Here is a 54,907-nt window from a genome sequence, read left to right on the forward strand (position 1 = left end):
ATGACGTCGTAGCCGGCGCCCTCGAAGACCTGCAGGTTGTCGGTGAAGTCGCAGGCCTGCTTGGTGCACCCCGGGGTGAGCGCCTTGGGGTAGAAGTAGACGATGACCTTGCGGCCCGCGTGGTCGGCGAGGGAGACCTGGTTGCCGTCGGCGTCGGGCAGGCTGAAGGCGGGCGCGGTGTCGCCGGGCTGGAGACGCTCAGTCATGGGTGGACTCTCCTGGTGCGTGCTGCTGGGACGGGCGGTCGTACCACGGCAAACTTACCTCCGATGGTGGGTGGGGCCGCGCGGCCGTGCGCGGCAGCTGACACACTGGGGCAGTCGCACGGAACAACATCGGCAAGTGAATGGGGTGGCCCGAGTGGGCGAGGCGAGCACGCAGGACAAGTCGGCGCGGACGACCGCCCAGATCGAGGCGGACATCGCGAGCGCGCGCGACCGGCTGGCGGCGACCCTGGACGAGCTGGCCGTCCGTGTCCACCCGAGCACCATCTCCGCCCAGGTCAAGGCGAAGGCGGTGGCCTCCGTCGAGGAGAAGGCCGGCCGGGCGTACGTGGCGGCCAGCGGCATGGTGGACAAGGTGAAGGCGCAGTTCGTGGACGAGAAGGGGCAGCCGCGCCGGGAGCGGATCGTCCCGGCCGCGCTGGTCGGCGTGGGCCTGGTGCTGCTGGTCGCCTCGTCCCGCAAGCGCCGCAAGGACTGACCCGGCCGGAGAGGCTGACCCGGGCGGTGGGTGAGGGCCGGACGCGGTGCGCGTCCGGCCTTCCGCATGCCGGGCCAGCGTCACGCTCCGCGCCCGGGAGCGGTACCTTCGGGACCGTGAGTACGAACGAGGAGACCCACTCCGACCACCCGCACGATCCCGCCCGGCACGACCGGCTGGGTGAGAAGCTGCCGATCCGGATGCTGCACGACCGCGTGCTGGTGCGCACCGAGGGGGCCGAGGGCGAGCGCCGCTCGACCGGCGGCATCCTGATTCCGGCGACCGCTGAGCTGTCCAAGCGCTGCACCTGGGCCGAGGCCGTCGCGGTGGGCCAGAGCGTGCGCTCGGTGGAGCCGGGCGACCGGGTGCTGTACGACCCGGAGGACAAGCTGGAGGTCGAGGTCCGCGGCGCCACGTACGTGCTGCTGCGCGAGCGCGACCTGCACGCCGTGGCCGCGGCCCGTTTCGGGGACACCGAGGGCTCGACCGGCCTGTACCTCTGACCGGGGGGCGCCCGCGGTAGGTGTTCGAGGCGGGGGTCGTCGGCACGGCGCTGTGGCCGGATGAGGCGGGGAGCCCGTACGGCTGCCGGGCCGGACCGGCTGCCGATCCGTGCCGTGCCGTGCGGTGCCGTGCGGTGCCGTGCCGATCCGTGCCGTGCCGGCGGGCGAGCCGGTGGAACTGTCCGCGTGGTTCCGGTCGGTGATCGACGGGGCGGCTCGGGCGGCCCGTCGCGTCGGTCGTGGGACGGGGCGGATCGGTTCGTCGCCCGGGCTCGGGCAGCCCGGGCTGCCCCGGCTGCCCGGGGCGCGGTGCGCCGGGAGCTCGGCCCCGCGCGGACGGGCGACGCGGCCGTGTCAGGCGAGCAGTGCGCCGCCGTCCACGGTGACGACCGTGCCGGTGGCGAAGCGCTGCTCCATCAGGTAGGCGTACGCTTCGGCGGCCTCCTCCGGAGTGCCGATCCGGCCGAGCGGGAGGCCGGCGGCGGTCGTGGCGTAGAGCTGTTCGCGGTCGGTGTCGGGGAGGCCGGACCAGAGCGGGGTGCGGATCATGCCGGCCCGGACGGCGTTGACCCGGATCGGGGCGAGTTCCACGGCCAGGGCCCGGACCAGGGACTCGATCGCGCCGCAGATGCTCGCGGCGACGCTCCAGCCCGGGCCGGGCCGCCGGCCGGCGGTGCCGGAGGTGAGGGTGATCGAGCCGCCGGGGCGCAGCCGGGGCGCGGCGGCGCGGACGGCGTCGAGGGCGCCGAAGTAGCGCAGGGTGAAGAAGTGGCGGGCGGCGTCGAGGTCCAGGTCGTCGAGCGGCGTCAGGGCGAGCGGTTCGCCGGCGGTGAAGACCAGGTGGTCGAGGGGGCCGAGGCGGTCGAAGAGGGCGGCGACCTGGTTGCTGTCGGTGAGGTCGGCGACGTCGGCGGTGGTGCCGGCGGGCAGGGCGGCGAGGGCGCGTCGGGTGCTGTCGGCGCGGCTGGAGGCGACGGTGACCCGGGCGCCGCGGCGGGCGGCGAGGTCGGCGGTGGCGAGGCCGATGCCGGAGGTGCCGCCGAGGACGACGACGCGCTGGTCGGTGAGGGGCATGGTGGTGCCTTTCGGGCTGGGGGAGCGGTTCGGGGGGTGTGTCGATCGTGCGTCGCGCGGGCGGGTGTCGTCCAAGACCTGTTCCGTCCGCTGTCATACCCTCGGGGTATCAGTCGAGGTGGGTGCGGTGGAGGGGTGCGGTGGACGTCGATCTGCGGAAGCTGCGGTACTTCGTGGCGGTGGCGCGGCAGCTGCACTTCGGGCGGGCGGCGGCGGAGTTGCACATCGCGCAGCCGGTGTTGTCCCGGCAGATCCGGGCGTTGGAGGCGGAGTTCGGCGCGCAGTTGTTCCGGCGGGACCGACGCTCCACGGAACTGACGTGTGCGGGGCGGCAGTTGCTGGAGGACGCGCCGCCGCTGCTGGCGGCGGCGGAGGCGTTGCGGCGTCGGGTGGGGCGGTCGGCGGACGACCGGGAGCGGTTCGTGGTGGGGTTCATGCCGGGGATCACGGTGACGGCCGTGGCGCGGGCGATGTGCGGGCGGCATCCGGGGCTGGCGGTGGAGGTGGTCCGGACGTCCTGGCGGGACCAGGCGCAGGTGGTGCTGGACGGGCGGGTGGACGTGTCCTTCGTGCGGCTGCCGGTGGATCAGCGGGGTCTGGCCCTGCGGCCGCTGTTCGCGGAGCCGCGGGTGGTGGTGCTGCCGGCGGGGCACCGTTTGGCGGGGCGGTCGTCGGTGGCGATGGCGGAGCTGGGCGGGGAGCGGCTGCTGCAGGATCCGGACGCGGTGCCGGAGTGGCGGGACCTGCCGGTGCCGGGTGGGCGGCGGCCGGAGCGGGCCCGGCCGAGCGCGGACACCGTAGAGGAGAAGCTGGAGTACGTGGCGGCGGACGAGGGCATGGTGGTGCTGCCGCTGTCGGTGGCGGCGTTCTACACGCGCTCGGACGTGGTGCACGTGCCGGTCTCGGACATCGCGCCCAACCGGGTCTGTCTGGCGTGGGCGGCGGGGCGGACGTCGCCGTTGCTCGCGGAGTTCGCGGAGTTGGCGGCGGAGCTGGCCGCCGGTGGTGCGGGGGAGGGTGTCGGCCCGGAATTGTCGGTGGCGGGCGCTAGGGTCCCGGCATGACGAGGCGCGTGCCGGTGATCGGTGACGGGGAGCGGCGGGCCAGGCTGGGCCGGCGGCAGTTGTTGGCGCCTTCGGCGCGGGCGGCGCGGGTGGAGGACGTGGCCGACGCGGTGGTCGGGTTGCACGCCACGGACGCGGCCACGGTGTACCTGTCGGCGTGCGCGCGGCTGGCCGAGCCCTCGGCGGCGGAGGTGGACCGGGCGCTGTACGAGGACGTCTCCCTGGTGAAGCTGCTGTCGATGCGGCGGACGATCTTCGCCGTGACGGAGGACCTCGCCCCGTACGTGAGTTCCGCCGCGGCCCGGGCGATCGCGGCCAGGGAGCGGGCGACGCTGCTGAAGCACCTGCGGGACCACGCCGAGGGCTGGGACGAGCGGCGGCTGGCCGAGACGGAGCGCGCGGTGCTGGCCGCGCTGGCGCGGCGCGGGGAGGCGACGACGAAGGAACTGGGCGACGACGTCCCGCAGTTGCGCGAGACGATGCTGATGTCGGCGGGCAAGGCGTACGAGGCGAAGCAGAGCGTGGGCAGCCGGCTGTTGCGGCTGCTGGCCTCGGACGGGCACGTGCGCCGCTGTCGGCCGCGCGGCTCGTGGTTGAGCAGCAGCTATCCGTGGGCGCTGGTGCCGCAGTGGCCGGACGTGCCGGTGCGGGAGGCGAAGGCGGAGGTGGTGCGCCGTTGGCTGGCCGGGTACGGTCCGGCGACGGTCGAGGACGTGAAGTGGTGGACGGGCTGGACGCTGGGCGACGTCCGTACGGCGCTGGCGGACGTCGGCGCCTCGGCGGTGGAGCTGGCGGGCGGGGCGGCGGGGCTGGTCCTGCCGGGGGACGAGGGGCCGGTGGCGGAGCCGGAGCCGTGGGCGGCGCTGCTGCCGGCGCTGGACCCGGCGGTGATGGGCTGGCGCGGGCGGGACTGGTACCTGCGGTCGGAGGACGTGCCGGCGCTGTTCGACCGGGCGGGCAATGCCGGGCCGACGGTGTGGTGGTGCGGTGAGGTGGTCGGCGGCTGGGCGCAGCGGGCCGACGGCGAGTTGGTGTGGCGGCTGTTCCGGGATGTCGGGGCGGAGGCGGGGCGGGCGGTCGCGGCGGAGGCGGAGCGGTTGGCGGGCTGGCTGGGGCAGGTGCGGGTGACGCCGCGGTTCCGGACGCCGTTGGAGCGGGAGCTGGTGGCGTAGCGGGAGGGCCGGTGGGGCTGCCGGTGCCCGCCGCTCCGGGGGTGCCGCTCGGGGGGCGCCGCTCAGGGTGCCCGCTGTTCAGGGTGCCCGCCGTTCAGGGGGTGGGTGTCGCCACGGGGTGGGTGGCGGGTCCGCCGGTGGCGGTGGGCGGGTCGGTGGGGCGGGGCGGCCGGGTCGGGGTGGGCCGGGCGGTGGGGCTGGGCTGGTCGTGGCTGGTCGTGGGCTGGGGGGCCTGCGGGCTGGGCGGGGTCGGATCGGGGCCGGGTCCGGGGCCGCCACCGGGGACGGGCGCCCCGGTGGCGGCGGGGGGTGCGCTGGGGGCGCGGGTGGGGACGGTCGTGATGAGCCCGGGGATGGTGGCGCTGGGCGCCACGGCGGTGGGGGGCGTGGCGCCCGGGGAGGTGCCGCCGGTGGGGAAGGGCCAGGTGCCGGTGCCGGGGTCGTCGTGTCCGGTCTGCAGGTCGAACTGCTGGGTGGGGGTGCCGTCGAGGGCGGCGGCCGTGTAGGCGGTCCAGATCTTGGTGGGGAGGGCGCCGCCGTTGACCCGGGTGAGTCCGGCGGTGCCGGCCAGCGGTTCCTTGGCGTGGGTCTTCGGGTTCTCCCGGAACAGGCCGACGGTGGTGGCCAGTTCGGGGGTGTATCCGGCGAACCAGGCGGAGAGGTTGGCGTCGGTGGTGCCGGTCTTGCCGGCGGCGGGGCGGCCGAGGTCGAGGGCGGCGGCGCCGGTGCCGCGCGGGCTCACGACGTCGCGCAGGACGTCGGTGACGGAGTCGGCGATGGCGCGGCCGACGGCGTCGGTGGGGTGGTGGTCGGGTGTCTTGGGGACGTCGACGGCGCCGCCGGGGTTGACCCGTTCGAGCTTGAGCACGGACCACGGGGCGTGTGCCTGGCCGTGGTTGGCGAGGGTGGCGTAGGCGCCGGCCAGGTCGAGGGCGCTGGGCGTGGCGGTGCCGAGGGTCATCGAGGTGTTGGCCGGGTCCATGCCGCGGACGCTGTCGGGGATGCCGAGTTTGACGGCGGTCTCCCGGACGCGGGCGAGGCCGGCGTCGACGCCCACCTGCGCGTACACCGAGTTGACGGACTTCACCATGGCGTAGCGCAGGGTGATGCTGCCGTAGTCGGTGCCGTCCTCGTTGGGCGGGGCGTACGGGGTGGGGCCGCCGGTGACGGGGCGTTCGCTGGTGCCGTCGTAGCGGGACTCGGTGGTGATCGGGCGGCCGTCGAGGGTGTGCTGGGCGATCAGGCCGGCGGCGAGGTCGATCGGTTTGAAGGTGGAGCCGATCTGGTTGTCCTGGCGCAGGGCGTCGTTGTAGGGCTGTCTGGCGTAGTCGGGGCCGCCGTAGACGGCGACGACGCGGCCGGTGGCGGGTTCGACGGAGGCGCCGGCGACCCGGACGTCGGTGTCGGTGGTGGGGCGGGTGGTGGGGTCGAGGTCCGCGTCGAGTTCGTCCTGGACGGCTTTGACGAAGGCGTCCTGCCGGGGCTTGTCGAAGGTGGTGGTGATGCGCCAGCCGCCGGCCTTGAGGGTGGCGGCGTCGATGGTGCCGGAGGAGATCAGGTAGTCGTCGGCGACGCCGACCAGGTAGCCGGCCTGGCCGGCGAGGCCGGTGGCGGGCTGGGGGTCGATCGGTTCGGGGAAGGCGGTGGCGGCGCGGTCGGCGGGGGTGAGGAAGCCGAGCTGGACCATGCCGTCGAGGGTGTAGTTCCAGCGGGCGACGGCCTTCTCGCGGTTGGCGGGGGTGGCGGTCTTGACGTCGTAGAGGCTGGGGGCCTGGAGCAGTGAGGCGAGGTAGGCGCCCTGGCCGAGGGTGAGCCCGGAGACGTCGACGCCGTAGTAGGCGTGGGCGGCGCTCTGGATGCCGTAGGCGCCGCGGCCGAAGTAGCTGCTGTTGAGGTAGCCGGCCAGGATGTCGCGCTTGTCGCGCTGCTGGTCGACCTTGAGGGCGATGAGGAGTTCGCGGCCCTTGCGCTCGATGGTCTTGTCCTGGGTCAGGTAGTAGTTCTTGACGTACTGCTGGGTGATGGTGGAGCCGCCCTGCATGCCCTTGCCGAGCAGGGTGTTCCAGCCGGCCCGTGCCATGCCCTTCAGGTCGATGCCGCGGTTCTGGTAGAAGGTGCGGTCCTCGGCGGAGACGACGGCCTGTTGGGTCTGCAGCGGGATCTGGTCGATGGTGACGTCGGTGCGGTTGACGGCGCCGGTGCGGGCGATCTCGGTGGTGCCGTCGGCGTAGAGGTAGATGTTGTTCTGGGCGACGGCGTGGGCGTTGGCGTCGGGCACCGGGACGATGACGTAGAGCACGGCGAAGCCGCCGACGGCGAGCAGGAACAGCGTGGTGAGGGTGCCGAGGACGACCCTCCAGGTGGGCAGCAGCCGGCGCCGGAGCGGGAGGGCGCGGCGGGCCTCGCGGCGGGCGGCCCGTTTGGCCTCGCGTCTGCTGCTGAAGGTCATGCCGCGATTATGTGCTATTTGACGTCCGGTCAACGGTGTGTCGGGGTCTGACGTGCGCTGTTGTGCGCCGCGAGCGCCGCTGTTCGCGCCGGGGCGTGTGCCTACCGACGACTGCTGGAAAAACAGGTGCGGGCGGTGGGGGTCGGAGGTACGGTGAAAGATGCGAACTTCATAGCGCACCCACTTCCGCAGCTCCGCCCGCCAGGCCCGGCACCCCCGGGTACGGCCGGTCGGAGCCACTGGGGCGTGTGCGGACGCGTGCGGGCACCCGTGTGCCCGCATTTGTCGACAAGGAGACAATATGCTGAACGCTGCCCCCGCCGGGGCGAGGCCTCCCGATCCCCGGGCGGCTCTGACCGCCTCCCTCGGGCTGTACGCGGCCGTCGCCCGCGGCACCTTCCGCCGCTACTCCACCTACCGGGCCGCCACGCTGGCCGGCATCTTCACCAACACCGTCTTCGGCTGCATCCTCGCCTACACCTTCGTCGCCCTCTGGCAGGCCCGGCCCGGTCTCGGCGGCTACGACCTGGCCCAGGCCGTCACCTTCATCTGGATCTGCCAGGCCCTGATGCCCACCACGGCGATCTTCGGCGGCGGCTTCGAGAACGACCTCCAGACGCGGTTCCGCAGCGGCGACATCGCCGTCGACCTCTACCGGCCCGTCGACTTCCAGGGCTGGTGGCTCGCCGGCGACCTCGGCCGGGCCGGCTTCCACCTGGTGGTCCGCGGCGGGGTGCCGCTGCTGGCCGGATCACTGGTCTTCCACTTCCGACTGCCCGAACAGCCGCTGACCTGGCTGGTCTTCCTGCTCTCCGTGCTGCTCGCCGAGACCGCCAGCTTCGGACTGCGCTTCCTGGTCGCGCTCACCGGCTTCTGGCTGCACGACTCCGACGGAGTGCGCTCGGTGACCCTGGTGGTGACGATGTTCCTCTCCGGGATGCTGCTGCCGCTGACGCTCTTCCCCGGGTGGCTCGGCGACCTCGCCCGGGTGCTGCCGTGGGCAGCGCTGGCCCAGGTGCCCGCCGACCTGTTCCTGGAGCGCACGACCGGCGCGGCCGTGCTCGGGCCCCTCGGCTTCCAGCTCGGCTGGGCGGCGGTGCTGATCGCCGCCGGGCGCGGGGTCCAGGCGCTCGCGACCCGCAAGGTGGTGGTCCAGGGTGGCTGACCCCGGTCCGATCCGCTCCGGCCTCGCCCGCTCCGGCCGCACCCGCTCCGACCTCGCCCCGTCCGGTCCGGCCCGCGTCCGCTGGGCCGTGCGCTCCTGGTGGTTGTGCGCCGCCATGTGGACCCGCTCGGTGATGTCCTACCGGGCCTCCTTCACGATGATGCTCGCGGCGAACCTGGTGATCGCCTTCCTCGACTTCGCCGTGATCATCCTGATGTTCCGGCACACCGCCACGCTCGGCGGCTGGACGCTGCCCGAACTCGGCTTCCTCTACGGCACCTCCGGCTTCGCGCTCGGCATGGCCAACCTGCTGGTCGGCAGCATCGACGCGCTCGGCGACCGGATCAGGACCGGGACACTGGACGTGATGCTCATCCGGCCCGCCCCGGCCCTGGCCCAGCTCTGCGCCGAACGCTTCTCGCTGCGGCGGATCGGCCGGCCGGTCCAGTCCGCGGCGGTGCTCGCCTGGTCGCTCGCCGCCCTGGACGTGCCCTGGACCTGGGACAGGGTCCTGCTGGTGCCCGTCCTGCTGCTCTGCGGCACGGCCATCTTCTGCGCGATCTGGGTGGCCTTCGCCTGCCTGCAGTTCTGGTGGGGCGAGGCCGGGGAGCTGCAGAACTCCTTCACCTACGGCGGCGGCCTGATGCTGCAGTACCCGCCGACGGTCTTCGCCAAGGAACTCGTGCTCAGCGTGGTCTTCGGCGTCCCGCTGGCCTTCGTCAACTGGCTGCCCGCCCTGCACGTCCTCGGGCGGCCCGACCCGCTCGGCCTGCCCACTGCCTTCCAGTACGCCTCCCCGCTCGCCGCCGGCCTCTGCGTCGCCGCCGCCGGGCTGGCCTGGCGCGCCGGTCTGCGCGCCTACCGCGGCACCGGCAGCTGAACTCCCACCGCTCTCAAGGAGGTTCCAGGCTCCATGGCACTGATCGAACTCCAGGACGTCCGGCGCAACTTCACCGTACGGGCCCGCGCCGGCCGGTTCAGCCGTACCAAGCGCGAGGTGCGCGCGGTGGACGGGCTCAGCTTCGACGTCGAGGCCGGCGAGTGCGTCGGCTACATCGGGCCCAACGGCGCCGGCAAGTCCACCACCATCAAAATGCTCACCGGCATCCTCGTCCCCAGCTCCGGACGGCTGCGGGTCGCCGGGGTCGACCCGGCCCGCGAACGCGTCGCGCTGGCCCGCCGGATCGGCGTCGTCTTCGGCCAGCGCACCACCCTCTGGTGGGACCTGCCGCTGCGCGACTCCTTCGACCTCGCCCGCCGGATCTACCGCATCCCGGACGGGCGGTACCGCGAGAACCTCGACCGCTGCGTCGAACTGCTCGACCTGGCCGACCTGTTGGACACCCCGGTCCGTCAGCTCTCGCTCGGCCAGCGGATGCGCGGCGACCTCGCGGCCGCACTGCTGCACGACCCCCGGGTGCTCTACCTGGACGAACCGACCATCGGGCTGGACGTGGTCAGCAAGGCCAAGGTGCGCGAGTTCCTGCGCGAGGTCAACCGCGACCGGGGCACCACGGTGCTGCTCACCACGCACGACCTGACCGACATCGAGCAGCTCTGCGACCGGGTCATGGTGATCGACCACGGCCGCGTGGTGTACGACGGCGATCTGGAGGGCCTGCACGCCACCGGGCGCAGCGAACGCACCCTGGTGGTGGACCTCGCCGGGCCCCGGCCCCCGATGGAGGTGGCCGGGGCCCGGGTGGTCAAGGTCGAGGGGCCGCGCCAGTGGCTGGCGTTCCCCGCGCAGGAGAGCGCCGCGCCGATCGTGGCGGCGGTCGCGGAACGGTACCCGCTGGTGGACCTGTCGGTGCGCGAGCCGGCCATCGAGGACGTGATCGCGCGGATGTACGCGCAGGTCGCGATCGGCTGACGCCGGCTGCCTCCCGGAGGACCCTCCTCCCGGCCGCCGTGCGGCGTGCGGCGGCCGGCAGCGCGGTCGCCGCCCGGTGCCGTGGACGATGGGGCCGTGCCGTGGCCGATGGGGCGGTGGCGTGGTCGCCGGCCGGTGGCGTGGTCGTCGGCAGCGGCGTGGTCGAGGGGCGCGCGCCAGGAGGTGTGAGGAGGCGTGAGGAGGTATCGAGAAGGGCTCGTCGTGGATGCGGGGCGTGTGATCGCGAGGCACGCCCCCGTCCGCGCCGGGCACCGGGCAGACTGGCGGGGTGAGTGACGAAGCCTTCAGCGGGACCGGCCCAGGGGTCCGGTTCACCGCGGCCGACGAGCAGAAGAGACGCGGCGTCCGCCGGATGAAGACCATCGCGACCGGCCTGCTGGCCTTCGCGAGCCTGGTCTTCGCCCTCGCCACCTGGGCCAAGGCGGAGGGGGCCGGCGCCTGGGCCGGGTACCTGGCGGCCGCGGCCGAGGCGGGCATGGTCGGTGCGCTCGCCGACTGGTTCGCGGTGACCGCGCTGTTCCGCCGCCCCTTCGGCCTGCCGATCCCGCACACCGCGATCATCCCGACCAAGAAGGACGCCTTCGGGCGCTCGCTCGGCGAGTTCGTCGGCGAGAACTTCCTCTCCGGCCACGTCGTGCGCGGGCGCCTCGCGGCGCTCGGCATCGGCCGCCGGCTGGGGGAGTGGCTGGCGGCGCCGGGCAGCGCCGAGCGGGTCACCAAGGAGGCCTCGGCGGCGTTGCGCGGCCTGCTCGCGGTGCTGCGCGACGACGACGTGCGGGCGGTGGTCGCCGAGGCGGTGACCCGGCGGGCCGCCGCCACCTCGGTGGCCGAGCCGATGGGCCGGATGCTGGGCAGGGTGGTGGCCGACGGCGGGCACCACGGCGTGGTGGACCTGGTCGCCGTCCGGGCGCACGGCTGGCTGACCGCCAACCACGAGGACGTGGTGCGGAAGGTGACCCAGAAGACCCCGGGCTGGACGCCCAAGTTCCTCGACCACCAGGTCGGCGAGCGGGTCTACAAGGAGCTGCTGCGCTTCGTCACCGACATCCGGGACGACCCGGACCACCCGGCCCGCGGCGCGATCGACAACTTCCTCGCCGACTTCGCGACCGAGCTGCAGACCGACCCGGAGACCATCGCCCGGGTCGAGCGGGCCAAGGGGGAGATACTGGCCCGTCCCGAGGTGCAGGACCTGATCGACTCCACCTGGACGGCCGTGCGCACGCTGGTGATGGGCGCGGCCGAGGACGAGGACAGCGAACTGCGCCGGCGCATCCGCGAGGGCGTGCACCGCTTCGGCGAGCGCCTGGCCACCGACGCCAAGCTGCAGGCCAAGGTGGACGGCTGGCTGCAGGACGCCGCGCAGTACCTGGTCGACACCTACCGGGCCGAGATCACCTCGCTGATCTCCGACACGGTGGCCGGCTGGGACGCCGACGAGGCCTCCCGGAAGATCGAGGCCAACGTGGGTCGCGACCTGCAGTTCATCCGGATCAACGGCACCGTGGTCGGCGCCCTGGCCGGACTGCTGATCCACACCGTGGCGGTCGCGCTCGGCGGCTGAGCCGCGCCGCGGCCTATGCTTGCCGGACTGTCGGAACGCGCGTAGACGCGCGGAGAAGGAAGAAGGGCACCGCCGTGGTCCAGCCGGACGGAAGTCGGATCGGAAACCCCGTCACCAGCGCCTTCGGCGCCGGTGGCAAGAGCGGCATCGAGGCGTTCATCGCCGGGATGCCCAAGGCGGAGCTGCACGTCCACCACGTCGGCTCGGCCTCGCCGCGCGTCGTCGCCGAACTGGCCGCCCGCCACGCCGGGCAGTCCAAGGTGCCGACCGACCCGGCCGCGCTCGCCGAGTACTTCACCTTCACCGACTTCGCGCACTTCATCGAGGTCTACCTGAGCGTCGTGGACCTGGTCCGGGACGCCGAGGACGTCCGGGCGCTCACCTACGGCGTGGCCGAGGACATGGCGCGCCAGAACATCCGCTACGCCGAGCTGACCATCACCCCGTACTCCTCGGTCCGCCGCGGCATCCCCGAGGTCGCCTTCATGGAGGCGATCGAGGACGCCCGGCTGCGCGCCGAGAAGGAACTCGGCGTGGTGCTGCGCTGGTGCTTCGACATCCCGGGCGAGGCCGGTCTGGAGGCGGCCGAGGTGACCGCCCGGCTGGCCACCGAGCTGGCCCCCGAGGGCCTGGTCAGCTTCGGCTTGGGCGGCCCGGAGATCGGCGTGCCGCGCCCGCAGTTCAAGCCGTACTTCGACCGGGCCCGGGCGGTCGGCCTGCGCAGCGTCCCGCACGCGGGCGAGACCACCGGGCCGGAGACGGTCTGGGACGCGATCCGGGTGCTCGGCGCCGAGCGCATCGGGCACGGCACCCAGGCCGTCAAGGACCCGGCGCTGGTCGACCACCTGGGCGAGCACCGGATCCCGCTGGAGGTCTGCCCCACCTCCAACATCGCCACCCGGGCCGTGGAGCGGATCGAGGACCACCCGATCAAGCGGATGGTGGACGCGGGCCTGCTGGTGACCGTCAACAGCGACGACCCGCCGATGTTCGGCACCGACCTCAACACCGAGTACGCGGTGGCGGCGCGGCTGCTCGGGCTGGACGAGGCCGGGGTCTCGGCGCTGGCCCGGAACGCGGTCGAGGCCTCCTTCCTGGACCAGGCGGGCAAGAAGCGGCTGATCGCCGAGATCGACACCCACCTGGCGGCGTGGCAGCAGGCCTAGTACCTGACGTCTCCCCAGGTGAACCGCCCCGTCGGCTACTGCCGGCGGGGCGGTTCGGCGTTCGGCGCCGTCCGCCGTCCGAGTGATGGCACCACAGTGGTGCCACAAATGGCTCGACATGGCGCCATCGATGTGCCATGCTCTAGCCATGGACCTCACGCCGTACGTCGAAAACCTCCGGAACGAACTCGCCGTGGCCGCCGCCGCGGGCGGGGAGGAGGCCCGCGCCCTGGCCGACCGGCTGACCCTCCCGTTGGAGTCGGCCGTCCGGCTCACCCTGCTCAACGCCCTCTCGGCCGCCATGGGCGAGGTCACCCGCGACCTCGCCCCGGGTTCGGTGGACGTGCGCCTGCGCGGGCTCGACCCGGAGTTCGTGGTGACGGCGCCGCCCGGTGCCGACAGCTTCCACGGTGACGCGCCGGTGGTGGTGCCACCGGTGGTGCCGCCCGTGACGCCAGCGGTGGCGCCGCCTGTGGTGCCGCCCGTGCTGCCGTCCGGACCGGCGGAGTCGGACGAGAGCGGCACCGCCCGGATCAACCTGCGCCTGCCCGCCCACCTGAAGGCCCGGGCGGAGGAGGCCGCCGGGCAGGAGGGCCTCTCCCTCAACGCCTGGTTGGTCCGGGCCGTCGCCGGCGCCCTGGAGGGCGGTCAGCCGACCGTCCGTCCGGCCGCCGAGCTCGGCCTCCGGTCGGCCCCGCGCGGCGTCGGCGGCCAGGGCTTCACCGGCTGGGTCCACTGACGCCTCCGCACCACCTGAACCTCCTGCACCTACGCCAGAACCTTCTGCACCTTCGACGTCACTCCCGCTCCGACCAGCGGGAACACCCACACGAGTCACGAGGACGGGACAGCCATGCCTACGTACGAGACCGACGGACCGATCTCCGCCTCCTTCGAGTTCGAGATCGGCGCCATGTGGATCACCGCCGGCAAGCGCGCCGACGCCGTGGTCGAGGTCCGACCCGCCAACGCGGCCAGGGAGGCGGACGTCAAAGCCGCCGAGCTGACGCAGGTCGACTTCTCCGGCGGCCGGCTCACCCTCAAGGGCCCCAAGCAGCGCACGGTGTTCTCCAGCAAGAAGGGCTCGATCGAGATCCTGGTCGAGCTGCCGGCGGGCTCCCAGGTGCACGCCGAGTCGCCGATGGCGGACTTCGTGGTCCAGGGACCGCTCGGCGACTGCCGGCTGAAGACCTCCATGGGCCGGATCCAGGTCGACCGGGCGCAGAGCGCGCGGCTCAAGACCGACATGGGCGACATCCGGCTCGGCGCCGTCGCCGGGGACGCCGAGCTGTCCGGCTCGGGCCGGATCGAGATCGGCACCGTCGGCGGCGAGCTGACGGTCAAGAACAGCAACGGCGACACCGAGATCGACGAGGTGCGCGGCGACCTCTCCGCCCACGCCTCCAACGGCCGGATCCACGTGGGCGCCGCCGGAGCGGGCGTGCAGGCCAAGTCGGCCAACGGCCACCTCCGGGTCGGCAAGGTGGTCCGGGGCAAGGTCGACCTGCAGACCGCTGTGGGCGACGTCGAGGTCGGCATCGCGGAGGGCACGGCGGCCTGGCTCGACGTGCACAGCAAGTTCGGCGGCGTCCGCAACTCCCTCGGCGAGGCGCAGGGCCCCGGCGGCGCCCGGGAGACCGTCGAGGTCCTCGGCCGGACCCAGGTCGGCAACATCATCATCCGGAGGGCCTGATGGCCGCGATCTCGGCGAGCGGACTGACCAAGTCCTACGGGGACAAGCCCGTGCTCCGGGGCATCGACCTGGAGATCCCCGCAGGGAGCGTGTTCGCGCTGCTCGGGCCGAACGGGGCCGGCAAGACGACCACCGTGCAGATCCTCTCCACCCTGATCCCGGCCGACGGCGGGGTGGCCCGGGTGGCCGGGCACGACGTGGCCGGGCAGGCCGACGCGGTGCGGAAGGCGATCGGGGTGACCGGCCAGTTCTCGGCGGTGGACAACCTGCTCACCGCCGAGGAGAACCTGATGCTGATGGCCGACCTCCACCACCTCCGCCGTCGGGAGGGGCGGAGGCGGGCCGAGCACCTGCTGCGGCGCTTCGAACTCACCGACGCCGCCCGCAAGCCCGTCGCCACCTTCTCCGGCGGCATGCGGCGCAAGCTCGACCTGGCGATGACGCTGGTCGGCGACCCCGAGGTGATCTTCCTCGACGAGCCGACGACCGGACTGGACCCGCGCAGCCGGCGCACGATGTGGGAGATCATCCGGGGACTGGTCGCCGATCACGGCGTGACGATCTTCCTCACCACGCAGTATCTGGAGGAGGCCGACCAACTCGCCGACCGGATAGCCGTCCTGGACGGCGGCCGGATCGTGGCCGAGGGCACGGCCGAAGAGCTCAAGCGGATCGTCCCCGGCGGGCGGATCCGGCTCCAGTTCGCCGACGCCCGCCGACTGGGCCTTGCCGCCGAACTGTTCGACTACGCCGCCGCCGACCAGGAGGCGCTGCGGCTGGACATCCCGGGGGACAACTCCGTCCTCACGGTCAAGGCCGTCCTGGACACCCTCGACAACGCGGGGGTGCAGGCGGAATCGCTGGTCGTGGAGACGGCCGATCTGGACGACGTGTTCCTCACACTGACCGGGGAGGGTGCGCGATGAGCGCGATGAGCGCGACGACGGGCACGACGACGGGTACGACGACGGGCTACGTGCTCAGCGACTCGCTGACCATGCTGCGGCGGAACCTCAAGCGCGCGCAGCGCTACCCGGCGATGACCTTCTCGGTCGTGCTGATGCCGGTCATGATGCTGCTGCTCTTCAACTACGCCTTCGGCGGCGCGTTGGGAGCCGGCATCGGCGGCGGCAGCTACATCGACTACGTGACGCCGGGCATCGTCCTGATGACGGCGACGGCGGGGTCGGTCGCCACGGCGGTGGGCGTCTGCGTCGACATGACGGAGGGGATCGTCAACCGGTTCCGCACGATGGCGATCTCACGCTCGGCCTTCCTCGCAGGGCACGTGATCGGCAGCGTCATCCAGACGGTGGTCGCGCTGGTGCTGGTGACGGCCGCGGCCTTCGCCATGGGCTTCCGGACGACGGCCGGGCCGCTGGAATGGCTGGCCGCCGCGGGTCTGCTGCTCTTCGTGACGCTGGCCCTCACCTGGATATCGGCCGGGATCGGGCTGGTGTCCAAGACGCCGGAGAGCGCCAGCAACACGCCGCTGCCGCTGACCTTCCTGCCCTTCATCGGCAGCGCGATCGTCCCCCCGGACTCCATGCCGACCGTGCTGCGCTGGTTCGCCGAGTACCAGCCGTTCACCCCCATCATCGAGACCCTGCGCGGCCTGCTGATGGGCACCGGGATCGGCAGCAGCGGGTGGAGCGCCCTCGCCTGGTGCACCGGGCTGACGCTGCTCGGCTACCTCTGGTCGAGGAGCGTCTTCCACCGGCGGTGACGGGGGTACGGCCGGTGGGCGGCGGCCCGGGTGACGGAACCACCGTCGCCCGGGCCGTAGCGGCCGTTCACGGCAGACCGGGTGGTGTGCCGCCCGTGTAAAGTCCGGGCAAAGGATCACCCCGGGGGAGCACATGGCGGCGGCTGCGTGGCACAGACGGATCGAATGGTGGTTCAGGGGTGCCGCCCTCCTCGCCTTCCTGTCGTACCTGCTGGGCCGTCAGGCCTCCCGCTCCGGCGGCCTGGTCGAGGTCGAACGCCGGCTGAACCACCCGGTGCTGCTGCTCGGAGCCGCGGCCGTGATGCTCATGGTCTCGATGCTGGTCCGGTTCGAGTTCCGGGAGCGGTGGGCGCAGTTGGGCTGCGCCGCCGTCCTGTCGCCGCTCATCGTGGTCGCGGTGGCGATCGGGGCCGTGACCTACTTCCTCGGCAGCGAGGGCCGGTTGATGGAGCGCACACCCGAACCCGGCAACCCCGAGCACGTCCTGACCATCACCGACCTCACCAGGTCCGTCGACCCGATCTACCGCGTGGAGCTGCTGACCGGCAGCGGTTGGACGGCCCGCCACTGGTACCTGGGCACCTGGGAGGACGGCGAAGGCTTCCTGCGGGCCGAATGGTCCGGCGCGAACCTGATCGCGGTGGTCACGACCCACGAGGTCAGGGAGTACACGGTGAAGCAGGACGGCCGGCCGAGCGAGCCGAAGGTCACGCCCCGGTAGGGGGCGTTCGCCCGGCCCGGGGGAGGCCGCCCCGGCGACGCGGGGGCGTGCCGAATGCTCCCGCCCGGGCTTGGGAGATCGCCGGAGTGCGGACTTCTCCACCCCATCCGGGCCGTCGAGAGCGGAAAGCCCCTTCCGGGAGGTTGTCCCCGGCGGTCAGCCGCTGGACGCTCGCCTTCGGGGCCCGCGCCGGCTACCCGTCCGCGCCGGTGACCGCAATCCCGCTCCTGCGCACGACGGTTGACCGTACCGGGTGCGTCGACCTCGGCCGGCCGACCTCGGCAGCGACGAGGGCGGCAGCGACGTGGACCGCAGCGGCCGGGACGGGGTGAGCGGTGCTGCCGCCGTCCGGAGCCGGCGGCAGGTGGTGCTACGTCAGTTGCCGTCCTCGTCCTCGTACGGCGGGATGGTCCAGCGCAGCACCGTGCCACCGGCCGGGTCGGCTTCGAGGGTGACCGGGTAGACCTGGCCCCAGCCGCGTTCGCCGTGGTGCCGGACGGAGTGGTCGCCCTGGTCCCATTCGATGCCGAGCACCGGGCAGCCGCCGACCTCGATCGCGCCGACGCGCAGCGGGTGGTCCCAGCCCGCCCGTTGAGCGAGGTAGTGGTCGGTGTGCGGGTCGAGGGCGACGGCGACACCGGTTCCGGGCAGGCCGCCACGCCAGGCGGTGAGCTCGGCGGCGCGTGCGGTGGCTTCGGGGAGGGGGAGGTCGAGCCACCCGTGCGGTCCGTCGACGCCGTACCAGGAGATCCGTTCGCCGCCGAACCGGGCGTGGGCGTCGTCCGCGTGGCGGCCCCAGTAGGTGACGTCGGCCAGTCCGTCGGTGGAGTCGCCGTTCAGTCCGGTCCACGCCTCCAGCCCGAGGGCGTCGCCGATCACCATGCCGCAGCGGTCGACGGGCAGGTCGCCGAGCAGGACGGGCACGGCCGGGTCGGCGGCGGCGGGCCAGGGGAGGCCCAGTTCGATCTCCAGGGTCGCGATGGCCGGTTCCTCGTCGAAGGGCGATGGTGAGGTGGTGGCCCGCACTCGAAGCGGCCGGTCGGCAGCCGCCGGGACGGCGACGGCTTCGCAGTCCCCGTCCCGCAGGTGGGCTCCGCCCGCGGCGGCGGCCGCGCGGGCGCGCTCACCGAGGGGCGAGTCGGTCTCCGGCCAGTAGTCGATCCAGCCGGCCATTCCGAGGACGAGCAGGCCGGACGGCGCGGTGACGGTCCCCAGATCGGTGAAGGGTGTGGGCATGGGCTGATTGTGCCGTTCCGGTACGACATTCCCGCGACCGGGGCCGCCGGGCACCTCGACGACGAGCATCGGACCCTGCCGGGCGGCAACCGGCGGGCTCGGCGTACGCCCTGACCCCCCCGGGCCTCACGCGAACGGGCCCGGCACCTGTGAGAGGTGCCGGGCCCGTTCGACCGTGGAGCGCCAGGCCCGGGTTGCACGGACTCTTCCTACTGAAAGTAGGACGTACTCTGGTAGTACCGCTGACGCCTGACGAGGAATTCTCTCCCTCGCGACGAGATGAACATTAGCAGCTCAGCGCCCATGATCCAAAACGGTCGGGCCGGCCGACGAGGTCAGGCGTCGAACTCGCGGGCGCGGATGGCGGAGACCAGGTCGCGCCCCTCGGCCGGGGTGAGTTGGGCGACCGCGTCGGGCAGGAGGCTGCCGCGGAGGCAGACGGCGTTGGTGGTGACGGCTACCTCCGGACAGCTTGCGCCATCGCGGCAGGCTGTCGGGGCGCTTCCAGCGGAGCGATTCCAAGGGGGCGCAGCCCGGAAGTGGCTCACCGTCCACTACCTGCCGCCCTGCGCGCCCGACCTCAATCTCGTCGAAGGGATCTGGTCGCCGCTGCGGCGCGGCCGGCGCTCCCACGCCGCCTTCGGCACACCCGGACACCTCCTCCAGCGCATCCGGCGCGGCCCACGGCACGCACGCCCAGGACCGCAGTGAACTCATGGACGGCTGCGGCGCCGAGACCTGCCTGACGGTCGGACCCGGCTGAGCAGCGCGCCCACCTCACGAGTTCAGCCTCGGTCATGCAGGGCGGCCGCGAGTGCCTCGGCCACGGTCACGGGCGGGCGGCCGATCAGGCGGCGCAAGTCGCCGGAGTCGGTGTACATCTCGCCGCGGTTCATACCGCGGTCAGCGTCAGCGAGGACCTCCGCCAGCTCGGCGGGTAGGCCCGCGGAGGCCAGGACCCGGGCGAAGTCGGCCACCGGGAGGTCGGCGTAGGTGACCTGCTTTCCGGCCGCAGCGGAGATCGCGGCGGCGAGCTCGGTCAGGGTGAAGGATTCGTCGCCGCCGAGTTCGTACACGGCGCCGGTGTGGCCTTCGGTGGTGAGGACGACCGCTGCGGCCTCGGCGTAGTCGGCGCGGGACGCGGCGCTGATCCGCCCCTCGCCTGCGGCACCGACGACCGCGCCGTTCCGCAGGATCTGCGGCAGTTGGCCGGTGTAGTTCTCCAGGTACCAGCCGTTGCGCAGCAGCACGCTGGGGATTCCGCGCTCCCGCAGATACGCCTCGGTCTCGCCGTGCGTGGCACCGATGACGGTGGTGGCCGTGTCCGCTTGCGTCGTGCTCGTGTACGCCACCAGCGACACGCCTGCGGACGCCGCGGCGTCGATCACGCGGCGGTGGTTGGCGACCCGCTCGCCCACGGGGACCGAGGCCGAGATCAGCAGCAGCCTTTCCGCCCCCGCGAATGCCTCGGCCAGGCCGTCGGTGTCCGCGAAGTCGGCGCGGCGCACCGTGATGCCGCGGTCGGCCAAATCCTTGATCCCGGTGATGTCCCGGCCGGTCGCGACGATGTCCGCGGCCGGGATCCCACGCCGCAGCAGTGCCTCGACGGTGAGCCTGCCCAGCTGGCCGGTGGCTCCGGTGACGACGATCGACATGATGGTCATTCCTTCCTTCCGCGCGTGCCTCGCACGCCTGCCGCGGTCCGTCCGCCGCGGGATGGAACACAGAATGACCTGGACACTCTCTGCTGGGGAGTAGCCACTTATTGGTACGGTACTTACCGCAGCGAAAGCATTGAGGTGAGCCGAATGACCGCTGTCGAGGATGTGACCGGGCCCATGCCGTCATTCGATCCGTACGAGCGCGGCTGCCCGTCGCGGGACCTGCTCGACCAGATCGGCAGCAAGTGGGCGGTCCTCGTGCTCGGCGAACTCGGCCGGAACGGGACCTCCCGGTTCGGCCGGCTCCGGCAGACGCTGGGAGGCGTGAGCGAGAAGATGCTCACCCAGACGCTGCGCACCCTCGAACGCGACGGGCTGGTCAGCCGGACCGTCTATCCAGAGGTGCCGCCGCACGTGGAGTACGAGCTGACCGCGCTGGGCCAGACGCTGCGGGAACCGCTGAAGGCGCTCACGGAGTGGTCCGTGCTGCACATCGAAGAAGTCATCGCCGCCCGCGAGGAGTACGACGACCGCGCTGAGCGAACCAGGTAGTCAGCGGCGGCCGGCGGGCTGGTCGTAGACGGCCGTCTCGCCGAGACCGGCCCGACCACCAGCCCCACCTGAGCCCCCCGGCGGCAACACGAGTTCAACCCCAGTGACTCCGTGGCATCGCCCGGCCGGCACCCTCGTCAACCTCCTCGCGTCAACCTCCTCGCACTCCTGCGCGCGTTCCGGCGCGGCCGGGACGCCCACGTCGCCTGATCCGCCTAGCGGAACGCCGGCAGGTTGCGCTCGACCCAGGCGCGGAACGGTGCGGCCGGCCGTCCCAGGAGCTCCGCCACGTCCGGGCTGACGGCCAGCTCCGCCGGGAGCGGGACGCCGAGGACGTCCAGGGTGCCGGTGGCGACGTCCTCCGGCATGAACTGCGCCAGGTGCGCGTGGGCCTCCTCGCGGGACAGTTCGACGAAGGTCACGTCCTCGCCCAGGGCCTCGGCGAGGACTGCCGCCTGCTCGCGCGGGCTGATCGGCGCCGGGCCGGTCAACTCGTAGGTGCGACCCGCGTGTCCGTCCTCGCGCAGCACGGTCGCCGCCACCGCCGCGATGTCCGCCGGGTCGACGACGGGCAGCGCCACGTCGGCGAAGGGGGCGAGGACGGTGCGCTTCGTGCGGACGGTCTCGGCCCAGGCGAAGGCGTTGGACGCGAAGCCGCCGGGCCGCAGCACGGTGAACTCCCGCCCGGAGGCGCGGATCGCGGCCTCGTACTCCCGCAGGCGGGCGTGTGAGGGCGCGTCCGGCCGGGTGGCGCTGACCTGCGAGGAGACCAGGACGACCCGCTCGACCCCGGCGTCCGCGACCGTCTCCAGCAGGACCTTCGGGCTCTCGCCCCGGCTGTTGAGCTCGCCGCCCAGCAGGACGAACAGTGCCCGGGCTCCTTCGAGGGCGGGTCGCAGGCTCCTGGCGTCGCCGAGGTCGCCCTGCACCCAGCGCACTCCCGCCGCGCCGGTGGCGGACTGCGGCTGCCGCGACACGGCGACCACCTGCTCGCCCGCCCCTGCCAGCAGCTCCACCAGCGTCCGTCCGATGTTCCCGGTGGCACCCGTCACGGTGATCATTGCGTCCCCCAAGAGGTTGTGAGTTAGTTGGCTGACTTAGAAGAACGTAGCATGCGACCACCGGCGGCTGTCTATAGTCAGTCGGGTGACTGACTCAGTGAATCGGCGGGTCCGGGCATCGCAGAAGCGCCAGCGGCTCTCGGCGGCCGCGGCCCGCGTCCTCCACGAGCAGGGGGTCGAACGCACGACCCTCGCCGACATCGCGCGTGAGGCGGACGTCCCGGTCGGGAACGTCTACTACTACTTCAAGACCAAGGACGAGCTGGTCCGCGCCGCGCTGTCCGAACACAGTGCGCAGTTGGACGAACTCGCCGACGGGCTCGGCAGGTTGACCGATCCGCGCGATCGCCTCAAAGCGCTGGTCGAGGCCTGGGTCGGACAGCGCGAGACCGCCGCCCGCTACGGCTGCCCGACCGGCACCCTGGCCGCCGAACTCGACAAGCGGGCCGACGGCGACCTGGACGCCGAGGCCGGCGCGGTGATCCGACGCCTGCTGGACTGGGCCGCGGAGCAGTTCCGCGAGCTCGGCCTGCCCGACCCGGACGGTCTGGCGCTCACCCTCGTCGCCGGCTACCAGGGCATGTCGCTGCTGGCCAACGCGCTGCGCGACCCGGAGGTGATGACCCGCGAAGGCGCCCGGCTGCTCCGCTGGCTCGACTCGCTGGAGGCCCCGGAGGCCCCGGAGGCCCCGGAGGCGAACCGCTGATCTCGCCGTCCGGTGGCCAAGGGCCCTCGCCGACCGGCGCGGGCCACGGTCGTCGAGCGGTCGGCGGGCGAGAGGCCTCACCCGTCGAGCGGCGGGGGAGTGTCCCTGGCCGAGTGGACCGGTGGCCGGTGGGTGGCCCCGGCTGTACGGGGCCCGGCTCGCCGAACTCCGCGGCGCGAACGCCCGTCCTAGGCTCGAGGGCATGCACAGCACTCTGACGGAGCACGCCCGATGCCTGTTCGGCGACGAGTACCGACCCACGCCGGACTGCCGGCAGACTCACCGCGAGCACCACTTCGTCGAGGAACTGACTTTCGCCCCTGCGGACTCGATCCTGGCGATGCTGCACGAGCTGTGCCCGCCCCCCGTCAGCGGCTACCTACCGGTCTGGGTGCGCAACCTGGCGTACCGGTTGGTGCTCCTTCAGCGACCGGACGAGCCGGCGCTGATGCGGGAGGCCGCCCTGAGTCTTGAGCTGTTCGGACCGGAATGGGACGCCATCGCGGAAGACCTCAGGCGACGAGCCGACGAACTGGAAGCCGGCTGAGACGGTCCATCTGATCACGCCTGGTCCGGAGGCGGACCGAGGCCGCGGTGAGCGTGCCATTGCCGTGGCGCCGGCGGGTGGCCCGCCGGTCCTCCGGTTCCGGGATGGTGTGCTTGATGCCCGCCGGCGCCTGGGCCGAACTGCGCGCCGTGGACACCGAGTCGATCGGCACGGCGCCCGTCGGGGCCGACCCCGGCGTGCTCGCCACCGTCCCGGTCGCGGGCAGCAGCGCCCTGCGGGCCCTGCACCGCCTCGGCCCGCTGCTCGGCCGGACCGTCCTGGTCACCGGCGCCACCGGAGGCGTCGGCCGCTACGCCGTCCAACTCGCCCGCGCGGCCGGCGCACACGTGGTGGCGTCCACCGGCTCGCCTGCGGAGAACGGCGACCTGCTGCGCCGCCTCGGCGCCCACCAGGTGATCGCCACCCCGAAGGAGGTCGTCGGCCCGGTGGACGGCGTGGTCGACCTCGTCGGCGGGCCCCAACTCGTCGAGGCCTACGCGGCCCTGGGGGAGGGCGGCACGCTGGTCGCCGCCGGACACAGCGCCGGACAGGGTGAGGACTTCCCCTTCGGCGCGCTGTTCGGCGACCAGTCCCGGCACGACCGCTCGGTGGTCACCTTCTTCCTGCTCTCCTGCACCGGCCTGGGCCGCGACCTCGGGTGGCTCGCCCACCGCGTGGCCGCGGGCGAGCTGGATCCCGGCATCACCTGGCGCGGCGGCTGGGGCGACGCGGCGGGGGCGGTCGAGGCCCTGCTCGCCCGGCGGCTGCACGGCAAGGCGGTGCTGACCATCGCAGCCTGAGGCCCGCCCGTACGGGCTCGGAGCAGCCCCCGCGGGGCCGGACCAGCTCACTCGGACGGGTCAGGAGTTCTCGCCGCGGGGCGGGGTGTTGCGAAGCATGGGGAGGTACGGGCGCCCGGTCGCCGATCGCCGTCCGGCCGATCGCCGGCCGGATGTCGAACACCGATCAGGAGAGGGATCCTTGGTGCGCGAACTCCACAATCCTCCCCGGCACGGCCGGAGGCCGCAGCGCGCGGTCGGGCTGATCGCGGCGGCCGCGGGCCTCGCGGTGCTCGCGGCCTGCGGCAGCAGCGGCTCCTCGGGCACGGCGGCCGGCTCGCCGTCGCCCACCGCGCCCGACCTCGGCACCTTCTCCGGGGAGCCGCCCTCGGCGATCGCCTCGGCCGCCGAGTCACTACTGGCCTCGGCGTCGGCGGCGGTCGCCTCGGCCTCGGCGGCCTCCGCGGCGGCCGAGGCCTCCCACTCGGCGGCGGCGTCCGCCTTCCAGGCATCCGTCTCCGCCCAGCAGGCGATGGTCCGGGAGAAGGCCGCCGCGGTGCTCGACGGAGTGGCGGACGGCGGCAACGCGCAGGGCGACGTCACCATCACCGGCATCGCGCGGCAGAACACCGGCGGTCTGCACGCCGTGGTGGTCACCATCCAGAACCCGGGGCCCGGCGCGGCGTCCTACGCGGTCCAAGTCGACTTCACCGACACCAGCGGCCACACGGTGGACAGCTCCGTCGTCGGCGCCGAGAACGTCCCGGCGAACGGCACGGCCCAGCCGGTGGCCTTCAGCCGGCAGCCGGCCGACCAGACGCTCCTTCCGGTCGTGGTCAAGGCCGTTCGCTACTGACCCCGGTCGGCCGTCCGCCGCTGACATCCCGCTCCGCGCCGTACGGCTGTAGGGCCGCCGCCCGGCCGCGGCGGGCTGCGGGAACCGACCCCAGCAGCCGGCCCCCGGGCGCTACCCTCGCCGGATGCCTCACGAACGCCTGAGCCTCACCGTCCTGGGAAGCGCGACGCCGTACCCGAGCGCCGACAACCCGTGCTCCGGCTACCTGGTCTCCGGCGGGGGCGCGCGGGTGTGGGTGGACGCCGGCACCGGCACCCTGGGCGCGCTGCAGCGCCACGCGCGGCTGGACGAGCTGGACGCGATCTGGATCTCGCACCTGCACGCCGACCATTGCGCGGACCTGCTCACCGCCTACTACGGGGCCCTGTACGCGGACATCCGGCTCGGCGCGCCGATCCCGCTGCTCGCCCCGCCCGGCACCGCCGACCGGCTGGCCGACTTCCTGACCAACGGGGCGCGCCGCAGTCCCATCGAATCCGCCTTCGCGGTCCGTGAGTTGACCGACGGCCACCGGGTGCGGGTCGGTCCGCTCACCCTGACCAGCCGGGCGGTGGAGCACGGGATGCCGGCCTTCGCCCTCCGGGTGGAGGCCGGCCGCCGGTCGCTGGTCTACTCCGGCGACACGGCCCCGTGCCCCGCCCTGGTGGAACTCGCCGCGGACTGCGACCTGTTGCTCTGCGAGGCGGAGGACCCGGGGCCGGTGAGCGACCCCGCCGACCGGGTGCACCACACCGCCGAGCAGGCCGGCGCCACCGCCACGGCGGCCAGCGCCGCCCGCCTGCTCGTCACCCACGTCGGCCGCGCCATGACGCCGGCCGACGCCGTGCGCCGCGCCTCGGCGCACTTCGCGGGCCCGGTCGCGTACGCGGAGCCGGGTGCGGGCTTCACCGTCTGAGGGCCGGCGGCGCGGCTCTGGTCGCGCCCCTGGGCGGGCGCCCGGGGGCCCGCCCAGGGACCGTCCCGGGGCGGGTCCTGGGTGCGCGCCCCGGGCGGGAAGCTCCTCCGTGTGGGCTCAACCGCCCACGCGCACCACGAACTTGCCCGTGGCGCGGCGGTCCTCCATGGCGTCGTGGGCGGCCGGGACGGCCTCCAGGCCGGGGAGTTCGGTGACCGGGAGCTTCAGAGCGCCGTCGGCGAGGAGGCCGAGGACCCGCCGGATGGCGCGGGCCAGGCGGTCGGGGGCGGTGGCGGCCAGGAAGCGGTGACTGAAGCCGGTGACGGTCAGGTTGCCGGCCATCAGGCGGCCGAGCGGGGGCAGGTCGGCGAGGGTGCCGCCGCCGGCGTTGCCGAACAGGACGATCCGGGCGCCGGGTGCCGCCACGGCGAGGTCGAGCTCCAGGGCCTCGGTGCCCAGCGGGTCGAGGACGAGGTCGACGCCCCGGCCTTCAGTGGCGGCCCGGACCGCCTCGGCCGACGCCGGGTCCGACCCGGCGCGGGCGAAGGCGTGGTCGTAGCCGGACGCGAGCACGGCGGCGGCCTTCTCGGGGCGGCCGACGGTGCCGATCAGCCGCCCGCCCCCGAGCAGCGGGACGAGCTCGGCCACGGCGTGGCCGATCCCGCCGCCCGCGGAGTGCACCAGGACGGTGTCCCCGGCGGTGAAGCGCCCGGCGTCGGTCAGCAGCAGCATCGCGGTGGCCAGGCCCAGCGGCACGGCGGCGGCCTCGCGCAGCGCCACCCCGTCCGGGAGTGGCACGGTGAGCGCGGCGTCCGCCACCGCCACCTCCGCGAGCCCCGCGCCGACCGGTGCGGCCACCACCCGGTCGCCCGGGGCCAGGCCGACGACGCCCGCGCCCACCTCCCGGACCGTTCCGGCCACCTCCTTGCCGGGCCGGTACGGCCACTCGGCGCTGTACGCGGCGTCGCCGCGGCGGGTCATCACGTCGACGAAGTTCAGTCCGGCGTAGGCGACGTCGACCGTCACCTGGCCGGGCCCGGGGTGCGGCTCCTCGATCTCCCGGATCTCCGAGTTCTCGGCCCCACCGGGTGCGGTCATCACCAGTGCGCGCATGTCGATCCCCCTCGACTACGATGTTCGACGAACGGCGAAATTGATCCGTGGCAGTGGTACCACGCCGTTTCCATGGATGTCGAACATCGCAGATCAGGGAGGTCTGAACGTGCCCCGCAGCACCCGCCGCCGACCGGCGCTCGCGCACCCCGCCGCCGAGGAGATCGACCTCCTCGACGTGCTGCACGCGCTCTCCGACCCCACCCGGATGACCATCGTCCGCGTCCTGCGCGCCGAGCCCGAACGGGCCTGCGGCACCTTCCCGGTGGACGTCGCGCCCTCCACCCTCAGCCACCACTTCAAGGTGCTGCGCGAATCCGGCCTGATCAGCCAGCGCGAGGAGGCCAACCGCCGCTTCTCCGCGCTTCGCACGGTCGACCTGGAGCGGCGCTTCCCCGGGCTCCTCGACACCGTCCTCGCCGCCTACGGCCGGACCGTGCCCGCGCCGACGCTTGAGGCCGAGCCCCAGTCGGCACCGGCCCCGCCACCGGCGCCGGTGCCGACGCTTGGGGCGGCCGAGCCCGCCTAGGTCCGGTGTGCGCCGGGTCGGATCTCAGGCCGGGTGGGGGCCGCCGCCCGGCGGGGGCGGTGGCACGAGAGCGTGACGGCGCCCGGTGAAGCCGTGAGCGCCGCGGCCCCCGGGTCGCCCGGGTCGAGCGGGCCGGTCCGGCAAGGGTCGGCGCCCGGTCGGACTCAGCGCAGGCGCGAGGACGACAGGATCGACGCCAGGTGCGCGACCACCATGCCCCAGGTGATCACCGTGATCCCCGCGAGCGTCACCCGCGTCGCGTCCAGGGTGCCGAGCCCGGCGTCCACCGCGGCCGCCACCAGCAGCACCAGCGAGGCCTCGATGCCGTTCGTCACCCGGTGGATCTTGAAGACGGAGGCGAACCTGCGGGCCGTCGCGATGCCCTGCGAACGCGGCTGGGTCGACTCCTCGTCCGCCGGCGGCTGCCCGCTGCGCGCGCGGGCCACGTCCACCAGGTCCGTCGAGGCCTTCAGCAGCACCACGCCCAGCGCGGCCGCCAGGCCCGCCGACACCCACAGCTCCGAACCGCCGCGCGCCGCCCGGACGCCCGCCCCGATCATCAGCGCCGCGTCCGCGAGGTAGGCGCCGAGCCGGTCCACGTACACCCCGGCCATGCTGAACTGGCGCTTCCAGCGCGCCACTTCGCCGTCCACGCAGTCGAACAGCAGGAACAGCTGGAACAGCACCACCGCGAGCACCGCGCCGGTCAGGCCGGGGATCAGCAGGGCCGCGCCGCCGCCGACCCCGCACACCACCATCACCCAGGTGAGGGTGTTCGGCGAGACCGAGGTCCGCACCAACTGCCGGGTGGTGCGCAGCGAGAGCGCCCGCATGTACAGCCGGCCCGCCCAGTGCTCACCGTTGCGGCTCTGCAGCTTGGCCTGCGGCTGGCACACCTCGCGCAGCTCGGCGAGCGCCGGAGCAGCCACCATGACGACATCCCTCCACCTGTCCCGTAACGATCAGCACAGGCTACGGCCTGCGGGAAACGCCCCGAGCGGCCGGTCCGGCACCTACGGGCCGACCCGCTCACGGCACCTGTCGCCCGGTCACGCCACCCGGCTCGTGCGTGCACATCGTGGCCGAGAAGTCCGTCGACACCTACCGGGAGCTGACCGCCGACCTCGGCCTCGCCCCTGAGCGGACCTGGATGATCGGCACCTCGCCCACGGCCGACATCGCCCCCGCACGCCGGGCCGGCCTGCGCACCGTCTACATCCCGCACGAGCACACCTGGGCGCTGGAGCACGAGGACCTCGGCCCGGACGCGGCGACGCTGCAGTTCGGGGCCTTCCCCGAACTGCTGCGCCACTTCTGAGCCAGGCCGGTGCGCGGCCGCCCGGCGCCCGGACCGCCCGGTGCCGGGACTACACGGCGAGGACGCTCGCCGGGGTCTGCGGGGCCCCGTCCCGGTACAGCCAGGCGCGCTCGGCGGCCGACCAGGCGCTCGTCGTCAGCAGGTAGAGCGCGGCGGCCACCGGCACCAGCAGCGCGAACAGCACCGACCCGAACGACAGGTACGGCAGCAGTCCCGCCCCCGGCTGCGGGGCGGGCTGCGCCGCCGCCGCGCGCCGGGCCCGGCGGTAGTTGACGTACCCGACCGCCGCCAGTCCCGCGTACAGCACCCCGAACACCGCCAGCTGCCCGGCGCCGTGCGCACCGCCGACGTGCAGGCCCAGCGGCACGCCGAACAGGGTGTGGTCGAGCAGGTCGTTCGGGGTCGTGAACAGCCGGTACATCACCGAGAAGAACGGGATCTGCACCAGCAGCGGCAGGCACCCCGCGAACGGCGACACCTGCTCCTCCCGGTACATCTCGGCCAGCGCCTCCTGCAACTTCTCCGGGCGCTTCTCGTGCTTCTTCCTCAGCGCGGCGACCTTCGGCGCGAGCACGGCCCGCGCCTTCTCCCCGCGCGCCGCCGCCCGCGCCAGCGGGTGCAGCGCGAGCCGTACGGCGACGGTGAACAGGACGATCGCCAGCGCCGTCGGCAGCACGTGGGCGAGGGAGGAGACGACGGCGTGCGCGACGGCGACGGCCGGATCGAGAACGGCGAGAACGGACATGGTGAAGCGAGCCCTCCGGGGTCTCAAGACATGAGTGATCGGCGGAGGACGGCCGCGAAGGCGAGGGAACGACGAAGGGCTTACGCGGCCGCCGGGGCCGCCCCGGGCGCCCTGGGGCGTCGCCTGCCCCGGGCATCCGGATCACGCTGCGGAAGGAACGCCGTACGGAACGCCCGACGCCGCAGCATCCCGCTGCGCACCGCCGCCGGCGCCCGCGCCCCCAGGAGCCGAGCCCCCGCCAGCGCCCCGGCGACCGCCCCGGCCACCAGCGCCACGGCCGCCACGGCCGCGACGGACGCCAGCGTCCCGCTCTCGCTCGCCAGGTCCCCGGTCAACACCCGGAGCAGACCCAGCAACATCGACACCACGGTCACGGCCAGCTCCCTCCTCGGTGTTCCGCCGGTTCCCGGACATACAGCACGACGATCCTACGAGCCCCCGGGGTTCCCCGGACAGGAGATCCCCGTCACGTCCCGTCCCTGGCCCACACCCACACCCGCGTGCCGCCGTCCGGTTCCGACGCCAGCCAGACGGTGGCCGCGAGCCGCTTGCCGTGCCCGGGCAGGGGCTCGGCCACGAACCCGCCCTCCCGCAACGGCCCGGCCGTTGTCGGATCCGCCGCCCCCGCCTTCCGGAACCCCTCCAACGGCCACCCGTCGAGAGACGCGGCGGACCCCGGCCGCACGGAGACCCCCAGTCCGTTGAGGAAGCCCTGCTCCTCACCCGCCGGCAGCCGGAACGCGAGGAACGCGAGGTCGTCCTGGAAGCCCTTCAGGTACGACCACCGCACCTCGCCCGCCGACGCGGGAGGCCGCACCCGCGAGAACTCCGCCACGTACGCCGAATCCACCGTCACCCACGACCCGGGCCGCCCACTGCCCTCCGCCGGATGCTCCACCCGATCCCGCAGCCAGGACAGCCCTCCCACGCCCGCCCCCAACAGCACCAGCGGCACTGCCAGCACCACCAGCACCACCCACCACCGCTTCCCCCTCATTGCGCCTGCCCTCCGGGACACGAACAGTCGGTGCCCGAACGTAGCGGACGATGGGTGGTGGGGAGGGGGTTTTCGCGGGGCCGGGCGAGGGTGTAGCCAGTGGTGCTACGCGGGGCTACCGTGGAGGGATGAAGACGATTACCCAGCGGGAGTTCCGGAACAACTCCGCCGCGGTGATGGACGCGGTGGAGGCGGGGGAGACCTTCCACATCACCAGGAACGGGGTCGAGGTCGCGGAGCTGCGGCCGGTGTCCGGGCGGCGGCGGCTCACGGCGGAGGAGCTGGTGGCGCGGCACGTGAAGCTGCCGCGGGTGGACTACCAGCAGATGCGCAAGGAGGCCGAGGAGGACTTCGGGCCCGAGGAACTGGTGGGCGGCGAGGACGACGACCCGTTCGAGCGGCGGCGTGGCTGAGCGCCGCAGGGCGTCCCGGCGCCGGCCCGCCGGGGTGCTGGACACCTGCGTCTACATCGACCTGGCGCTGCTCAACCCGGCGGACCTGCCGGCCGTGCCGGAGCTGACCGCGATCACCTTCGCGGAGCTGCAGCAGGGCGTGTCGATGGCCCGCGACCCGGCCAGCCGGGCGGCCCGGCTGGAGGTGCTGGGCGCGGCGATGGCCGACTTCGATCCGCTGCCGTTCGACGCGGCGGCCGCCGCCCGCTACGGGACGCTGGTCACGCTGACCATCGCGGCGGGGCGGCAGCCGCGGCCGCGGCGGATCGACCTGATGATCGCCGCCGTGGCCTCCGCGCACGGGCTGCCGCTGTACACCCGCAACGTCGCGGACTTCCGCGGGTTGGGTTCCGCGGTGGAGGTCATCGGGGTGTGAGGGCGGCGGCGCCCTCCTGTTCGACCCGGTCGGCGAGGGCGGCGGCGAACCGCAGGGCCGCGCGGCGGCTTCGGCTTCGCAGCAGGATGACGTTGTTCCCGCCGCCCTTGCCGCGCTCCGGTCCGGCGGCGGCTCCGACGGCCCAGCGCGGGCGGTCGGCGAGCCGGAGGACCAGCCAGCGCAGGCCGGCGTTCAGGCCGACGAGGACGGCGTAGAGGGCGAAGAGGAGGATCCCCTCGACGCCGGAGCCGCTCAGCTCGGGGGCCGGGAGGGGGTCGTAGCCGTTCAGCGGCCTGCGGGTGGCCCGGAAGCGTCCGAGCCACACCATGGCGATCCGTACGGGCACCCCGTCCGGCCCGGTGACGTCGAGGTAGCCGATCGACCCGGCCCGCCGGCCCTCGGCCCAGGCCCGCCGTTCGGCGGCGATGGAGGCGAGGTGCGCGCGCTCCCGGTCCTCGCTTTCCCGGACCTTCTGACGCTTCTCGAACCGCTCGGTCCAGGCCTGTTGGCGCGTCTTCTGCTCGGCCGACCACGCCCGTTCGCGCTCACGGCGCTCGTCCGCGCTGATCTGCCGCCCTCGCTGACTGTTCATCCGGTCATCGTAGGAATCGAGTCGGCGGGGGCGGGACCGGGCCACTCGGCCGGCCCTCCGGCCGGCCGAGTCGCCGTCAGGCCAGGCGCACCGTCGCTCCGGTAGCGGCCGAGGTGCGGGCGGCCTCCAGGACGGTGAGGGTGGCCACCGCGTCGCGCGGGTCGACCGGGGGCGGGGTGCCCGGCACGGTCAGCGCGGCGACGATGCCCGCGTAGTAGGCGGGGTAGTCCCCCGGGTCGGTCGGGAGGGAGATCGCGGACTCGTCGGTGCCGACGGTGCCGTAGTACGAGGGATCGTCGGCACCCCACGGGCGGGTGCCGTCGGGGCGCAGGCCCGCCCGCAGGTCGGCCTCCTGCGGGTCCATTCCGGTCTTGACGTAGCCGGCGGCGTCGCCGAGGACCCGCAGCCGGGGGCCGATCAGGGGGGTGATGGCGCTGGTCCACAGGTGCGAGCGGGTGCCGGAGGCGTGGGTGAGGGCGATGAAGGCGTCGTCGTCGACGACCGCGCCGTCGCGCCGCACGTCGATCTCCGCGTACACCGTCTCGACCGGCCCGAACAGGGTGAGCGCCTGGTCGACCAGGTGGCTGCCCAGGTCGTACAGCGTGCCGCCGACCTCGGCCGGGTCGGCCAGCTCGCGCCAGCCCGCCTTCGGCTTGGGCCGGAAGCGCTCGAAACGGGACTCGAAGCGGTGCACCCGGCCGAGGGCGCCGCCGCGCACCAGGCGGGAGGCGGTGAGGAAGTCGCCGTCCCAGCGCCGGTTCTGGAAGACGGAGAGCAGGACGCCCCGCTCCTCGGCGAGCCCGCACAGCTCCTGCGCCTCGGCGGCGGTGGCGGCCAGCGGCTTGTCGACCACCGTGGGCAGCCCGGCCCGCAGGGCGGCGCGGGCGAGCGGGACGTGGGTGCGGTTGGGCGAGGCGATGACGACCAGGTCGAGCGCGTCCGGGTCGGCGAGCAGTTGCTCGGGGGTGTCCACGGCCCGGGCACCGGGGTGTTCGCGGGCCAGCTGCTCGCGGCGCTCGGGGTTGGCGGTGACCACGGCGTCCAGCCGCAGCCCCGGCGTGGTGGCGATCAGCGGCGCGTGGAAGGCGGAGCCGGCCAGGCCGTAGCCGATCAGGCCGACGCGCAGCGGCCGGTCGGGGAGCGGCCGGTCGGGGAGGGGGCGGGAGGTCTGCGGGTTCATGCGGCCTACTCAATCACGAGGCGCCCGGTTGCTCCCGGTTCGCGGCGTGGGCGCCCGGCCGGCGGCCGGGGTGGTGGCGGGTCGGCCCGGGCGAGGGCGGGTCGGCCCGGGGCGAGGGCGGACGGGTCGGTGCGGTGCGGCGACGGGTAGCCCGGTGCGTGGGCGTTCCGGGCGTTCCGGTGGGCGGGACGTGCTGCCGTCGGCCAGGTGTGCGGATTAGGCTGTGCCGCGTCAGGGCCCTCGCATGACCCAAGACGCTGCAACACTCCGGGAGACACGCACGTGGCAGACCGCAAGCCCATTGAGTCCTGGCTGACCGACATGGACGGGGTCCTCATCCACGAGGGCACGCCGATCCCCGGCGCGGAGGAGTTCCTGCGCAGGCTGCGGGAGTCCGGCAAGCCCTTCCTGGTCCTCACCAACAACTCGATCTACACCCCGCGCGACCTCAGCGCGCGCCTGGCCGGGATGGGGCTGGAGGTGCCGGAGGAGTGCATCTGGACCTCCGCCCTGGCCACCGCGAAGTTCCTCAAGAGCCAGCGCCCCAACGGCACCGCCTACGTGATCGGCGAGGCCGGGCTCACCACCGCGCTGTACCAGGCCGGCTACGTCCTGACCGACAACAACCCCGACTACGTGGTCCTCGGCGAGACCCGCACCTACTCCTTCGAGGCACTCACCAAGGCGATCCGCCTGATCAACCAGGGCGCCCGGTTCATCTGCACCAACCCGGACGAGACCGGCCCCTCCCCCGAGGGCGTGCTGCCGGCCACCGGCTCGGTCGCGGCCCTGATCACCAAGGCGACCGGCGTCGAACCGTACTTCGTCGGCAAGCCCAACCCGCTGATGATGCGCGAGGCGCTGAACACCGCAGGCGCCCACTCCGAGACCGCCGTGATGATCGGCGACCGGATGGACACCGACATCGTCGCGGGCATGGAGGCCGGCATGGAGACCATCCTGGTGCTCACCGGCCTGACCTCCGCCACCGACGTGGAGCGCTTCCCGTACCGGCCGACCCGCGTGGTCAAGTCGATCGCGGAGCTGGTCGAGCTGGTCTAGCCTCGGCGGTGCTGTCGCGGGCCCCGTTCCGGCCGTTCGCCGGGGCGGGGCCCGCTTCGTACGTTCCGGTGCGGTGGGCGGGGGAGGCGGGCGCGGATGGGTACGGCGGGGGAACCGGCGGAGCCGGGGACGGAGTCGCGAGGGGCGGATCCGCGAGGGACGGTTCCGAGAGGGGCGCGGTCCGGCGGGGCCGAGCCGGGGTCGGAACCGAGCGGGACGGAACCGGGCGGGACGGAACCGAGCGGGACGGAGTCGACGGGCGAGGAGGAGAAGCGGGTCACCTGGGCGGAGCTCTACTTCGACCTGGTCTTCGTCTTCGCGATCACCCAGGTCTCCGGCCTGCTGCACCACCAGCACGACGCGATCGGGCTGGTCCGGGCGCTGGTGGTGTTCGTGCCGGTGTACTGGTGCTGGGTCGGCACCACCGTGCAGGCCAACATCCGGGACGTGGACAACCCGCGGGACCGCCTGGGCATCCTGCTGGTCGGCCTGACCGGCCTGTTCATGGCGCTCGCGATCCCCGGGGCCTACGGCCGGCGGGGCGTGCTGCTCGGCGGAGCGTACTGGCTGGCCCGGGTGGTGCTGCTGCTCCTGCTGGCCCGGGTCCCGGGTGTGTGGCGCGGACCGTACGGGGTGGGCGTGCTGGTCAGCGGGCCGCTGCTGGTGCTGGGCGGGCTGCTCCCGGACGGGCCGCGCCTCGCACTGTGGGCGACGGCCGCGCTCTGCGACCTGGCCGCGCCGCTGGTGTTCCGGCGGCGGCTCGCGAAGGTCGCCTACCACCCGGCGCACATGCCGGAGCGGTTCGCGCTGTTCCTGCTGGTCGCGCTCGGCGAGTCGATCGTCGGGATCGGCGGCACGGCCGCCTCCGCCCGCCTGGACGCAGCCGAACTCGCCGCCGTGGCGGTGGCGTTCACCATCTCGGCGGGCCTCTGGTGGCAGTACTTCGTGTACGCGGCGGACGCGATGCGGCACGCGGTGGTGGTCACCGACTCGCGCCGGGACATGGTCCGGCGGATCTTCCAGTACGGGCACCTGGCACTGGTCGCCGGGGTGATCGGGGTGGCGGTCGGCTTCGGGGAGACGGTCGCGGACCCGTGGCGGGCGCTCGGCCCGGGATCGGTGACGCTGCTCTACGGCGGATGCGGGCTGTACCTGCTGACCTTCGGGTACACGCGCTGGATGATGTTCCGCCAGGTCGCGACGACCCGGATCGCCGCGGCGGTGGTGGTGCTCGCGCTGCTGCCCGCGATGGTGCGGCTCCCGGCGCTGGTGGTGCTGGGCACGCTGGCGGTGCTGCTGGTGGCGCTCAACGGACTGGAACACCTCCGGGTCGAACGCGCCGTCCGCGCCGCCCGTGCCGCTCCCGCTTCCCGGCCCGCGGTCCCGCCTGCGTCCGTTCCCGCTTCCCGGCCCGCGGTCCCGCCTGCGTCCGCTCCTGGGGAGTGAGTTGTCGGTGGGGCTGTGTAGCGTTCGGTGTGGAAGAGGGCGTGCGGCGCAGCAGCCGCAGTGTGAGAGGTGGATGTCGTGACGGACACGGTCGAGGCGGGCGTGGTCGAGGCCGGCGCGGGCGGCGGGCTGGAGCTGCCCGAGTCCTGGCGCGGGGTGCTGGGCGCCGAGACGGAGAAGCCGTACTTCGCCGAGCTGGCGGCCTTCGTGGCGGCTCAGCGCGCGGAGCACGAGGTGTTCCCGCCGAGTGGCCAGGAGTTCGCCGCGCTGGAGGCCACTCCGTACGACAAGGTCCGGGTGCTCGTGCTCGGCCAGGACCCGTACCACGACAACGGCCAGGCGCACGGCATGAGCTTCTCGGTGCTGCCCGGCACCAAGACGCCGCCGTCGCTGCGCAACATCTTCAAGGAACTGAACGCCGACCTCGGCGTCCCGGCCCCGGACAACGGCTACCTGATGCACTGGGCGGAGCAGGGCGTGCTGCTGCTCAACGCGGTGCTCACGGTCCGCGCGCACGAGGCCAACTCGCACAAGGCGAAGGGCTGGGAGAAGTTCACCGACGCGGTGATCAAGGCGGTGAGCGAGCGCGAGGAGCCGGTGGTCTTCGTGCTGTGGGGCAACTACGCGAAGAAGAAGCTGCCGCTGATCGACACCGAGAAGCACGTGGTGGTGCAGGGGGCGCACCCGTCGCCGCTGTCCGCCAAGCTGTTCTTCGGCAGCCGTCCGTTCTCGCAGATCAACGCCGCGCTGGAAGGCTTCGGCGGGGAGCCGATCGACTGGCGGGTGCCGAACCTGAAGCAGGACTGAGCGGCCGCCCCCGGCGGGGCGCGGGTTCGGGGTGGCCGTGAGCCGGGCGGGGTCGATCTCCCGTTCGCCCACGGCCACTTGTCGTTCACCGCCGGTGGCCGTGGGGCGTCGCGGGGTGTGCTTAGCTGGTGGCGACCGGTCGCCGGACCGGTCCCGGGAGGGGCGGCACGTGCACGGGCTGGAGCGGGCGAGGACGTTTCGGTGGGGGAGGGCCTCGCGCTGGGCCGTGGGCGCGGCGCTGGCCGGCGTGCTGGTGGCCGTCTCCGGCTGCAGCGGCGCGGACGGCGGCGGGTCGGGCACCGGCTCCGCCTCCTCGACGACTGCCGCCACCGCCGCCGGCACTACCGCCGCCACCGCGACCCGCACGGCGGGTGCGGCCGGCCCCGGGGGTCTCGCCCAGTTGCCCGGACAGGTCTTCTACGTCTCCGACCAGACCAATGCCGCCCGGCAGGTCACCGCGCTGCGCGGCCAGGGCCGGACGGCGGAGGCCGACACCCTGCTGCGGATCGCCTCCCAGCCCTCCTCGCAGTGGCTCGGCGAGCAGGGCGCCCCGGAGATCGCCGAGCAGGTGAGCCGCCGGGCCGCCGAGGCGGGCCGGACGGCGGTCTTCGTCGCGTACGACATCCCCCACCGTGACTGCGGCCAGTACTCGGCCGGGGGCGCGCCCGACGCCGCCGCCTACCGGTCCTGGATCACCGGGGTCGCGCAGGCGCTCGCCGACCGGCAGGCCTGGGTGGTGCTGGAGCCGGACGCGGTGCCGCACACCCTGGACAACTGCGGCATCAAGGGCGATCTGGCTGCCGAGCGCTACGGTCTGCTGGCCTTCGCCGTCCAGGAGTTGAAGAAGCGTCCGAACGTCCGGGTGTACCTGGACGCGGGCAACCCCGGCTGGGCGCAGGATCCGGAGGAACTGGCCGCGGCGCTGCGCACGTCGGGCATCGCCGCCGCGGACGGCTTCGCGCTGAACGTCGCCAACTTCTACGACGCCGACCGGAACGCCGCGTACGGTGCCCGGCTCTCCGCCGCGCTCGGCGGGAAGCACTTCGTGATCGACACCAGCCGCAGCGGGAACGGCGCACTGGGCGGTGATTCCTGGTGCAACCCGCCGGGACGCGCGCTCGGCGAGCGGCCGACCGCCGACACCGGCCGGCCCGGGGTGGACGCCTACCTGTGGATCAAGAACCCGGGGGAGTCGGACGGCGACTGCGGCCGCGGCGAGCCCCGGGCGGGCGAGTTCTGGCTGCCGTACGCGCTGGGGCTGGCCCGGGCGGCACGCTGAGCCCACCGGTGCCGCCCCGCTGCTCCGGCCGGCTCCCGTGGGGCGCCCGGAGCCGCCCGGCTGCTAGCCGGTGACCTGGATCCAGCGGGCGACCGACGGGGTGCCGGCGGCGTCCGTCAGGAACAGCATGTACCAGCCCGGCGGCAGCAGGTCGGGGTTGCCGGGAAGGGTGAGCGCGACCCCGTCCGCCGTCCGCCCGGTGATGTCCAGGGCGACCGAACGCTGTTCGACGTCCGTCACGTGGGTCACCGAGCTCGGCCGGATCAGCTTGGCGGTGGCGACCGCCTCCGGCCGGGAGGTGCCGACGCGGACGGTGCCGCCGAGCTTCGCCGCCGCCGGGGCGGCGCTCACCTGCGGACGGTCGCCGCGGTACAGGTAGGGCGGGGTGTAGAGCTCGATCCGCTGCTCGAAGCCGCCGGGCTGGGTCTCGGCCTTGTCGGCGAAGAGCGGGTTGGAGCCGAGCACGGCGACCCGGCCGTCCGGCAGCAGCAGTGCCTCCGAGTGGTAGTCGCGGCCGACGGTCGGTTCGGCGGCGGTGGTGAAGCTGTTGGAGTCCGGGTGGTACACCTGCGCCTTGAGGAGGTCGCTCTCGCCGCGGCCCCGGTAGCCGCTGGAGCCCCCGGTGGTGAGGACGGTGTCGTCCGGGAGGATCACGCTGTTGAGGTAGCGGGTGCCGCCGGCCGGCAGGTCCGGGCCCGGGGTGAACGAGGGCTTGGCGGAGGTCAGGTCGGCGATGTCGGTGCGGGCCGTGGACAGCGGGGACTCCCCGACGCCCCCGCCGCCGAGCACCATCACCTTCTGGGCCTGCGCGGGCGGCAGCAGCACCGAGGAGGAGGTCTCGGTCAGGCCGGGGTCGCGCAGGCCGGGGACGGGCTGGAAGCCGTTGTCCGAGAGGTCCCACAGGCCGGGCTCGCGGCCCTTGTCGGCGGGGCCGTAGCCGGCGTTGGAGCCGGAGTAGAAGAGCTTCCCGGAGGCCGTCAGGAAGATCGACGGGTAGGTCGGGAAGTAGCGCGCGGGCGCCTTGGCCCAGGTCTTGGTCCGGGGGTCGTAGATCTCGTTGTCGTTGCCGTTGAGGATCTCCCCGGTGTCGTCCAGCCCGGAGACGGTGACCACCCGGCCGTCGCCGAGCCCGGTCAGCGTCGGGTACCAGCGGGCGTGCGCCATGTCGGTCACCGGCTCGTAGAGCTCCGTGTCCGGGTTGAACTCGAAGGCGGAGCGGATGCCCTGGTACTCCTGCTTGTCCAGGGTCAGCTTGTCGCTCTGCCCGTACACGTTGTGGGCGTCGGCGCCGCCCAGGCCCTTGATCCGGTACTGGGCGGGGGAGCCGACGACGTAGTCGGCGCCGGTGCCGACCGCCTCCACGAACACGTGCTGCTCGCCGGCCGTGACGACGGTCTGCCGACCGGCGCCGGTCTTCGTCGCGGCGGGGACGGTCACCGGGACGGTGCTGGCGTACTCCCGGCCGTTCGGGGAGACGAAGACGGTGCCCTTCGGGAGGGTCCGGTCGCGGTCCGGGCTCTCGTTGCGTACCCGCATGACGCCGGCCGCCTTCTTCACCGCGCCGGCCAGCTTCTCGTACCGCTGGGTGCCGCCGGCCACCAGGACCCGGCCGTCCGGCAGCGAGGCGTGGCCGCCGCAGAACATGTCGGCCGGGGTGGGTATCCGCTTGTAGGTGTCGGTGGCCGGGTCCCAGAGCAGGCTCTTGAAGGTGCCCGCGTCGAACTGCTTCTCGTCGTTGCCGGAGCCGGCCACGATCAGGACCTTGCCGGTGCGCAGCAGCGTGGCGTGGACGGCGTTGACCCGGAACTCGGCGGGCAGCGTCAGGGTCTGCCAGTGGCCGTACCGCGCCTTGTACTCGGGGCGGTTGATCACGTAGTCGTGGTACTGCTGGGCCGCGAAGCCGAGGACGGCCGGCGCGTTCATCCCGGCCACGGCCAGGGCGACGGTGCTGCCGAGGGCGAAGCGCTTGGTGCGGCCGGTCTTGTGGATCCTCACGGTGGTTGCTCCCTCAGTGGACGGGGGTGCCGCTTCCGGCCCGGTCGGGTGCGGGCCGGCCCGCTCGTACCGGCTGCGGGGCCCGGGGGTCGCGGGCGTGGCGGGGGCGCTGCTTGTCCAGGACGACCTTCGGGGCCGCCGACCGGCCGCCGGTGACGGTGAGCGTCGCGGTGGGCCGGGCCAGGCGCCGGCGGACGGCGTCGCCGGCCGTGATCAGGAGCGGCAGCAGGGTCAGCGCCAGGGCGATCCAGGCCCAGGTGCGCATCGCGACGTGGTCGTAGCCGGTGAAGCGGGAGGCGACGAGGGCGCCGCCGAAGACCAGCGTCCAGAACAGGTGGTAGCGGAAGGTGGCGAGGCGGTCGCTGCTGGCCGAGCGGCCCTTCGGGGTCACCTCGAAGCGGCTGCGGCGCCGCACCAGCGCCTGCAGCAGCGAGGCCGCGTAGACCGGGCCGCAGAGCGCCGACATCGCCATTCCGGCCACCCCGGAGGAGCCGGCCGGCTCGTGCGGGCTCACGTTGTGCTTGCGGTTCCAGGTGTAGAGCAGGAGTTGGAGCGCCGCGGCGTCGCTGTAGAGCATCATCCAGATCTCGGAGGAGACGTGGACCCCCGAGGCGCCGAAGCCCAGGTAGAGCACGCTGGACACGCCGCCGAGCAGCCAGGTGAGCGCGGCCATCGGGTAGAAGCCCACCATCAGCGAGTAGTTGAGCAGTCGGCCCGGCGAGAGCTGCCAGCACACCCGCCAGTACCGGGTGAACAGGGTCTCGTAGGTGCCGCGGCTCCAGCGCAGTTGCTGGGAGAAGAAGTCCGTCCAGGAGGACGGGCCTTCGCCGACCGCGAGCACGTCCGGGGTGTACACGGACTTCCAGCGTTCTCCGGTCTCCGGGTTTCGGCTCCGGTGGAACTCCAGCCCGGTCGCCATGTCCTCGGTGATGGAGTCGTACAGACCGCCGATGGACTGGAGCGCGCGGATTCTGACGGCGTTGTTGGTGCCGACGAACATGGGCGCGCCGTAACGGTTTCCGGCGCGCTGGATGAGGGCGTGGAAGAGGTACTGCTGGCTCTCGGAGAATGCGGTGACGGCCGAGCCGGAGCTGCGGTAGTTCCCGTACACCTGCGGCCCGACCACGAATGCCACGTCGGGGTCGCGGAAGTAGCCGAGCATCCGCTCGCAGAAGTCGGGCAGCGGCGCGTGGTCGGTGTCGACGGACACCCAGAAGTCGTAGTCGTCGCCGTGGGCCTGCAGCCAGGCGTTGTAGTTGCCGTGCTTGCTCCTGGCGCGGAAGCGGCCCTCGGGGCGGTTCCAGTGCGGCCGGCCGGCCCGGGTGAAGTGGCGGACACCGAGCTCGGTGCAGAGCGCCCGCATGGCAGGATCGTTTCCCTCGTCCAACAGCCAGACGTCGTACGGTCCTTCGTGCCGCACCGCGTGGGCCGCCACCAGCGTGGCCCGGACCATCTCCGGCGGCTCCTTGCCCGGCACGCAGGTGGTGAGGAAGGCGACCCGGGTGCCCGGCTCCGGTGTCACGGGTATCGGATCGCGGGCGACCAGGGTGGCGTGGGTGTTGGAGACCACGTTGACCAGCCGGAACAGCTCGACCACGGCGATGATCCCGATCATCACCTTGTCGCCCAGCAGTACCAGGGGGTCGGTCTCGTCCAGCCGCTCCGGCCAGTGCTCCGGCAACAGCAGCCAGACCAGCAGCACCACCTCCACCACGGGGGCGGCCGACAGCAGCAGGGCGGCGCGGATCCGGTGCGGCTCGCGGCGCAGCAGGCTGCGGTAGCGGACCCGGTAGGGGGCGGCGCCCGGCGGGCCGGGCGGGGCCGCGGGGCCGCCGTGGTGGACGGCCGGCTCGGGGCGGTAGACCCCGCCGCCGAGGTCGTCGTCCTCGTCCGGCTCGTGCGCCGGACCGGCCAGTCGGCTGAAATGGCCGTAATCGTAGGGCGCTTCGGGCACGGGTAACTCGCTCAGAGCGGTCCCGTCGAGTCGCCCGGCACCTCGCCCGCGGGCCGTTCCGACGCCCTGTCGTCGAGAGCGTCGTGAGAACGGCGTGGTCATGGCTGCTCCCCCCGGAGTTTCGCGCCTTTCCGGGCTGTACGGCAGATCCGGTGTCCGGCACCTCCAGCGTGTGCGACCGGTTCAGTTGTGCGCCCGTACGGCGGCCTCGAATACGGGACCCGTCGTGCGCTTGCTGGCTTCCCCTCCGGTCGCGCGGGATCCCCAGGATCGCTCAACTCTCCCTGAGCACACCGGTGATCGCAACCAGTCGGGGCGACGATCACCGCGTGAGCATGAAGATGCCACGATTCCCGGCCAATCCGGCGGACATTGCTGCTAAGGCGATGAATTCGGCGCCGACTCGTCTGCGCGACGGCGCGGTTCGGCGCGCCGGGTGGTTCGGCGTACGGGGGCGGTCCGGTGCGCGGGGCCGTTCGGCTTCGGAGCCGCGCCGGCCCGGCGCCGGTCGGCTGGCCGGAACGGCGGGACGGCAGGACGGCAGGACGGCAGGACGGCGGGGCGCGGGACTGCGCGGCGGGCGGGGACGAGCGGTCCGGTGGGACGGGCGGGGCTCGGGCGGGGCGGTGGGACGGGCGGGGCGCGGGCGGTCCGGCGTCGGTTCGGTCAGTGCGGGGGCTCCACTCGCCGATCGGCCGGGTCTGGGAGGGCATCAAGGAGAACGAGCGCCGGGTCGAGGTGCTCGGACTGCGGCCCTACGGCTACAAGGTGGTCGCCTTCGTGCTGGCCGGCGCGCTCGCCGGGCTGGGCGGGGTGGTCTACCTGTTGCTGACCGGCGGCGCCACCCCGCAGGCCGCCGGCTCGGACACCACGCTCGCGCTCCTGGTCATGGTCGTCCTCGGGGGATCCGGCACCCGCTGGGGGCCGCTGCTCGGGGGTGTCCTGTACACCTGGGCGAGCCACCGGCTCGGCGACCTCGCCAACTCGGCAGCCGTCGCGGACCTGCCCCCGGTGCTGCGCGCCCCACTCTCCCAACCCCTCTTCCTGCTGGGAGTGTTGTTCGTCGCGGTGGTCTACCTGCTGCCCGGCGGACTGGCTAGACTGCCTGCCCGCATCCGCGCCGCGCGATCAACCCCTGCGGTCAGCCCGCCGGGTCGAGTCCGCACCCCCCGTCCCACCGGAGGTACCCCCGCGTGAGCCAGTCGCCCCTGAAGCCCGAGGAGTTGACCGTCCCCGTGCCCGGCGGGGACCTGGCCGTCCTGCGCTGGCCCGCCGAGGAGCCGGGGGCGCCGACGGTCGTGGCGGTGCACGGCATCACCGCCAACGGCCTCGCCTGGTACGAGGTCGCCCGTCGGCTCGCCGGGCGGGTCACCCTGCTCGCGCCCGACCTGCGGGGCCGCGGCGCCAGCCGCTCGGTCGCCGGGCCGTACGGGCTGGCCCGGCACGCCGACGACGTCGCCGCGCTGATCACCGCGCTGGACGCGGGGCCGGCCGTGGTCGTCGGCCACTCCATGGGGGCCTGGGTCACCGCACTCGTCGCCGTCCGGCACCCCGAACTCGTCCGCCGGGTGCTGCTGGTGGACGGGGCGGTGACCTTCCCACTGCCCGAAGGCCTCCGCGCGGAGGACGCCCTGGCCGCCGTGCTCGGCCCCGCACTGGCCAGGCTGTCCATGACCTTCCCGGACCGGGACGCCTACCGGGAGTTCTGGCGCCGGCACCCGGCCTTCGGCCCCGCCTGGTCCGAGGGGATCGACGCCTACACCCAGCGCGATCTCGTCGGCGCGGCGCCCGAACTGCGCTCCTCCTGCGTGCCGGAGGCCGTGCGGACGGACGGCGCCCAAGTCCTCCTGGACGAGGAGGCGGCCGCCGCCGTGCACCGACTGCCCTGCCCGGCCGAACTGCTCTGGGCGGAGCGCGGCCTGCTCGACGAGCCGCAGGGCCTCTACGACCACCAGCGGATCTCGCTGGCCGGGCCGGACCCGGAACGGGTGCCCACCTCGCCGGTGCCGGACTCCAACCACTACTCGATCCTCTTCGGCGAGCGCGGGGCCGACCGCATCGTCCGCAGCCTGCTGGGGGACGCCCCCGCCGCGGGGTAGCCCCGGACCCGGATCCGGAACGACGGTGGTCGGCGGGGTGCGAACACCCGCCGGCCGTACCGCGCCCGCCCGTACGGCTCCCCCGGTGCCGTCCCGCCAGTACAGCGCCCGGCTCACCGCGCCCGGCTCACCGCGCCCGGCTCACCGCGCCCGGCTCGCGCGTCCGCCCGCGCGGCGCCGTGCCCCTGCGTCCGGCGGGTCAGCCGGCCGTGCCGAGGAAGGTCTCCCAGCCGCCCGCCGGCGCCTGGCCGACGTTGAGCGAGCGCAGCTTGCGCAGGGTGGACTGGTCCTGCACCTCCAGCCACTCGACCAGTTGCTTGAAGGAGACCAGGCGGACCTCCGGCTTGCCGGCGATGGACTTGAGCGCTTCCTCGACGGCGTCCATGTAGATGCCGCCGTTCCACTGCTCGAAGTGGTTGCCGATGAAGAACGGGGCCCGGTTGCTGTTGTAGGCGCGGTCGAAGCCCGCCAGGTAGGCGTTCGCGGCCTGGGTGCGCCAGTCGTTGTACTTGGCCGGATCGCCCTTGGTGCTGCCGTTGGACTGGTTGGCCAGGATGTTGTAGTCCATCGACAGCACCTGGAAGGTGTGCCCGGGGAACGGGATGGACTGCAGCGGGAAGTCCCACACCTTGCCGTCCTGCACCTTCTGCGGCCAGATCTGGAGGCCGCCCGAGGAACTGGCGTCGTACTTCCAGCCGAGCTTGGCGATGGTCGGCAGCAGCGCCTTCTGGCCCTCCAGGCACGGGGTGCGGCCGCCGATGAGCTCCTTCTTGTAGTCGAAGGGGAGCGGGTCGACGTCGGTGAAGCCGGTGTTGGTCCGCCACTGGGTGACGAAGCCGATGGCCTGGTCGATCTCGCTCTGCCAGTCCTCCGGGGTCCACATGTTGACCCCGTTCTTGTCCGGACGGCTGGAGCAGAAGTGCCCGTTGAAGTGGGTGCCTATCTCGTGTCCGGCCAGCCAGGCCTGGCTGATGAGCTTGAGCGTGCTCTTGACCGCGCCGTCCGACAGGTACGGGATGTCGGACGCGCCGACCGAGTGCTTGGGCGGGTGGTAGAGGTCGGCCTTGCCCTTGGGCAGGGCGTAGATCCCGGAGAGGAAGAAGGTCATCGTGGCCTTGTACTGCTCCGCGAGCTTCAGGAAGCGCGGGAACTGGCCGTCGTCGGTGCCGCCCGCACCGTCCCAGGAGAACACCACGAACTGCGGCGGCCGCTCGCCGGGCTTGAGCTTCTCGGGCTTGGGCTGGTTCGGCTGGGGGCCGGTGTCCGCGTTGGAGCCGTCGCCGATCGGGGTGCCCTTGGGTACGACCAGCTGGGTCGGGTCGCCGGTGGCGCCGCCCTTGGCGGCACCCGCGCCGTCTCCCGAGCCGGGAGCGGCAGCGCCCTTGCCCGAACCGGATCCGCCGCTGGAGCAGGCCGTGACCGCGCCGAGGGCCGCGGTCGCGGCGGTCGCACTGAGCACCGTCCTGCGCGAGATGCTGGTCATGGTCTCCCCTGGGTGCCGAGACCGGTGGTGAGGCGGTCCGCAGCCGAACCGGTCAAATCAGGCAATTGATGAATATTCCGCCGTTAGCATGTCATGTCGTCGCAGCAGCCACCAAGGTCGCCGTCCTCCGACGACTCTGAACACGCCGGGTTCGGTCGGCCAGGCTGCGGGAATCCGGTGTCTGTTGCCGTCCTGTGACGCTCCGCGCCCCCCGCGGCCCGCGCAGTACGGTACGCCGGTGCGTGCGGTCCCCAGGGGGAGTTCGTCGGCGTTCGGCCCGATTGATCGACTTTTTGGGCAAACTTTTGCCCCCTGAGGGGCTGTCTGAACTGGGGTCGCCCGACCCGGGGATGCCCTGGGCCGTCCGGCGCCGAAGGCGAACAGGGGCGCCCGCCGGGGCGGCTGCGGCGGGACTGCCGAGGGAGTGCGGCAGGGCCGCGGCAATGGGGGACGGTCGGCCGGGGTGCTGCGGGAGGACGGCCGGTCAGAGCGCGGCGAGCCGCCGGTTGCGGCGCACCATCCGCGCGATCGCGGTGCTGATCGCGGTGGCCGCGGCGCAGGAGACTACGAGGCTGAGCCAGGCGGTGTTGAACCAGTGGCTGTTGAGCCAGCCCAGGGTCACGATGTAGGCGGCCCAGACCAGCGCCGCCAGCGCCGACCAGTGCAGGAAGCGGTGCGGATGGGCGGGGGAGTGGCCGATGGCGACGTCGAGGATGGTCCGGCCGGCCGGAACGAACCGGGCGATCACCACCATCGCGGCGGCCGTGCGGTGCGGGCGTTCGACCAGGGCCGCCTGGACCCGGACCACGCTGGCCGCCAGTTTGGGACGCCGGGCGAGCCGGCGGTGCAGCACCGGCGCGCCGCGCCGTGCCAGGTGGAGGAGCAGGACGTCGCCCAGGAAGGAGGCCGCCGCCACGCCCAGGCCGAGCAGCAGCGGCGCGCCGTTGATCTGCGCGGTCTTGAGCACGGCCAGGATGACCAGCGTCCCGCTGGGGATGAAGGGGAGGAGGGCGTCTCCGAGTACGGCGAAGAGAGCCAGGGCGCAGATCCACGAGGATCCGATCGCCGCCACGAAGTTCAAGGCTCTTACTCCCTCCACGCCGCCCGAGCGAGCAGGTGGCTGTAGGGGCCAACGCTAGCGCCTCGACTTTTCATGCCATGAAGCACCCCGGTATGCCGCAGATCACGGCTACGGTTTCCGGCCGTCCGGTGGTGGTGGTTCCGGGGCCCGGACCTGCGGACCGTCGCGCGAGCCGGCCTCCCGCCGGGGTCTGCCGGGAACCGAACGAGCCCCCGGGGCGGGGTGCCGCGCCGAGGGCTCGCAGTGACCGTCCGGAGCTGGTCCAGCCCGACGATCTTGCTGGTGGAGTGCGGACCCCGTTGGGCGGTCCGCTCCTGATCACCAGCCTGCCGGACACCGGCCTCCCGCCGCGAGCCCCGGCGCTGGCGACTTCCGGCGCTGGCGTGAAGTCGCCAAACGTGTTCGCCCGCTGGCTCTCCGTCAGGCAGAGGGGTGGTCGCGGACCCGGCAGGAACGGCCGAAACGCAGCCGGACCGGCTCCGATCGGAAACCCGATCGGAAACCCGATCGGAAACCCGATCGGGAGCCGGTGGACGGGAACAGCGGGCTCCCGGCCGTGGTTGACCCCCGTCGGCAGCCGCGACCACCGGGCCGTCGGTCTCCCAGCGGTCGCCAGGCGGAGGCCGGCTCATGGGCAGCCGCGCAAGGACAGCCACGCAAGGAAAGCCAGGAGGGCGGACGGCATGACCACCGAGGACCAGCAGGAGCACGGGGCCGGGCCGACGGCGGACGCGGCGATCCGGGGCACCGCCGACGAAGCGGCGATCCGGGGCGCGGCCGTCGACTCGGCGATCCGGGGGACCGCCCGCGGTACGGCGCCCGCACCGCTCTCGATCCTCGACCTGGCCACCGTCGGCGTCGGCTACACGCCCGCCGAGGCCCTGGCGGCCACCACTGCGCTGGCGCGCAAGGCCGAGCAGTGGGGCTACCACCGGTTCTGGGTCGCCGAGCACCACGGCATGCCCGGGGTGGCCAGCTCGACCCCGGCCGTCCTGATCGCCCACCTCGGGGCCCACACCACGACGCTCCGGCTCGGTTCGGGCGGTGTGATGCTCCCCAACCACGCGCCGCTGGCCGTCGCCGAGCAGTTCGGCCTGCTGGAGGCCCTGCACCCCGGCCGGATCGACCTCGGACTCGGCCGCGCCCCCGGTACCGACCCGGCGACCGCCCGTGCGCTGCGGCGCGGCCACTCCGACGGCGCGGACGACTTCCCGCAGCAGCTCGCCGAGCTGACCCACTTCCTCGACGGGGACTTCCCGGCCGGCCACCCCTACGAGCGGCTGACCGCCGTCCCCAAGGGCGAGGGCCGTCCGCCGGTCTGGCTGCTCGGGTCCTCCGGCTTCAGTGCCCGGCTCGCGGGCCGCCTCGGCCTCCCGTTCGCCTTCGCCCACCACTTCAGCAGCGCCAACACCCTGCCGGCGCTGGACCTGTACCGCTCGTCGTTCCGCCCCTCCGCCGTGCTCGACGAACCGTACGCGTTGATCGGCGTGAGCGCGGTCGCCGCCGACGACGAACCCTCGGCCCGGCGCCTCGCCCGCTCCGCCGCCCTCGGGATGCTCCGCCTGCGGCGCGGCAACCCCGGCCCGATCCCCACCCCGGAGGAGGCCGAGCAGTACCCGTACAGCCCGGCCGAGGCGGACTTCGTCGACGGTTGGCTCGACAACGTCGTGCTCGGCGCCCCGGGCCGGGTCGCCGACGGACTGGAGGCCCTGCGCAAGCGGACCGGGGTGGACGAGCTGATGGTCACCTCGCACATCCACGGCCACGAGGCCCGCCTCCGCTCCTACGGCCTGATCGCCGAGGCGTACGGGCTCACGGCCGGGGCCTGATCGGCCGGACGACCATCGCACCGAGGCCTGACGGCCGGGCGGCGGCCGTGCGACGGCCGGGCGCGGCGACGGCGGGCGGCTCCGTGCAGCGACCGCAGTGGGCGGCGGCCTCGCGCGCGACCGCGGTCGGTGGCGCGCGGGCCCCGCCCGCTACCGCCCGTCCGGGGCGGGGCGTCCCTCGCGCAGTATGGCCGCGACCAGCGCGGCCTCGCCGGGCCGGGCGAAGTACCAGCCCTGCGCGGTGTCGCAGCCGGTCAGCCGCAGCCGTTCGGCCTGGGCGGCGCTCTCGATGCCCTCGGCCGTGACGGTCAGGCCGAGGGTGTGGGCCAGCTGCACCATCGCGCCGACGATCTGCTCGTCGGCGTCGCTGCGGCGGGAGCCGAGTTCGGGGAGGCCGGGGCGGTCGGCGGGAGCCGGGTCGCGGAAGCCCTCGATGAAGGTGCCGTCGAGTTTCAGCACGTGCACCGGCAGGCGGGAGAGGTAGGCCAGGTTGGAGTAGCCGGTGCCGAAGTCGTCGATCGCGATCCGCACGCCCATGTCGGCGAGCGCCTGGAGGGCCTGCAGCGGGCGGCCGCCGGGGCCGAGCAGGGCGCTCTCGGTGATCTCCAGCTGGAGCAGCCGGGCGGGCAGGCCGGTGACGTCGAGGGCCCGGGCGACGTCGGCGACGATGTCGGAGTCCCAGATCTGGCGGGCGGCCAGGTTGACGCTGACGAAGGTCTCGGTGTCCGGGAACTCGGCGAGCCACTGCCGGGCCTGTCGGCAGGACTCCTCCAGGACCCACTTCCCGAGCGGCACGATCGCGCCGGACTCCTCGGCGAGGGGGATGAAGCGGTCCGGGGAGAGCGTCCCGTAGCGGGGGTGGCGCCAGCGGACCAGGGCCTCGGCCCCGTGCACGGCGCCGTCGGCGAGACCGACCAGCGGCTGGTACTCGATGGTGAACTCGCCGCGTTCCAGGGCCGGCCGCAGGGCGGTGGCGAGCAGTTGCCGGGTGAGCTGGTGGGCGCCGCGGTCCGGGTCGTAGAGGGTCCAGCGGGCGCGGCCGTCGGCCTTGGACCAGTAGAGCGTGGCGTCGGCGTCCTTGACCAGGTCGGTCGGGGTGGTCTCGTGCACGGAGCGCTCGACCACGCCCACGCTGGCGGTGATCACCAGCCGGTGACCGGCGACGTCGAAGGGACGTTCCAGCACGTCCAGGATCCGGGCGGCCAGCTCGGTCAGCTGCTCACTGCCCGTGCTGTCGGTGACCAGGACGGCGAACTCGTCGCCGCCCATCCGGGCCACCAGGTGGGCGTCGTGCCCTCCGAACCCGCGCCGCAGCCGGGTGGCGACGGCGATCAGCAGCTGGTCGCCGACGTGGTGGCCGAGGGTCTCGTTGATCGCCGCGAAGCCGTCGAGGTCCAGGTAGCAGACGCCGACCCGGCGGCCCTCGCCACCGGACGGGCCCGGAGCGGGGTCCTCGGTCACCGCGAGGCAGGCGGCGTCGAGGCGCTCGAAGAAGTACGTCCGGTTGGGCAGCCGGGTCAGCGGGTCGTGCAGGGCCTGGAACTCCAGGCGGTCGCCGAGTCGGCGCTGCTCTGTGATGTCCTCGACCAGCGCGAGGGTGTAGAGCGGGCGGCCGGAGCCGTCCCGGATCAGCGAGACGGTGACCTTGCTCCAGACCTCGTGGCCATCGCGGTGCTTGAGCGGCTTCTCCACGCGGAACCGTTCCCGCTCGCCGTGGACGAGTGCGGGGAACAGCCGGTCCGGCATGCCCTCCGGGTCGATGAGTTCGTGCAGGGGGGTGCGGACGAGTTCGCCGACGGTCCGTCCGATCAGGTTGGCGAAGGCGGGGTTGACCTCGATGATCCGGTCTTCGGGGTCGATCAGGGCCATGCCGATCACCGCGTCGCAGAAGGCGGCGCGGAACCGGGACTCGCTGGCCCGCAGCGCCGCCAGCAGCCGGTCGGACCCGCCGTCCGGCCGGTCCGAGCCGCCGTCCTGTCGGCTGGACCCGCCGTCCGTCCGGCCGGATCCGTCGTCGGTGCTCCGGCGGGTGCCGTCGGTGAGCGGGGCCGAGCAGGTGGGGCAGAGCAGCACCTCGGGCTCCTCCAGCGTCCCGCAGGCACCCAGGGCGGCGGCCGGGCCTGCGACGGGGCCCGTGCCCGGAGTGCCGCGGACCGCTCCGGCGGCCGGTTCGAGGACCGGCGCGACCAGATGGCGGTGGTGTCGTGATTCCTCGTGCCGCACGCCCGGGTGGTGTGCGTCGGCCCCCTCGTTCTGGCCCGGCACGGCATGCTCCCGTCCGCTGCTGACGCTTGACGATGGTCCGGCCGGTCAGTCGGGATCCCGGCAGCCGGCTCCGCACTCTGTCGCGGTCCTCGGAGTCGGTCCGCTGCGGGACGCCCGCCGTGGGGCGTCGGAGCGCGGGGACCCGCGTGAAGAACAGGGCGCTTCGGCCGATCATAGGCCGCGACGACAACGCGCGGTGACCGCCGCGAGGGTGATTCGCCCGCTTTGTGATCATGGGTGGTGGTACGTGCAGACGCCCCCGGTGCACATCGCATGATGTGCGCCAGGGGCGCGTGCGCCCACGTCGCGCCCCTGGGCGCTGGTTGCGCGCCGGGGTGGGCCGGGGTGGGACAGGAGTGGAGCACGGGGCGGCGGGGGTGCCGCCGAAGGGGCGTCAGGCCAGCTTGGCGGTCAGGGTGATGGTGGTCCCGGTCAGGGCCTGGCTGACCGGGCAGTTGGCCTTGGCGTCCTGGGCGGCCTGGGCGAAGCCCGCCTCGTCCAGGCCGGGGACGTCGCCGGTGACGGTCAGGTGGATGCCGGTGATGCCCTCGCCCGGCTGGAAGGTGACGTCGGCCTGGGTGTCCAGCGTGGTGGGCGGGGTGCCGGCGCTTGCCAGGCCGTGCGACAGGGCCATCGAGAAGCAGGCCGAGTGCGCGGCCGCGATGAGCTCCTCCGGGCTGGTCTTGCCGTTGGGCTGCTCGGTACGGGCCGGCCAGGACACCGGGTAGGTGCCGATCCCGGAGGAGGCGAAGGTCGTCTGACCCTGTCCGTGGAGGAGGTCGCCCTCCCAGGCCGTACGGGCGGTGCGGGTGGTTGCCACGATCGGTACCTCCATTGCCGGGGCGGTGCTGGGGCGTGAGTGGGCGTGCTGGGTGTTGCCGGGCGTTGCCGGGTGGTGCCGGGTGTGCTGCTGCGCACGGCCGGGGACCTCCGGGGCCCGCTGGGGACTGCCGGGCAGTCACTTCCGGTCATGCGCGCACCAGCCTACGGGCAGCCCCGGCCCGGGCCCGGCTGGTCACGCCGCGTCGGACCGGCCGGTCGTGCGGGGGCGTCGGCGCAGGCGGGCCGGCCGTCCGGAAGGCTGTCCGCATCGTGGACGGTTCCGTTCCGCGGTGTGGGGCCGCAACGGGTGCCCTGTTAGATTTGCCCGGGCCCGAGCCCGGCCGGCGTACGGTCGGGCGCCCACCCAGACACCGGGAGCAGCCCCGATGACGGACCACTCCACGACCCCCGACGCCGGCCTGCCCGAGGGGATCGACGACGCCGTACGGGCTGAGCTGACCAGCCTGCGCGAGAGCATCGACAACATCGACGCCGCGGTGGTCCACATGCTGGCCGAGCGCTTCAAGGCGACCCAGCGGGTCGGCCGGCTCAAGGCCGAGCACAAGCTGCCGCCGGCCGACCCGGCGCGCGAGCGGGACCAGATCAAGCGGCTCCGGGAGCTGGCCGCCGGGGCGAAGCTGGACCCGGTCTTCGCCGAGAAGTTCCTGAACTTCATCATCGCCGAGGTCATCCGCCACCACGAGGCCATCGCCCGCGCCTGAACGGGGAGCCGGGGCGGCTGAACGCCGGGGCCCGGAGGCCGGGAGACGGGCCGCCGGAGCCGTCCGGGAGCACCGCCGAGCGCCTCGGCACACCCCCGAGGCCCCGGTTCCGCCGCCGCTGCCGCAGCCCCCGGTGGCCCCGGCGGTGTCGGTGGCGGCTAAATGCCCGATTTCGTCAGGCTCCACGGTTGGCGTAGCGTGCAGGTTTCCCCGGCCGGAGAGGTGGAGCAGCGACGATGGCGGTGAACCTGCCCGAAACGCCCAGCGGAGCCCCCAGCGATCCCGCTGCCCGGGACCTCCCGTACGCCCGGGACCTCCCGTGCGCCCAGGGCGTCCCGGACACCCGGGGAGCGGACACCCGGGGACCGGAGACCCCGGGAGCGGCCGGAGGCCGCGCCGAGGCCCGCCGCCGGGCCCGCGGCTCCCGCGGCCGCCGGATGGCCGGCCCGGGGCGGAAGGGCGGAACGGGCCGGCGCCCCCGGCCGTGGTGGATCGAGCTGCCGGCGATGGCCGCGGTGGGCCTGGTGGTCGCGCTGCTGATCAAGACCTGCCTGTTCCAGGTGTTCTCCATCCCGTCCGGCTCGATGGAGAACACCCTGCGGATCGGCGACCGGGTCGGGGTGAACAAGCTGGCCCCGCTGACCGGCTGGGAGCCGGAGCCGGGGCAGCCGGTGGTGTTCAAGGACCCGGGGGGCTGGCTCCCGCCGCAGCCCGTCGACCCGAATCCGGTCACCAATGCCGTGAGCTCGGTCCTCAGCTTCGTCGGGCTGGTGCCGCCCAAGGACGACAACTACCTGGTCAAGCGGGTGATCGCGACCGGCGGGCAGACCGTGCAGTGCGAGGGCAGCACCCTTAGCGTCGACGGCCGGAAGGTGAACGAGCCGTACCTGCACCCGGGTGACGACTCCTGCGCGGGCCTGGACTTCGGCCCGGTGAAGGTGCCCTCGGGCTACGTCTGGGTCGAGGGCGACCACCGCAGCGACTCGGCGGACTCCCGCTACCACCAGCGCGGCCCCGGGGGCGGCGCCGTGCCGGTGGGCAACGTGGTCGGCCCGGTGTCGGCCGTCGTGTGGCCGCTCAATCACCTCGACTGGTTCGGCTGGACCGGCCGCTGACCCCGCGCTCGGCGGCCACCGGCTCCCGGGAGCCGTCGGAGCCCTTCCGCTCGGGGCCGTTCCGTTCCGGGCCGTTCCGTTCCGGGCCGTTCCGGTCCCCACCCGGGCGGTCCCCGGCCGCCGCAGCAGCAGCGGAAGCCGCCGGCGCGGCCGCGGGCACCTCCGCCGCCCGGTCCGCCACCCCGTCCGTCGTCGCGCCCGCCCCCGTGTCCGCCGACCCGCCCGCCGACGTGCTCGCCTGCGCGGCGAAGGCCCCGGCCAGCACCAGCAGGCCGCCCGCGATCTGCGGCAGCCCGAGGTGCTCGCCGAGCAGCACCCAGGCGAGCACGGTGGCGACGACCGCCTCCAGGTTGGCCACCACGCCGGCGACTGGCGGTGAGAGGTAGCCGACCGAGATCACGCCGGTCAGGTAGGCGAGCACGGTCGCGACCAGGACCATCCACAGGGCCGGGACGAACGCGGGCAAGGTGTGCCCGTTCATCACCACGTCGCCGCCGAGCAGGCTCCAGTCGGCCTGCCAGGGCCGGGTGAAGGCGGTGAGCAGGACGGCGCCGACGAGCAGCCCCCACGCGCTGACGGCCAGCGGGTCGACCGGGCGCTCGCCCCGGCGGCCGGCGTCGGCGAGCACGAAGTAGCCGACCTGGCAGCACGCCGCACCGAGGCCGAACAGCACGCCGAGGGCGTCGAAGCCCAGCCCGTTCCAGACCTCCACCACGCAGGCGAGTCCGGCCACCGCGACTCCGGCGCCGACGGCCGCGCCACGGCTGATCGGTTTGCGCTGGACGAACTTGACGTAGCCGATCAGCAGAGGCGGCCCGAGGTACTCGATGAGCAGGGCGACGCCGACCGGAATGCGGGAGATGGCCGCGAAGTAGCAGGCCTGGACGCCCGCGACGGCGAGCAGGCCGAAGCCGAGCAGCAGGCCGGGGCGGCGCAGGACGGCGCCCCGGTGGCGGTAGGCGACCGGGAGGAGGGCCACGGCGGCGCCGGTGACCCGAAGCCACACCACGTGCAGCGGGGAGAGTCCGGCCTCGATCAGCGGCTTGGCCGCCGTGCCGGAGCCGCCGAAGGCGATGGCGGAGACCAGCGCGAGGCTGAGGCCGAGGGTCCGGCCCGAAGGAGGGGTGGGGGAGGCCGTTGATCTGTGCACCGCCGCATTGTGACAGTCATACCGATGCTTCGGTAAGGCGCCATTTCGGCATTTGGTCCTGCGCCCAACTGTGCGCGGCGGCGCAATCGCCCGGCAGACCGGCCGACCCCGTCGGCGACCCCGTCAGCGGCCCCGACGTGCCCGGCGACGTACCCCCGATGTCCCCCCCGACCCCGACGTCCCCCGGACGGCGTCCCCGCCGTCCTCCCCCGACGCCCGCGCCCCGGAGCCTCCCCCGGGGGTCAGCCCCCGGACTGCGACGAGGTCCCCGCCCCCACCAGCGGGCCCGTCCCGCCCGTGGGCTGGGTGGTCGGCTGGGTGGTCGGCGTGGGCCTGGTGGTGGGACGTCCGGTCGGCTGGGAGGTGGGCTGGCCGGTCGGCTGGCCGGTCGGGGGAGCCGTCGGCGCGGTGGTCGCCCCGCCGCCGGTGCCGCCCGGGGTGGTCGAACCGGTGCCCGACCCGTCGGCCGGCCTGGTCGGGCCGCTGCTCGGGCCACCGGTGGGGGCGCCCGTGGTGGGGGTGCCGCTCGGCGTGCTCGGAGCGGTCGGCAGGTCGTCGGCGCCCGCGTAGTCGTCGGCCGGGGTCGGGAAGTCGCTGACCGGCTGGCCCTTGAGCGCGGCCTTCATGTACCCGGTCCAGATCTGCGCCGGGTACTGGCCGCCGGCCGCGCCGTCGATCCCGCCGACGCCGCTCAGGCTGACCTGGGCGCCGGTGGCCGGATCCTGCCCGAACAGGGCGACCGAGGTGACCAGCTCCGGGGTGTAGCCGACGAACCAGACCGACTTCTGGTCGTCGGTGGTACCGGTCTTGCCCGCCACCGGACGGCCCAGGGCCTTCGCCCGCCAGCCGGTGCCGCCCGGGTCGCTCACCACGCCCTGGAGCATCGCGGTGACCTCGTTGGCGGTGTCCGCGCTGACCGCCTGGGTGGTCTTGTGCGCGGGCAGCGGCACGGCCTCGCCCTCGCGGTCCACCGCCTGCACCAGCCACGGGGTGATCTGCTTGCCCCCGTTGTCCAGCGTGGCGTACACGCCGGCCATGTCGAGCACGCTCGGGGTGGCCGCGCCCAGCGGGATGGACGGCACGGGGTCCAGCCCCGGGGTGTTGCCGGGCAGGCCCAGGGCGATGCCGGTGTCCTTGACCTTCTGCAGCCCGGTGTCCTGGGCGAGCTGCGCGAACGCCGAGTTCACCGACCAGTCGGTGGCCTGCTGCAGGGTGATCTGGCCGTAGCTCTTGTCGCCCTCGTTCGGCGGCGCGTACGGGGTGCCCTTGCCGCCGCGGACCTTCCGGCCGCTGGTGCCGTCGTAGATCGT

53 protein-coding genes and 2 pseudogenes (2 of these 55 only partly in view) are annotated in these 54,907 nt (G+C 73.8%); 34 read left to right on the forward strand and 21 right to left on the reverse strand.

Annotation, left to right across the window (positions count from 1 at the left end):
- Positions 1 to 206: the start of a thioredoxin-dependent thiol peroxidase gene (gene bcp / locus ACZ6Y7_RS25210; protein ID WP_465760191.1), read on the reverse strand. The gene continues 268 nt to the left of window position 1, outside the view; the window shows 206 of its 474 coding nt (coding positions 1-206); the start codon lies at positions 204 to 206; its stop codon lies off the left edge, out of view.
- Positions 207 to 360: 154 nt separating this feature from the next.
- Here bcp and ACZ6Y7_RS25215 point away from each other — a divergent pair, with 154 nt between their 5' ends.
- Together ACZ6Y7_RS25215 and ACZ6Y7_RS25220 are read left to right on the forward strand one after the other, a co-directional pair.
- A complete protein-coding gene (locus ACZ6Y7_RS25215) occupies positions 361 to 702 on the forward strand; it encodes a DUF3618 domain-containing protein (protein WP_465760192.1) in 342 nt (113 codons plus the stop codon).
- A gap of 200 nt (positions 703 to 902) precedes the next feature.
- Positions 903 to 1,205: a GroES family chaperonin gene (locus ACZ6Y7_RS25220; RefSeq protein WP_465760298.1), complete on the forward strand. Its 303-nt coding sequence runs from the start codon at positions 903 to 905 to the stop codon at positions 1,203 to 1,205.
- Positions 1,206 to 1,559: 354 nt separating this feature from the next.
- Here ACZ6Y7_RS25220 and ACZ6Y7_RS25225 read toward each other — a convergent pair whose 3' ends face one another.
- A complete protein-coding gene (locus ACZ6Y7_RS25225; RefSeq protein ID WP_465760193.1) occupies positions 1,560 to 2,279 on the reverse strand; it encodes an SDR family oxidoreductase in 720 nt (239 codons plus the stop codon).
- A gap of 140 nt (positions 2,280 to 2,419) precedes the next feature.
- On the opposite strand from ACZ6Y7_RS25225, the gene ACZ6Y7_RS25230 reads away from it, so the two are divergent.
- Positions 2,420 to 3,343: a LysR family transcriptional regulator gene (locus ACZ6Y7_RS25230; protein WP_465760194.1), complete on the forward strand. Its 924-nt coding sequence runs from the start codon at positions 2,420 to 2,422 to the stop codon at positions 3,341 to 3,343.
- Entirely contained in the window at positions 3,340 to 4,515 is a 1,176-nt protein-coding gene (locus ACZ6Y7_RS25235; RefSeq protein WP_465760195.1) for a winged helix DNA-binding domain-containing protein, read from the forward strand. Before ACZ6Y7_RS25230 ends, ACZ6Y7_RS25235 begins: the two co-directional genes overlap by 4 nt.
- A gap of 94 nt (positions 4,516 to 4,609) precedes the next feature.
- On the opposite strand, the gene ACZ6Y7_RS25240 is transcribed toward ACZ6Y7_RS25235, so the two are convergent.
- A complete protein-coding gene (locus ACZ6Y7_RS25240; protein WP_465760196.1) occupies positions 4,610 to 6,964 on the reverse strand; it encodes a transglycosylase domain-containing protein in 2,355 nt (784 codons plus the stop codon).
- Positions 6,965 to 7,265: 301 nt separating this feature from the next.
- Between ACZ6Y7_RS25240 and ACZ6Y7_RS25245 the strand changes: the two genes are divergently transcribed.
- The 10 genes from ACZ6Y7_RS25245 to ACZ6Y7_RS25290 all read left to right on the forward strand — a co-directional run bounded on the left by ACZ6Y7_RS25245 (position 7,266) and on the right by ACZ6Y7_RS25290 (position 16,893).
- On the forward strand, positions 7,266 to 8,129 hold the full coding sequence (locus ACZ6Y7_RS25245) for an ABC transporter permease (protein WP_465760197.1): 864 nt from the start codon (positions 7,266 to 7,268) through the stop codon (positions 8,127 to 8,129).
- Positions 8,130 to 8,244: 115 nt separating this feature from the next.
- On the forward strand, positions 8,245 to 9,009 hold the full coding sequence (locus ACZ6Y7_RS25250) for an ABC transporter permease (RefSeq protein ID WP_465760299.1): 765 nt from the start codon (positions 8,245 to 8,247) through the stop codon (positions 9,007 to 9,009).
- A 33-nt stretch (positions 9,010 to 9,042) separates the two neighbouring features.
- Positions 9,043 to 10,002, forward strand: coding sequence for an ABC transporter ATP-binding protein (locus ACZ6Y7_RS25255; protein ID WP_465760198.1), 960 nt, complete (start codon positions 9,043 to 9,045; stop codon positions 10,000 to 10,002).
- Between the two features lie 289 nt (positions 10,003 to 10,291).
- Complete coding sequence (locus tag ACZ6Y7_RS25260; RefSeq protein ID WP_465760199.1) at positions 10,292 to 11,587, forward strand: DUF445 domain-containing protein; 1,296 nt, start codon at positions 10,292 to 10,294, stop codon at positions 11,585 to 11,587.
- Positions 11,588 to 11,685: 98 nt separating this feature from the next.
- Positions 11,686 to 12,753, forward strand: a complete 1,068-nt coding sequence (locus ACZ6Y7_RS25265; protein WP_465760300.1) for an adenosine deaminase — start codon at positions 11,686 to 11,688, stop codon at positions 12,751 to 12,753.
- Between the two features lie 148 nt (positions 12,754 to 12,901).
- Entirely contained in the window at positions 12,902 to 13,492 is a 591-nt protein-coding gene (locus tag ACZ6Y7_RS25270; RefSeq protein ID WP_465760200.1) for a toxin-antitoxin system HicB family antitoxin, read from the forward strand.
- Positions 13,493 to 13,606: 114 nt separating this feature from the next.
- The gene (locus ACZ6Y7_RS25275) at positions 13,607 to 14,446 is read left to right on the forward strand and encodes a DUF4097 family beta strand repeat-containing protein (protein WP_465760201.1); all 840 of its coding nucleotides are present in this window, start codon (positions 13,607 to 13,609) and stop codon (positions 14,444 to 14,446) included.
- Complete coding sequence (locus tag ACZ6Y7_RS25280) at positions 14,446 to 15,372, forward strand: ATP-binding cassette domain-containing protein (protein ID WP_465760202.1); 927 nt, start codon at positions 14,446 to 14,448, stop codon at positions 15,370 to 15,372. The genes ACZ6Y7_RS25275 and ACZ6Y7_RS25280 overlap by 1 nt, the downstream gene beginning before the upstream one ends.
- Complete coding sequence (locus tag ACZ6Y7_RS25285) at positions 15,369 to 16,172, forward strand: ABC transporter permease (protein WP_465760203.1); 804 nt, start codon at positions 15,369 to 15,371, stop codon at positions 16,170 to 16,172. The genes ACZ6Y7_RS25280 and ACZ6Y7_RS25285 overlap by 4 nt, the downstream gene beginning before the upstream one ends.
- A gap of 133 nt (positions 16,173 to 16,305) precedes the next feature.
- A complete protein-coding gene (locus ACZ6Y7_RS25290; RefSeq protein WP_465760204.1) occupies positions 16,306 to 16,893 on the forward strand; it encodes a hypothetical protein in 588 nt (195 codons plus the stop codon).
- Between the two features lie 375 nt (positions 16,894 to 17,268).
- Here the strand turns inward: ACZ6Y7_RS25290 and ACZ6Y7_RS25295 are convergent, their stop codons facing one another.
- A complete protein-coding gene (locus tag ACZ6Y7_RS25295) occupies positions 17,269 to 18,129 on the reverse strand; it encodes a hypothetical protein (protein WP_465760205.1) in 861 nt (286 codons plus the stop codon).
- A gap of 534 nt (positions 18,130 to 18,663) precedes the next feature.
- Between ACZ6Y7_RS25295 and ACZ6Y7_RS25300 the strand changes: the two are divergent.
- A pseudogene (locus ACZ6Y7_RS25300) lies at positions 18,664 to 18,892 on the forward strand (transposase); the annotation flags it as partial.
- A 22-nt stretch (positions 18,893 to 18,914) separates the two neighbouring features.
- On the opposite strand, the gene ACZ6Y7_RS25305 reads toward ACZ6Y7_RS25300, so the two are convergent.
- Positions 18,915 to 19,793 carry an SDR family oxidoreductase gene (locus ACZ6Y7_RS25305; RefSeq protein WP_465760206.1) on the reverse strand — a complete coding sequence of 293 codons (879 nt, stop codon included), beginning with the start codon at positions 19,791 to 19,793 and terminating at the stop codon, positions 18,915 to 18,917.
- Between the two features lie 144 nt (positions 19,794 to 19,937).
- Here ACZ6Y7_RS25305 and ACZ6Y7_RS25310 point away from each other — a divergent pair, with 144 nt between their 5' ends.
- Positions 19,938 to 20,342, forward strand: coding sequence for a winged helix-turn-helix transcriptional regulator (locus ACZ6Y7_RS25310; protein WP_465760207.1), 405 nt, complete (start codon positions 19,938 to 19,940; stop codon positions 20,340 to 20,342).
- Between the two features lie 215 nt (positions 20,343 to 20,557).
- Here the strand turns inward: ACZ6Y7_RS25310 and ACZ6Y7_RS25315 are convergent, their stop codons facing one another.
- Positions 20,558 to 21,403: an NAD(P)H-binding protein gene (locus ACZ6Y7_RS25315; RefSeq protein ID WP_465760208.1), complete on the reverse strand. Its 846-nt coding sequence runs from the start codon at positions 21,401 to 21,403 to the stop codon at positions 20,558 to 20,560.
- Positions 21,404 to 21,488: 85 nt separating this feature from the next.
- On the opposite strand from ACZ6Y7_RS25315, the gene ACZ6Y7_RS25320 reads away from it, so the two are divergent.
- From ACZ6Y7_RS25320 to ACZ6Y7_RS25340, 5 genes are all read left to right on the forward strand, one after another.
- Positions 21,489 to 22,109, forward strand: a complete 621-nt coding sequence (locus ACZ6Y7_RS25320; RefSeq protein ID WP_465760209.1) for a TetR/AcrR family transcriptional regulator — start codon at positions 21,489 to 21,491, stop codon at positions 22,107 to 22,109.
- Positions 22,110 to 22,311: 202 nt separating this feature from the next.
- The gene (locus ACZ6Y7_RS25325) at positions 22,312 to 22,656 is read left to right on the forward strand and encodes a hypothetical protein (RefSeq protein WP_465760210.1); all 345 of its coding nucleotides are present in this window, start codon (positions 22,312 to 22,314) and stop codon (positions 22,654 to 22,656) included.
- Positions 22,657 to 22,772: 116 nt separating this feature from the next.
- Entirely contained in the window at positions 22,773 to 23,456 is a 684-nt protein-coding gene (locus ACZ6Y7_RS25330) for a zinc-binding dehydrogenase (RefSeq protein ID WP_465760211.1), read from the forward strand.
- A gap of 184 nt (positions 23,457 to 23,640) precedes the next feature.
- Positions 23,641 to 24,291 (forward strand): hypothetical protein, encoded by a 651-nt coding sequence (locus ACZ6Y7_RS25335; RefSeq protein WP_465760212.1) that lies wholly within the window; start codon positions 23,641 to 23,643, stop codon positions 24,289 to 24,291.
- A gap of 124 nt (positions 24,292 to 24,415) precedes the next feature.
- The gene (locus tag ACZ6Y7_RS25340; RefSeq protein ID WP_465760213.1) at positions 24,416 to 25,186 is read left to right on the forward strand and encodes an MBL fold metallo-hydrolase; all 771 of its coding nucleotides are present in this window, start codon (positions 24,416 to 24,418) and stop codon (positions 25,184 to 25,186) included.
- Between the two features lie 117 nt (positions 25,187 to 25,303).
- Here ACZ6Y7_RS25340 and ACZ6Y7_RS25345 read toward each other — a convergent pair whose 3' ends face one another.
- Positions 25,304 to 26,299 (reverse strand): quinone oxidoreductase family protein, encoded by a 996-nt coding sequence (locus tag ACZ6Y7_RS25345; RefSeq protein WP_465760214.1) that lies wholly within the window; start codon positions 26,297 to 26,299, stop codon positions 25,304 to 25,306.
- A gap of 109 nt (positions 26,300 to 26,408) precedes the next feature.
- Between ACZ6Y7_RS25345 and ACZ6Y7_RS25350 the strand changes: the two genes are divergently transcribed.
- Entirely contained in the window at positions 26,409 to 26,828 is a 420-nt protein-coding gene (locus ACZ6Y7_RS25350; protein ID WP_465760215.1) for an ArsR/SmtB family transcription factor, read from the forward strand.
- A 164-nt stretch (positions 26,829 to 26,992) separates the two neighbouring features.
- Here the strand turns inward: ACZ6Y7_RS25350 and ACZ6Y7_RS25355 are convergent, their stop codons facing one another.
- Positions 26,993 to 27,760 carry a CDP-alcohol phosphatidyltransferase family protein gene (locus ACZ6Y7_RS25355; RefSeq protein ID WP_465760216.1) on the reverse strand — a complete coding sequence of 256 codons (768 nt, stop codon included), beginning with the start codon at positions 27,758 to 27,760 and terminating at the stop codon, positions 26,993 to 26,995.
- A 146-nt stretch (positions 27,761 to 27,906) separates the two neighbouring features.
- On the opposite strand from ACZ6Y7_RS25355, the gene ACZ6Y7_RS25360 reads away from it, so the two are divergent.
- Positions 27,907 to 28,146, forward strand: coding sequence for an HAD family hydrolase (locus ACZ6Y7_RS25360; RefSeq protein ID WP_465760217.1), 240 nt, complete (start codon positions 27,907 to 27,909; stop codon positions 28,144 to 28,146).
- A gap of 49 nt (positions 28,147 to 28,195) precedes the next feature.
- Here the strand turns inward: ACZ6Y7_RS25360 and ACZ6Y7_RS25365 are convergent, their stop codons facing one another.
- The 3 genes from ACZ6Y7_RS25365 to ACZ6Y7_RS25375 form a co-directional block, all read right to left on the reverse strand.
- Positions 28,196 to 28,891, reverse strand: coding sequence for a YidC/Oxa1 family membrane protein insertase (locus ACZ6Y7_RS25365; protein WP_465760218.1), 696 nt, complete (start codon positions 28,889 to 28,891; stop codon positions 28,196 to 28,198).
- Between the two features lie 80 nt (positions 28,892 to 28,971).
- On the reverse strand, positions 28,972 to 29,265 hold the full coding sequence (locus tag ACZ6Y7_RS25370; RefSeq protein WP_465760219.1) for a DUF6412 domain-containing protein: 294 nt from the start codon (positions 29,263 to 29,265) through the stop codon (positions 28,972 to 28,974).
- 92 nt (positions 29,266 to 29,357) lie between these two features.
- Positions 29,358 to 29,888, reverse strand: coding sequence for a hypothetical protein (locus ACZ6Y7_RS25375; RefSeq protein WP_465760220.1), 531 nt, complete (start codon positions 29,886 to 29,888; stop codon positions 29,358 to 29,360).
- A 128-nt stretch (positions 29,889 to 30,016) separates the two neighbouring features.
- On the opposite strand from ACZ6Y7_RS25375, the gene ACZ6Y7_RS25380 reads away from it, so the two are divergent.
- A complete protein-coding gene (locus ACZ6Y7_RS25380; RefSeq protein ID WP_465760221.1) occupies positions 30,017 to 30,301 on the forward strand; it encodes a type II toxin-antitoxin system Phd/YefM family antitoxin in 285 nt (94 codons plus the stop codon).
- Complete coding sequence (locus ACZ6Y7_RS25385; RefSeq protein WP_402219768.1) at positions 30,294 to 30,716, forward strand: type II toxin-antitoxin system VapC family toxin; 423 nt, start codon at positions 30,294 to 30,296, stop codon at positions 30,714 to 30,716. The genes ACZ6Y7_RS25380 and ACZ6Y7_RS25385 overlap by 8 nt, the downstream gene beginning before the upstream one ends.
- On the opposite strand, the gene ACZ6Y7_RS25390 is transcribed toward ACZ6Y7_RS25385, so the two are convergent.
- Together ACZ6Y7_RS25390 and ACZ6Y7_RS25395 are read right to left on the reverse strand one after the other, a co-directional pair.
- Positions 30,703 to 31,308 carry a hypothetical protein gene (locus tag ACZ6Y7_RS25390; protein WP_465760222.1) on the reverse strand — a complete coding sequence of 202 codons (606 nt, stop codon included), beginning with the start codon at positions 31,306 to 31,308 and terminating at the stop codon, positions 30,703 to 30,705. The genes ACZ6Y7_RS25385 and ACZ6Y7_RS25390 overlap by 14 nt on opposite strands.
- A gap of 76 nt (positions 31,309 to 31,384) precedes the next feature.
- Positions 31,385 to 32,488 (reverse strand): Gfo/Idh/MocA family oxidoreductase, encoded by a 1,104-nt coding sequence (locus ACZ6Y7_RS25395; RefSeq protein ID WP_465760223.1) that lies wholly within the window; start codon positions 32,486 to 32,488, stop codon positions 31,385 to 31,387.
- A 282-nt stretch (positions 32,489 to 32,770) separates the two neighbouring features.
- Between ACZ6Y7_RS25395 and ACZ6Y7_RS25400 the strand changes: the two genes are divergently transcribed.
- The 4 genes from ACZ6Y7_RS25400 to ACZ6Y7_RS25415 all read left to right on the forward strand — a co-directional run bounded on the left by ACZ6Y7_RS25400 (position 32,771) and on the right by ACZ6Y7_RS25415 (position 37,082).
- Positions 32,771 to 33,550 (forward strand): HAD-IIA family hydrolase, encoded by a 780-nt coding sequence (locus ACZ6Y7_RS25400; protein WP_465760224.1) that lies wholly within the window; start codon positions 32,771 to 32,773, stop codon positions 33,548 to 33,550.
- Positions 33,551 to 33,646: 96 nt separating this feature from the next.
- Positions 33,647 to 34,996: a low temperature requirement protein A gene (locus ACZ6Y7_RS25405; protein ID WP_465760225.1), complete on the forward strand. Its 1,350-nt coding sequence runs from the start codon at positions 33,647 to 33,649 to the stop codon at positions 34,994 to 34,996.
- A 78-nt stretch (positions 34,997 to 35,074) separates the two neighbouring features.
- Positions 35,075 to 35,803 carry a uracil-DNA glycosylase gene (locus tag ACZ6Y7_RS25410; RefSeq protein ID WP_465760226.1) on the forward strand — a complete coding sequence of 243 codons (729 nt, stop codon included), beginning with the start codon at positions 35,075 to 35,077 and terminating at the stop codon, positions 35,801 to 35,803.
- A 169-nt stretch (positions 35,804 to 35,972) separates the two neighbouring features.
- The gene (locus ACZ6Y7_RS25415; RefSeq protein WP_465760227.1) at positions 35,973 to 37,082 is read left to right on the forward strand and encodes a glycoside hydrolase family 6 protein; all 1,110 of its coding nucleotides are present in this window, start codon (positions 35,973 to 35,975) and stop codon (positions 37,080 to 37,082) included.
- Positions 37,083 to 37,145: 63 nt separating this feature from the next.
- On the opposite strand, the gene glxA is transcribed toward ACZ6Y7_RS25415, so the two are convergent.
- A complete protein-coding gene (gene glxA / locus ACZ6Y7_RS25420; protein WP_465760228.1) occupies positions 37,146 to 39,077 on the reverse strand; it encodes a radical copper oxidase GlxA in 1,932 nt (643 codons plus the stop codon).
- A 13-nt stretch (positions 39,078 to 39,090) separates the two neighbouring features.
- Positions 39,091 to 41,133, reverse strand: a complete 2,043-nt coding sequence (locus ACZ6Y7_RS25425; RefSeq protein ID WP_465760229.1) for a glycosyltransferase family 2 protein — start codon at positions 41,131 to 41,133, stop codon at positions 39,091 to 39,093.
- Between the two features lie 576 nt (positions 41,134 to 41,709).
- On the opposite strand from ACZ6Y7_RS25425, the pseudogene ACZ6Y7_RS25430 reads away from it, so the two are divergent.
- Positions 41,710 to 42,228: pseudogene (locus tag ACZ6Y7_RS25430) on the forward strand (ABC transporter permease subunit); the annotation flags it as partial.
- On the forward strand, positions 42,225 to 43,130 hold the full coding sequence (locus ACZ6Y7_RS25435; RefSeq protein ID WP_465760230.1) for an alpha/beta fold hydrolase: 906 nt from the start codon (positions 42,225 to 42,227) through the stop codon (positions 43,128 to 43,130). The pseudogene ACZ6Y7_RS25430 and the gene ACZ6Y7_RS25435, both read left to right, overlap by 4 nt.
- Positions 43,131 to 43,329: 199 nt before the next feature.
- Here the strand turns inward: ACZ6Y7_RS25435 and ACZ6Y7_RS25440 are convergent, their stop codons facing one another.
- On the reverse strand, positions 43,330 to 44,613 hold the full coding sequence (locus tag ACZ6Y7_RS25440; protein WP_465760231.1) for a polysaccharide deacetylase family protein: 1,284 nt from the start codon (positions 44,611 to 44,613) through the stop codon (positions 43,330 to 43,332).
- Between the two features lie 484 nt (positions 44,614 to 45,097).
- Positions 45,098 to 45,685, reverse strand: coding sequence for a DedA family protein (locus tag ACZ6Y7_RS25445; RefSeq protein WP_465760301.1), 588 nt, complete (start codon positions 45,683 to 45,685; stop codon positions 45,098 to 45,100).
- A gap of 692 nt (positions 45,686 to 46,377) precedes the next feature.
- On the opposite strand from ACZ6Y7_RS25445, the gene ACZ6Y7_RS25450 reads away from it, so the two are divergent.
- Positions 46,378 to 47,523 carry an LLM class flavin-dependent oxidoreductase gene (locus ACZ6Y7_RS25450; protein ID WP_465760232.1) on the forward strand — a complete coding sequence of 382 codons (1,146 nt, stop codon included), beginning with the start codon at positions 46,378 to 46,380 and terminating at the stop codon, positions 47,521 to 47,523.
- Positions 47,524 to 47,673: 150 nt separating this feature from the next.
- Here ACZ6Y7_RS25450 and ACZ6Y7_RS25455 read toward each other — a convergent pair whose 3' ends face one another.
- Both ACZ6Y7_RS25455 and ACZ6Y7_RS25460 read right to left on the reverse strand, forming a co-directional pair.
- Positions 47,674 to 49,788, reverse strand: coding sequence for a putative bifunctional diguanylate cyclase/phosphodiesterase (locus tag ACZ6Y7_RS25455; protein ID WP_465760233.1), 2,115 nt, complete (start codon positions 49,786 to 49,788; stop codon positions 47,674 to 47,676).
- A gap of 394 nt (positions 49,789 to 50,182) precedes the next feature.
- Positions 50,183 to 50,608 (reverse strand): OsmC family protein, encoded by a 426-nt coding sequence (locus ACZ6Y7_RS25460; protein ID WP_465760234.1) that lies wholly within the window; start codon positions 50,606 to 50,608, stop codon positions 50,183 to 50,185.
- A 388-nt stretch (positions 50,609 to 50,996) separates the two neighbouring features.
- On the opposite strand from ACZ6Y7_RS25460, the gene ACZ6Y7_RS25465 reads away from it, so the two are divergent.
- Positions 50,997 to 51,332, forward strand: coding sequence for a chorismate mutase (locus ACZ6Y7_RS25465; RefSeq protein ID WP_465760235.1), 336 nt, complete (start codon positions 50,997 to 50,999; stop codon positions 51,330 to 51,332).
- A 236-nt stretch (positions 51,333 to 51,568) separates the two neighbouring features.
- Positions 51,569 to 52,447, forward strand: a complete 879-nt coding sequence (gene lepB / locus ACZ6Y7_RS25470) for a signal peptidase I (protein WP_465760236.1) — start codon at positions 51,569 to 51,571, stop codon at positions 52,445 to 52,447.
- On the opposite strand, the gene ACZ6Y7_RS25475 is transcribed toward lepB, so the two are convergent.
- Together ACZ6Y7_RS25475 and ACZ6Y7_RS25480 are read right to left on the reverse strand one after the other, a co-directional pair.
- Complete coding sequence (locus ACZ6Y7_RS25475; protein ID WP_465760237.1) at positions 52,410 to 53,597, reverse strand: EamA family transporter; 1,188 nt, start codon at positions 53,595 to 53,597, stop codon at positions 52,410 to 52,412. The genes lepB and ACZ6Y7_RS25475 overlap by 38 nt on opposite strands.
- A gap of 242 nt (positions 53,598 to 53,839) precedes the next feature.
- Positions 53,840 to 54,907 carry the 3' portion of a transglycosylase domain-containing protein gene (locus ACZ6Y7_RS25480; protein WP_465760238.1) on the reverse strand. The gene runs 1,305 nt beyond the window's last position, so the window shows 1,068 of its 2,373 coding nt (coding positions 1,306-2,373); its start codon lies beyond the right edge, outside the window; it ends in the stop codon at positions 53,840 to 53,842.

The sequence above is a fragment of the Kitasatospora sp. NPDC053308 genome (genome assembly GCF_055585785.1).

Coding starts and splice junctions, on each gene's coding strand:
- ACZ6Y7_RS25220 (WP_465760298.1), top strand. CDS start 903: ATGCTGCACGACCGCGTGCTGGTGCGCACCGAGGGGGCCGAGGGCGAG.
- ACZ6Y7_RS25225 (WP_465760193.1), bottom strand. CDS start 2,279: ATGCCCCTCACCGACCAGCGCGTCGTCGTCCTCGGCGGCACCTCCGGC.
- ACZ6Y7_RS25235 (WP_465760195.1), top strand. CDS start 3,340: ATGACGAGGCGCGTGCCGGTGATCGGTGACGGGGAGCGGCGGGCCAGG.
- ACZ6Y7_RS25240 (WP_465760196.1), bottom strand. CDS start 6,964: ATGACCTTCAGCAGCAGACGCGAGGCCAAACGGGCCGCCCGCCGCGAG.
- ACZ6Y7_RS25245 (WP_465760197.1), top strand. CDS start 7,266: ATGCTGAACGCTGCCCCCGCCGGGGCGAGGCCTCCCGATCCCCGGGCG.
- ACZ6Y7_RS25250 (WP_465760299.1), top strand. CDS start 8,245: ATGTGGACCCGCTCGGTGATGTCCTACCGGGCCTCCTTCACGATGATG.
- ACZ6Y7_RS25255 (WP_465760198.1), top strand. CDS start 9,043: ATGGCACTGATCGAACTCCAGGACGTCCGGCGCAACTTCACCGTACGG.
- ACZ6Y7_RS25270 (WP_465760200.1), top strand. CDS start 12,902: ATGGACCTCACGCCGTACGTCGAAAACCTCCGGAACGAACTCGCCGTG.
- ACZ6Y7_RS25275 (WP_465760201.1), top strand. CDS start 13,607: ATGCCTACGTACGAGACCGACGGACCGATCTCCGCCTCCTTCGAGTTC.
- ACZ6Y7_RS25280 (WP_465760202.1), top strand. CDS start 14,446: ATGGCCGCGATCTCGGCGAGCGGACTGACCAAGTCCTACGGGGACAAG.
- ACZ6Y7_RS25285 (WP_465760203.1), top strand. CDS start 15,369: ATGAGCGCGATGAGCGCGACGACGGGCACGACGACGGGTACGACGACG.
- ACZ6Y7_RS25290 (WP_465760204.1), top strand. CDS start 16,306: ATGGCGGCGGCTGCGTGGCACAGACGGATCGAATGGTGGTTCAGGGGT.
- ACZ6Y7_RS25295 (WP_465760205.1), bottom strand. CDS start 18,129: ATGCCCACACCCTTCACCGATCTGGGGACCGTCACCGCGCCGTCCGGC.
- ACZ6Y7_RS25305 (WP_465760206.1), bottom strand. CDS start 19,793: ATGACCATCATGTCGATCGTCGTCACCGGAGCCACCGGCCAGCTGGGC.
- ACZ6Y7_RS25310 (WP_465760207.1), top strand. CDS start 19,938: ATGACCGCTGTCGAGGATGTGACCGGGCCCATGCCGTCATTCGATCCG.
- ACZ6Y7_RS25315 (WP_465760208.1), bottom strand. CDS start 21,403: ATGATCACCGTGACGGGTGCCACCGGGAACATCGGACGGACGCTGGTG.
- ACZ6Y7_RS25325 (WP_465760210.1), top strand. CDS start 22,312: ATGCACAGCACTCTGACGGAGCACGCCCGATGCCTGTTCGGCGACGAG.
- ACZ6Y7_RS25330 (WP_465760211.1), top strand. CDS start 22,773: ATGCCCGCCGGCGCCTGGGCCGAACTGCGCGCCGTGGACACCGAGTCG.
- ACZ6Y7_RS25340 (WP_465760213.1), top strand. CDS start 24,416: ATGCCTCACGAACGCCTGAGCCTCACCGTCCTGGGAAGCGCGACGCCG.
- ACZ6Y7_RS25345 (WP_465760214.1), bottom strand. CDS start 26,299: ATGCGCGCACTGGTGATGACCGCACCCGGTGGGGCCGAGAACTCGGAG.
- ACZ6Y7_RS25355 (WP_465760216.1), bottom strand. CDS start 27,760: ATGGTGGCTGCTCCGGCGCTCGCCGAGCTGCGCGAGGTGTGCCAGCCG.
- ACZ6Y7_RS25365 (WP_465760218.1), bottom strand. CDS start 28,891: ATGTCCGTTCTCGCCGTTCTCGATCCGGCCGTCGCCGTCGCGCACGCC.
- ACZ6Y7_RS25375 (WP_465760220.1), bottom strand. CDS start 29,888: ATGAGGGGGAAGCGGTGGTGGGTGGTGCTGGTGGTGCTGGCAGTGCCG.
- ACZ6Y7_RS25380 (WP_465760221.1), top strand. CDS start 30,017: ATGAAGACGATTACCCAGCGGGAGTTCCGGAACAACTCCGCCGCGGTG.
- ACZ6Y7_RS25390 (WP_465760222.1), bottom strand. CDS start 31,308: ATGAACAGTCAGCGAGGGCGGCAGATCAGCGCGGACGAGCGCCGTGAG.
- ACZ6Y7_RS25395 (WP_465760223.1), bottom strand. CDS start 32,488: ATGAACCCGCAGACCTCCCGCCCCCTCCCCGACCGGCCGCTCCCCGAC.
- ACZ6Y7_RS25405 (WP_465760225.1), top strand. CDS start 33,647: ATGGGTACGGCGGGGGAACCGGCGGAGCCGGGGACGGAGTCGCGAGGG.
- ACZ6Y7_RS25425 (WP_465760229.1), bottom strand. CDS start 41,133: ATGACCACGCCGTTCTCACGACGCTCTCGACGACAGGGCGTCGGAACG.
- ACZ6Y7_RS25440 (WP_465760231.1), bottom strand. CDS start 44,613: ATGACCAGCATCTCGCGCAGGACGGTGCTCAGTGCGACCGCCGCGACC.
- ACZ6Y7_RS25450 (WP_465760232.1), top strand. CDS start 46,378: ATGACCACCGAGGACCAGCAGGAGCACGGGGCCGGGCCGACGGCGGAC.
- ACZ6Y7_RS25465 (WP_465760235.1), top strand. CDS start 50,997: ATGACGGACCACTCCACGACCCCCGACGCCGGCCTGCCCGAGGGGATC.
- lepB (WP_465760236.1), top strand. CDS start 51,569: ATGGCGGTGAACCTGCCCGAAACGCCCAGCGGAGCCCCCAGCGATCCC.